At 72.4% G+C, this 56035-nt stretch carries 53 protein-coding genes and 1 pseudogene (2 of these 54 only partly in view); 28 read left to right on the top strand and 26 right to left on the bottom strand.

From position 1 onward, the window contains the following. The 7 genes from GL259_RS13215 to GL259_RS13185 all read left to right on the top strand — a co-directional run. On the top strand, window positions 1-1237 hold the 3' portion of the coding sequence (locus tag GL259_RS13215) for an MCE family protein (RefSeq protein WP_159532376.1). It extends 104 nt beyond the left edge of the window; the window shows 1237 of its 1341 coding nt (coding positions 105-1341); the start codon falls outside the window, past its left edge; the stop codon is at window positions 1235-1237. Next, on the top strand, window positions 1234-2502 hold the full coding sequence (locus GL259_RS13210) for an MlaD family protein (protein ID WP_159532374.1): 1269 nt from the start codon (window positions 1234-1236) through the stop codon (window positions 2500-2502). The genes GL259_RS13215 and GL259_RS13210 overlap by 4 nt, the downstream gene beginning before the upstream one ends. After that, entirely contained in the window at window positions 2499-3014 is a 516-nt protein-coding gene (locus GL259_RS13205; RefSeq protein WP_159532372.1) for a hypothetical protein, read from the top strand. Before GL259_RS13210 ends, GL259_RS13205 begins: the two co-directional genes overlap by 4 nt. After that, a complete protein-coding gene (locus GL259_RS13200; protein WP_159532370.1) occupies window positions 3011-3757 on the top strand; it encodes a hypothetical protein in 747 nt (248 codons plus the stop codon). The genes GL259_RS13205 and GL259_RS13200 overlap by 4 nt, the downstream gene beginning before the upstream one ends. A 45-nt stretch (window positions 3758-3802) precedes the next feature. Continuing rightward, on the top strand, window positions 3803-4351 hold the full coding sequence (locus tag GL259_RS13195) for a nuclear transport factor 2 family protein (protein WP_159532368.1): 549 nt from the start codon (window positions 3803-3805) through the stop codon (window positions 4349-4351). Window positions 4352-4398: 47 nt separating this feature from the next. Beyond that, on the top strand, window positions 4399-5238 hold the full coding sequence (locus GL259_RS13190; RefSeq protein ID WP_159532366.1) for a hypothetical protein: 840 nt from the start codon (window positions 4399-4401) through the stop codon (window positions 5236-5238). A 76-nt stretch (window positions 5239-5314) separates the two neighbouring features. Further along, window positions 5315-6565, top strand: coding sequence for a lytic murein transglycosylase (locus GL259_RS13185; protein WP_159532364.1), 1251 nt, complete (start codon window positions 5315-5317; stop codon window positions 6563-6565). A 28-nt stretch (window positions 6566-6593) separates the two neighbouring features. Here the strand turns inward: GL259_RS13185 and GL259_RS13180 are convergent, their stop codons facing one another. The 8 genes from GL259_RS13180 to GL259_RS13145 all read right to left on the bottom strand — a co-directional run bounded on the left by GL259_RS13180 (window position 6594) and on the right by GL259_RS13145 (window position 17056). Continuing rightward, the gene (locus tag GL259_RS13180) at window positions 6594-8252 is read right to left on the bottom strand and encodes a histidinol-phosphate transaminase (protein ID WP_159532362.1); all 1659 of its coding nucleotides are present in this window, start codon (window positions 8250-8252) and stop codon (window positions 6594-6596) included. A 194-nt stretch (window positions 8253-8446) separates the two neighbouring features. Continuing rightward, window positions 8447-9610 carry an aldose epimerase family protein gene (locus GL259_RS13175; protein ID WP_159532360.1) on the bottom strand — a complete coding sequence of 388 codons (1164 nt, stop codon included), beginning with the start codon at window positions 9608-9610 and terminating at the stop codon, window positions 8447-8449. A 52-nt stretch (window positions 9611-9662) separates the two neighbouring features. Further along, window positions 9663-10907 (bottom strand): multiple monosaccharide ABC transporter permease, encoded by a 1245-nt coding sequence (gene mmsB, locus GL259_RS13170; protein ID WP_159532358.1) that lies wholly within the window; start codon window positions 10905-10907, stop codon window positions 9663-9665. Further along, window positions 10904-12454, bottom strand: a complete 1551-nt coding sequence (gene mmsA, locus GL259_RS13165; protein ID WP_159532356.1) for a multiple monosaccharide ABC transporter ATP-binding protein — start codon at window positions 12452-12454, stop codon at window positions 10904-10906. Before mmsA ends, mmsB begins: the two co-directional genes overlap by 4 nt. Window positions 12455-12499: 45 nt before the next feature. Beyond that, window positions 12500-13612, bottom strand: coding sequence for a multiple monosaccharide ABC transporter substrate-binding protein (gene chvE / locus GL259_RS13160; RefSeq protein ID WP_208026468.1), 1113 nt, complete (start codon window positions 13610-13612; stop codon window positions 12500-12502). A gap of 143 nt (window positions 13613-13755) precedes the next feature. Next, window positions 13756-14724, bottom strand: a complete 969-nt coding sequence (locus tag GL259_RS13155; protein WP_159532351.1) for a hypothetical protein — start codon at window positions 14722-14724, stop codon at window positions 13756-13758. Between the two features lie 117 nt (window positions 14725-14841). Then, entirely contained in the window at window positions 14842-15846 is a 1005-nt protein-coding gene (locus tag GL259_RS13150; protein ID WP_159532349.1) for an alcohol dehydrogenase catalytic domain-containing protein, read from the bottom strand. 46 nt (window positions 15847-15892) lie between these two features. Beyond that, window positions 15893-17056 carry a mandelate racemase/muconate lactonizing enzyme family protein gene (locus GL259_RS13145; RefSeq protein ID WP_159532347.1) on the bottom strand — a complete coding sequence of 388 codons (1164 nt, stop codon included), beginning with the start codon at window positions 17054-17056 and terminating at the stop codon, window positions 15893-15895. 220 nt (window positions 17057-17276) lie between these two features. Between GL259_RS13145 and GL259_RS13135 the strand changes: the two genes are divergently transcribed. Further along, window positions 17277-18230 (top strand): hypothetical protein, encoded by a 954-nt coding sequence (locus GL259_RS13135; protein WP_243762295.1) that lies wholly within the window; start codon window positions 17277-17279, stop codon window positions 18228-18230. Between the two features lie 70 nt (window positions 18231-18300). On the opposite strand, the gene GL259_RS13130 is transcribed toward GL259_RS13135, so the two are convergent. Further along, the gene (locus tag GL259_RS13130; RefSeq protein WP_159532341.1) at window positions 18301-18741 is read right to left on the bottom strand and encodes a MarR family transcriptional regulator; all 441 of its coding nucleotides are present in this window, start codon (window positions 18739-18741) and stop codon (window positions 18301-18303) included. 103 nt (window positions 18742-18844) lie between these two features. On the opposite strand from GL259_RS13130, the gene GL259_RS13125 reads away from it, so the two are divergent. The 4 genes from GL259_RS13125 (at window position 18845) to GL259_RS13110 (ending at window position 21902) form a co-directional block, all read left to right on the top strand. Further along, window positions 18845-19867 (top strand): NADP-dependent oxidoreductase, encoded by a 1023-nt coding sequence (locus tag GL259_RS13125; RefSeq protein ID WP_159532339.1) that lies wholly within the window; start codon window positions 18845-18847, stop codon window positions 19865-19867. A 103-nt stretch (window positions 19868-19970) separates the two neighbouring features. Beyond that, window positions 19971-20390 carry an organic hydroperoxide resistance protein gene (locus GL259_RS13120; RefSeq protein WP_159532337.1) on the top strand — a complete coding sequence of 140 codons (420 nt, stop codon included), beginning with the start codon at window positions 19971-19973 and terminating at the stop codon, window positions 20388-20390. Between the two features lie 109 nt (window positions 20391-20499). Beyond that, window positions 20500-21291 carry an EI24 domain-containing protein gene (locus GL259_RS13115; RefSeq protein WP_159532334.1) on the top strand — a complete coding sequence of 264 codons (792 nt, stop codon included), beginning with the start codon at window positions 20500-20502 and terminating at the stop codon, window positions 21289-21291. Next, entirely contained in the window at window positions 21288-21902 is a 615-nt protein-coding gene (locus GL259_RS13110; RefSeq protein ID WP_159532332.1) for a LysE family transporter, read from the top strand. Before GL259_RS13115 ends, GL259_RS13110 begins: the two co-directional genes overlap by 4 nt. On the opposite strand, the gene GL259_RS13105 is transcribed toward GL259_RS13110, so the two are convergent. The 3 genes from GL259_RS13105 to GL259_RS13095 form a co-directional block, all read right to left on the bottom strand. After that, window positions 21874-23175 (bottom strand): pyroglutamyl peptidase, encoded by a 1302-nt coding sequence (locus tag GL259_RS13105; protein WP_166461483.1) that lies wholly within the window; start codon window positions 23173-23175, stop codon window positions 21874-21876. The genes GL259_RS13110 and GL259_RS13105 overlap by 29 nt on opposite strands. Before the next feature lie 348 nt (window positions 23176-23523). After that, window positions 23524-24495: an aldose epimerase family protein gene (locus tag GL259_RS13100; protein ID WP_159532330.1), complete on the bottom strand. Its 972-nt coding sequence runs from the start codon at window positions 24493-24495 to the stop codon at window positions 23524-23526. 53 nt (window positions 24496-24548) lie between these two features. Continuing rightward, entirely contained in the window at window positions 24549-25457 is a 909-nt protein-coding gene (locus tag GL259_RS13095) for an SGNH/GDSL hydrolase family protein (RefSeq protein WP_159532328.1), read from the bottom strand. A gap of 260 nt (window positions 25458-25717) precedes the next feature. On the opposite strand from GL259_RS13095, the gene GL259_RS13090 reads away from it, so the two are divergent. Then, window positions 25718-26212, top strand: coding sequence for a DUF3145 domain-containing protein (locus tag GL259_RS13090; RefSeq protein ID WP_159532326.1), 495 nt, complete (start codon window positions 25718-25720; stop codon window positions 26210-26212). Between the two features lie 79 nt (window positions 26213-26291). Here the strand turns inward: GL259_RS13090 and fabF are convergent, their stop codons facing one another. From fabF to fasR, 5 genes are all read right to left on the bottom strand, one after another. After that, the gene (gene fabF / locus GL259_RS13085) at window positions 26292-27563 is read right to left on the bottom strand and encodes a beta-ketoacyl-ACP synthase II (RefSeq protein WP_159532324.1); all 1272 of its coding nucleotides are present in this window, start codon (window positions 27561-27563) and stop codon (window positions 26292-26294) included. A 247-nt stretch (window positions 27564-27810) separates the two neighbouring features. Continuing rightward, window positions 27811-28059 carry an acyl carrier protein gene (locus tag GL259_RS13080; RefSeq protein WP_004931691.1) on the bottom strand — a complete coding sequence of 83 codons (249 nt, stop codon included), beginning with the start codon at window positions 28057-28059 and terminating at the stop codon, window positions 27811-27813. 102 nt (window positions 28060-28161) lie between these two features. Continuing rightward, a complete protein-coding gene (locus GL259_RS13075; protein ID WP_159532322.1) occupies window positions 28162-29163 on the bottom strand; it encodes a ketoacyl-ACP synthase III in 1002 nt (333 codons plus the stop codon). Between the two features lie 22 nt (window positions 29164-29185). Next, window positions 29186-30109 (bottom strand): ACP S-malonyltransferase, encoded by a 924-nt coding sequence (locus GL259_RS13070; protein WP_159532321.1) that lies wholly within the window; start codon window positions 30107-30109, stop codon window positions 29186-29188. Between the two features lie 89 nt (window positions 30110-30198). Next, window positions 30199-31407 carry a fatty acid biosynthesis transcriptional regulator FasR gene (gene fasR / locus GL259_RS13065; RefSeq protein WP_159532319.1) on the bottom strand — a complete coding sequence of 403 codons (1209 nt, stop codon included), beginning with the start codon at window positions 31405-31407 and terminating at the stop codon, window positions 30199-30201. A 63-nt stretch (window positions 31408-31470) separates the two neighbouring features. Between fasR and GL259_RS13060 the strand changes: the two genes are divergently transcribed. Continuing rightward, window positions 31471-32145 (top strand): pirin family protein, encoded by a 675-nt coding sequence (locus tag GL259_RS13060; RefSeq protein ID WP_166461482.1) that lies wholly within the window; start codon window positions 31471-31473, stop codon window positions 32143-32145. On the opposite strand, the gene GL259_RS13055 is transcribed toward GL259_RS13060, so the two are convergent. Then, entirely contained in the window at window positions 32142-32957 is an 816-nt protein-coding gene (locus GL259_RS13055; RefSeq protein ID WP_159532317.1) for a serine hydrolase domain-containing protein, read from the bottom strand. The genes GL259_RS13060 and GL259_RS13055 overlap by 4 nt on opposite strands. Window positions 32958-32975: 18 nt before the next feature. Further along, window positions 32976-33384 (bottom strand): annotated as a pseudogene (locus GL259_RS13050) (GNAT family N-acetyltransferase). Between the two features lie 151 nt (window positions 33385-33535). On the opposite strand from GL259_RS13050, the gene GL259_RS13045 reads away from it, so the two are divergent. Both GL259_RS13045 and GL259_RS13040 read left to right on the top strand, forming a co-directional pair. Continuing rightward, window positions 33536-34006 carry a MerR family transcriptional regulator gene (locus tag GL259_RS13045; protein ID WP_159532315.1) on the top strand — a complete coding sequence of 157 codons (471 nt, stop codon included), beginning with the start codon at window positions 33536-33538 and terminating at the stop codon, window positions 34004-34006. Next, window positions 34003-35019, top strand: a complete 1017-nt coding sequence (locus tag GL259_RS13040; RefSeq protein WP_159532313.1) for an aldo/keto reductase — start codon at window positions 34003-34005, stop codon at window positions 35017-35019. The genes GL259_RS13045 and GL259_RS13040 overlap by 4 nt, the downstream gene beginning before the upstream one ends. Before the next feature lie 16 nt (window positions 35020-35035). Here the strand turns inward: GL259_RS13040 and GL259_RS13035 are convergent, their stop codons facing one another. The 3 genes from GL259_RS13035 to GL259_RS13025 form a co-directional block, all read right to left on the bottom strand. Beyond that, the gene (locus tag GL259_RS13035; protein WP_159532311.1) at window positions 35036-35881 is read right to left on the bottom strand and encodes a DUF4429 domain-containing protein; all 846 of its coding nucleotides are present in this window, start codon (window positions 35879-35881) and stop codon (window positions 35036-35038) included. 66 nt (window positions 35882-35947) lie between these two features. After that, window positions 35948-37165, bottom strand: coding sequence for an alpha/beta hydrolase (locus GL259_RS13030; RefSeq protein ID WP_159532309.1), 1218 nt, complete (start codon window positions 37163-37165; stop codon window positions 35948-35950). A gap of 81 nt (window positions 37166-37246) precedes the next feature. Continuing rightward, window positions 37247-37909 carry a TetR family transcriptional regulator gene (locus GL259_RS13025; RefSeq protein WP_159532307.1) on the bottom strand — a complete coding sequence of 221 codons (663 nt, stop codon included), beginning with the start codon at window positions 37907-37909 and terminating at the stop codon, window positions 37247-37249. Between the two features lie 111 nt (window positions 37910-38020). Here GL259_RS13025 and GL259_RS13020 point away from each other — a divergent pair, with 111 nt between their 5' ends. After that, window positions 38021-39640 (top strand): MFS transporter, encoded by a 1620-nt coding sequence (locus GL259_RS13020; protein ID WP_159532305.1) that lies wholly within the window; start codon window positions 38021-38023, stop codon window positions 39638-39640. A gap of 262 nt (window positions 39641-39902) precedes the next feature. Further along, complete coding sequence (locus GL259_RS13015; protein ID WP_159532303.1) at window positions 39903-40208, top strand: small hydrophobic protein; 306 nt, start codon at window positions 39903-39905, stop codon at window positions 40206-40208. Between the two features lie 46 nt (window positions 40209-40254). On the opposite strand, the gene GL259_RS13010 is transcribed toward GL259_RS13015, so the two are convergent. Both GL259_RS13010 and aceE read right to left on the bottom strand, forming a co-directional pair. Further along, window positions 40255-41019 (bottom strand): potassium channel family protein, encoded by a 765-nt coding sequence (locus GL259_RS13010; protein ID WP_159532301.1) that lies wholly within the window; start codon window positions 41017-41019, stop codon window positions 40255-40257. A gap of 74 nt (window positions 41020-41093) precedes the next feature. Further along, window positions 41094-43841, bottom strand: a complete 2748-nt coding sequence (aceE, locus tag GL259_RS13005) for a pyruvate dehydrogenase (acetyl-transferring), homodimeric type (RefSeq protein WP_159532300.1) — start codon at window positions 43839-43841, stop codon at window positions 41094-41096. Between the two features lie 444 nt (window positions 43842-44285). On the opposite strand from aceE, the gene GL259_RS13000 reads away from it, so the two are divergent. The 6 genes from GL259_RS13000 to GL259_RS12975 all read left to right on the top strand — a co-directional run bounded on the left by GL259_RS13000 (window position 44286) and on the right by GL259_RS12975 (window position 48765). Then, the gene (locus GL259_RS13000; protein ID WP_166461481.1) at window positions 44286-44723 is read left to right on the top strand and encodes a DUF3052 domain-containing protein; all 438 of its coding nucleotides are present in this window, start codon (window positions 44286-44288) and stop codon (window positions 44721-44723) included. Between the two features lie 112 nt (window positions 44724-44835). Next, entirely contained in the window at window positions 44836-45294 is a 459-nt protein-coding gene (locus GL259_RS12995; RefSeq protein ID WP_159538603.1) for a peroxiredoxin, read from the top strand. Between the two features lie 113 nt (window positions 45295-45407). Then, window positions 45408-45983 (top strand): calcium homeostasis/redox stress adaptation protein, encoded by a 576-nt coding sequence (locus tag GL259_RS12990; protein ID WP_159532298.1) that lies wholly within the window; start codon window positions 45408-45410, stop codon window positions 45981-45983. Window positions 45984-46117: 134 nt separating this feature from the next. Further along, window positions 46118-46693: a TerD family protein gene (locus GL259_RS12985; protein WP_159532297.1), complete on the top strand. Its 576-nt coding sequence runs from the start codon at window positions 46118-46120 to the stop codon at window positions 46691-46693. A gap of 49 nt (window positions 46694-46742) precedes the next feature. Further along, window positions 46743-47882, top strand: a complete 1140-nt coding sequence (locus tag GL259_RS12980) for a DUF475 domain-containing protein (RefSeq protein WP_159532296.1) — start codon at window positions 46743-46745, stop codon at window positions 47880-47882. A gap of 145 nt (window positions 47883-48027) precedes the next feature. Further along, entirely contained in the window at window positions 48028-48765 is a 738-nt protein-coding gene (locus GL259_RS12975; RefSeq protein ID WP_159532294.1) for a Tellurium resistance, read from the top strand. A 72-nt stretch (window positions 48766-48837) separates the two neighbouring features. On the opposite strand, the gene GL259_RS12970 is transcribed toward GL259_RS12975, so the two are convergent. Next, a complete protein-coding gene (locus GL259_RS12970; protein WP_159532292.1) occupies window positions 48838-49788 on the bottom strand; it encodes a TerD family protein in 951 nt (316 codons plus the stop codon). A 173-nt stretch (window positions 49789-49961) separates the two neighbouring features. On the opposite strand from GL259_RS12970, the gene GL259_RS12965 reads away from it, so the two are divergent. From GL259_RS12965 to GL259_RS12955, 3 genes are read left to right on the top strand one after another with little or no spacing between them, the layout of a single operon-like run. Then, on the top strand, window positions 49962-51128 hold the full coding sequence (locus GL259_RS12965; protein WP_159532290.1) for an HpcH/HpaI aldolase/citrate lyase family protein: 1167 nt from the start codon (window positions 49962-49964) through the stop codon (window positions 51126-51128). Between the two features lie 37 nt (window positions 51129-51165). Then, window positions 51166-53703 (top strand): phosphoribosyltransferase, encoded by a 2538-nt coding sequence (locus GL259_RS12960; RefSeq protein ID WP_243762294.1) that lies wholly within the window; start codon window positions 51166-51168, stop codon window positions 53701-53703. Then, window positions 53703-54515 carry an HAD family hydrolase gene (locus GL259_RS12955; protein WP_159532288.1) on the top strand — a complete coding sequence of 271 codons (813 nt, stop codon included), beginning with the start codon at window positions 53703-53705 and terminating at the stop codon, window positions 54513-54515. The genes GL259_RS12960 and GL259_RS12955 overlap by 1 nt, the downstream gene beginning before the upstream one ends. Before the next feature lie 65 nt (window positions 54516-54580). On the opposite strand, the gene GL259_RS12950 is transcribed toward GL259_RS12955, so the two are convergent. After that, window positions 54581-55360, bottom strand: a complete 780-nt coding sequence (locus GL259_RS12950; protein ID WP_243762293.1) for a DedA family protein — start codon at window positions 55358-55360, stop codon at window positions 54581-54583. Window positions 55361-55491: 131 nt separating this feature from the next. On the opposite strand from GL259_RS12950, the gene GL259_RS12945 reads away from it, so the two are divergent. Further along, window positions 55492-56035, top strand: the beginning of a protein-coding gene (locus GL259_RS12945; RefSeq protein WP_208026467.1) for a sensor histidine kinase. The gene runs 599 nt beyond the window's last position; only the first 544 of its 1143 coding nucleotides appear in the window; the start codon lies at window positions 55492-55494; its stop codon lies beyond the right edge, outside the window.

The raw sequence follows: 56035 nt of genomic DNA, 5'->3' as shown, positions 1-56035 counted from the left end.
CCTCGGTTTCGCCCTGGCCCTCGGCGCGGTCGTCGTCGGACCACCGCGCTTCGACGGCCTGGAGGACCTGCCGCTGCCCGGCGGCGCCGACCTCGGCGACCGCCCCTACACCGTCACCGCGGAACTGCAGGACGTGCTCAGCCTCGTCCCGCACGCCGCGGTGAAGGTGAACGACGTCGCCGTCGGCCGGGTCACCGGCATCGACCTCGGCCGCGACGACTGGTCGGCCCGCGTCACCATGAGCATCAACGGCGACGTGCGGCTGCCCGCCGACGCCGGCGCGAGGATCGAACAGTCCAGCCTGCTGGGCGAGAAGTACGTCCAGCTCGTCGCGCCCGCCCGCACGGCCGGGACCGGGAGGCTGGCGGACGGGGACGTCATCCCGGTCTCGCGCACCGGCCGCGGCACCGAGGTCGAGGAGGTGTTCGGCGCGCTGTCCCTGCTGCTCAACGGCGGCGGCGTCAACCAGCTCAGGACCATCACCCGGGAACTCAACGCGGCGCTCGGCGGCCGCGAACCCGAGGTCCGTTCCGTCCTGCGGCGGGTCGACACCCTGGTGACCGAACTCGACGACCACCGGGGCGACATCACCGACGCCCTCGACGCCGTCAACCGGCTCTCCGCGACCCTCGCCACCCGCAAGGAGGACGTCGGCGCGGTCCTCACCGACCTCTCGCCCGGACTGAGGACGCTGGAGAAGCAGCGCGGCTCGCTGCTGACGATGCTGCGTTCCCTCGACACGCTCTCCGGCGTCGCCGTCTCCACCGTCGACGCGAGCAAGGACGACATGATCGCCGACCTCGAGGCCCTCGCGCCGACCCTGAAGGCGCTCGCGGACGCGGGAACGGACCTGCCCGACTCGCTCCAGGTGCTGCTGACGTACCCGTTCACCGACGAGGTGCTGCGCGGGGTGAAGGGCGACTACCTCAACGTGTACCTGGACCTGGTCGCCGTGCCCGGCACCCGGGTGATCCCGCCGCTGGTGCCGCGGGGCACGCCCTCCCCGTCCGCCCCGGCGGGCGGCGGGCCGGACGCGGCCGGGAAGGGATCCGCCGGGAAGGGATCCGCCGGGAAGGACGAGGACGCACCGGGAGCCGCGCCGCCGTCCGGGGCGTCGCCCGTCCCGTCGCCGGGGAGCGCGTCGCCGGGCACCTCGCCGCTGCCGCTGCCCTCCGTGCCCGCCACCGGGGCGGGCACGGCACCGGCGGCGTCCCCGGACGGGGGCGAGGACAGGTGATCACCCTCGCCGTACGGCTGAAGAACCTGGCCTTCCTCCTCGTCGCCGTCCTCGCCCTCTCCTTCCTCGGCATCCGCTACGCCGACCTCGGCCGGTACGTCGGCGTCGCCGACTACTACACCGTCGACGTCCGACTCCCGCGCACCGGAGGGCTGTTCACCCACTCCGACGTCACCTACCGGGGCGTCTCCGTGGGGCGCGTCGGCCCGATCGACCTCACCGCCGACGGCGTCGTCGCCGAACTGCGCATCAAGGAGTCCGCCCCGCGCATCCCCGCCGACACCCGCGCCGTGGTCGCCGGGCTCTCCGCCGTGGGCGAGCAGTACATCGACCTGCGGCCCGAGAGCGACGGCGGTCCCTACCTCGCCGACGGCGCCCGCATCGCACAGGCCGACACCCGGGTGCCGGCACCCGTCACCGACGTCCTCACCAGTGTGGACGACCTCGTCGGCTCCGTTCCGCTGGAGGACCTGCGCACGGTCGTCGACGAGTTCGGCAAGGCCTTCGAAGGGCACGGCGACGACCTCCGGGTGCTGCTCGACAGCGGCGGCGCCTTCGTGGAGGCCGCCGACCGCGCCCTGCCGTCCACCAGCCGGCTCATCACCGACGGCGAGACGGTCCTGCGCACCCAGGCCGAGGAGGAGCGGGCCATCCGGGACTTCGCCACCGGCGCGCGGGAACTGGCCCGCACCCTCAGGGGCTCCGACGCCGACCTGCGCCGCCTGCTCGCCGTCACCCCCGAGGCCGCCACCCAGGTCAGCGGCGTCCTGCGGGACCTCGACCCGAGCCTCGGCGTCGTCCTCGCCAACCTGCTCACCACCTCCGAGATCGCCGTCACCCGGCAGCGCGGCATGGAGGAGCTCCTCGTGAAGTACCCGGCGGCCGTCGCCGCCGGCGCCACCGCCGTCGACGGAGGGAAGCTGAACCTCGGCATGGCCGTCACCTTCTTCCAACCCCTTCCCTGCACCGCCGGATACGGCGCCACGCGCTACCGCAACGGACTCGACCTCGGCACCGCGCCCGCCCTCAACACCGGCGCGGCCTGCACCGCCCCGGCGTCCTCCGGATCCAACGTGCGCGGCTCGGCGAACGCCCCGAAGGGCGGCGCGGTGCCCGAACCCGCCAGGCCCGGTTCCCTGCCCCCGGGCAGCGGGAAGGGCGGGGCCGCGGCGCTCCCCGGCGCGCTCGCCCTGCCCGGCCAGGGCGGCGAGGCGCCGGCGGACCTGGCGGGACTCCTCGCCCCGGCCACCGGGAGCGCGCGATGAGGCGGGGCGGGATCCTCGCCGGAGCGGGGCTCGTGCTGGCCCTCGGCTTCTGCGGCACGGGCGCGTGGACCTACGCGCAGGCACGCACCGACGACGCGCTCGCGTACGGCCGGGAGCGGGACGAGGCGCTCGCCGACGGACGGGCGGCCGTCGCCGTGCTCACCACGTTCGACGCCTCCACCCGGCAGCGGGCGGAGCGGGGCGTGAGGGCCTGGCGCGCCGCGTCCACGGGGCCGCTGCGCGAGGAACTGGGCCGCACCGGGACCGAGGCGGGCGCCTCGGCGCGCGGCACGGTCACCGAGGCCGCCGTCACCGCGCTCGACACGCGGACCGGCACGGCGAAACTCATCGCCACCGTCCGCGTCGAGGTCACCCCCGCCGGGCCGGGCGGGCCGGCCGTCGACCGCAAGCGCCTGGAGGCGGTCCTGGCCCGCACGGGCGAGGGGGAGTGGAAGGTCAGGGCCCTGAGCGCGGTACCGCTCACGGCGGCCGAGGAGGGTGGGGACCGATGACACCGACACGGCTGTCGCGCGGGGGCAGGACGCCCGAGCCCGGCGCGCAGGCGGAAGGAGGGACGCAGGGCCCCTCCCGGGAGGCGGACGGCCGGCCGCGGACCCACGACCCGGCCGACGGCCCCGCGGCGGGGAACGGCGCGCGGGACACGACCGCACCGGACGGCACGGACCGCCCGGACGACGAGGGCGGGCCGGACGACGGGGACGGGGAGCCCGGCGCCGGCACCCGCCGCGCCCGGGACGGACGCCTGCGCCGGATCGTCCTCGCCGGAACCGCCGCGGTGCTCGTCCTCGGCGGCTGCGGCTTCCTCCACGGCGCCCACCGGCTGAACTCCGCCCCGTCCGCCGAGAACCGCGCGCTCACCGACACCGGGGCCACCGCCCGCGTCGCCGGCGAGGTCGGCAACGCCCTCGCCCGGATCTTCTCCTCCACACCGGACGGCACCGCGGCCGCCGAGCGCTCCGCCCGCACCGTCCTGGACGGCCGCGCCGCCCGCCAGTACGGCGTCCTCCTCGACCGGGTCCGCGACGACCTCACCGAGCAGCGCGTCACCCTGAGCACCCGGGCCGTCCGCACCGGAGTGATCGAACTCGACGGCGGGAGGGCGCGGTTGCTGGTCTTCCTCGACCAGACCTCCCGCCGCGGCACGGACGAGGCCACCACCGCGCCGGCCCAGCTCACCGTCACGGCCCGGCTCGAGGACGACCGGTGGCGGATCGTCGACATCACCGCCCGCTGAACCCGCTGAACCCCGCCGGACGTGCGCGGGAGACTGGAGCACCCCATGACACGCGCGGTCCGCGTCACCGCCGGAACCCGCCCCCGGCCGCTGCCGGCCCTCGCTCTCGTCCTCGTCCTCGTCGCGGGCGGGTTCGCCGCGTGGACCGGTCAGGACTGGTACCGCGCGGCCCACGACGACCGGGCCGCGTACGCCGCGCAGCGGGACGCGGCGCTCGCCGCCGGGGAGCAGGCCGTGCAGAACCTCAACACGCTCGACCACCGCGACCTGGACCGCGGGCTCGACCTGTGGGAGTCCTCGACGGCCGGCGAACTGCACGACCAACTCACCTCCGGGAGAGCCGAGTTCGCCGAACAGGTGAAGGCGGCGAAGACGGTCACCACCGCCCGGGTGCTGTCGGGCGCCGTCACCGAACTCGACGACCGCGCCGGCCGCGCCCGGGTGCTGATCGCCCTGCGCGTCACCGTCAGGGCGTCCGACGGCGCGCGGACCGACAAGGACAGCCGCATGCTCGGCGAACTCACCCGGACCGGGGGCGGGTGGAAGCTGAGCGCCCTGGGCCAGGCCCCCGTGGGCGGCACACCGGCCGGCTGACCCGGCCCCACGCCGCCCACGCCGCCCACCGAGGAGGACACCGCACGATGCCGACGACCCGCCACCACATCAACCGCCAGCGCCGCCGCCGGGACCGCGAGACCCGGTCCGCCGCCTTCGACGGGAACCCGGAGCGCACCGGAAGCCGGACCCGTGCGGGCGGCACGGCCGTCCTGCCCCCTCCCCGCTCCTCGTCCGCCGCGCGGCCGGCCGAACCGGCCGAACCGGCCGAACCGGCCGAACCGGCCGCGGACGGGGCGACGGGCCGCGAGGCGGACCGGAAGGCGGCCGGGCCCTCGGGACGGCGCGGGAGGACCGTCCGGACCCTCCCGCGCCACCCCGCGGGTCTCGCGGCGCTCTGCGCGCTGACCCTGCTCCTCGGCGGCTTCGCCGGCTGGGCCCGCGCGGAGGCCGAGGCGCTCCGGGACGAGCCCGCCCGGAGCAACACCGCCCTGACCGACGTCGCCCGCACCAGCGAGATCAAGGGGCGGGCGGCCGAGGCCGTCGGCCTGCTCTTCTCCTACGACCACACCGACCCCGGCGCCCTCGGGAAGGCCGCGAAGAGCCTCCTGACGGGAAGGGCGGTCGACCAGCACGCCGCCCTGCTGGCCGACGTCCGCAAGCGGGCCGACCGGCAGAAGGCGGTGATCACCACGACGGTCACCGAGAGCGCGGTCGAACGGATCGACGGCGACCGGGCGCGGGTCCTCGTCTACGCCGACCAGAGCAGCGTCGCCACCGCCGCGGGCGAGGGCGCGGAGGACAGGGGCGAGGGCGAGGAGGCCGCGCGGGACGAGGGCGTGTACGCGGGGGCCATGCTCGCCGTCGACGTCGTGCACCGCGACGGACGCTGGCTCGTCTCCGGCATCGACACCTTCGGCCGCTGAGGGCCGTACGCCCGGCCGCGCCCACCGGCGCCCTCCCGTTCCCGCACCGCCGACGGATCCGACAGGAGTGACAGCCATGTCCTTACGCCGCGCACGACGCCCGCACGCCGGCCGGGCCCGCAAGGGGCTGCGGACGACCGCCATCGCCGTGACGGCCATGGCGGCCCTCACCGCCTCCCGGGCGCCCGGCCTCACCGGGGACGCGAAGGACGCCCACGCGGCCCCGCCCGCCGGCGAGGTGCGCCCCCCGGCGGCCGGCGGCCCGTACGCCGAGCCCGCTCCCCCGGGGGACGGCTCCTACCACACCGAACTCCCGCCCCTGAGGACCCCGGGCGCCGCGCCGGCCTCCCCGGCGCTCGTGCGGGACGTCCGTTCCCAGTCCGGCATTCCGGCCACCGTGCTGCGCGCCTACCGTGCCGCCCAGACCTCCGTCGGCAGGACGGACCCCGGCTGCCGGCTGCCCTGGGAGCTGCTCGCGGCGATCGGCAAGGTGGAGTCCGGCCAGGCGCGCGGCGGCGCGGTCGACCGGAACGGCACCACGCTGGGCCGCATCACCGGGCCGCCGCTCGACGGCCGGGGCTTCGCCCTGATCCGGGACACGGACGGGGGCGCCCACGACGGCGACACGGTCTACGACCGCGCGGTGGGACCGATGCAGTTCCTGCCGTCCACCTGGGCCCGCTGGGGCACGGACGGCAACGGCGACGGCCGCGCCGACCCGAACAACGTCTTCGACGCGGCCCTGGCGGCCGGGCACTACCTGTGCGCGGGCGACCGGGACCTGGGCCGGGCCGCGGACCTGGACCGGGCGGTCCTCTCCTACAACCACTCGCGCTCCTACCTGAGGCTGGTCAGGTACTGGCTGGAGTTCTACGGCCGGGGCGTCCACACCGTCCCCGACGGAAAGGGCGTCGTCCCGAGGAGCCCCGGCGCGGGCGGTGACACCCCGGCGACCGGTCCCGTCGACGGCGGGAGCGGCGGCAAGGGGGACGGGAACGACGGGGGCGGAGTCGTCATCGGCCCGGACCCGGGCACTCCGGGCAGCCCCGGGCCGTCCCCCACCGCCCCCGCACCGTCGCCCACTCCGTCGCCCACCTCCCCGTCCCCGGAGCCCTCCTCCCCGACGGCTCCTCCGACGAGCCAGGACCCCTCGCAGCCGCCCGGCGGATCCCCCGGCGGGAGCCCGTCACCGTCCCCGGACCCCACCGGTCCGGCCCCCTCGCCCACCGCCCCGGACCCCTGCCCGCCGGAAACGGCGAGCCCGTCCCCGAGCCCTTCCCCGACCGCCTCGCCCTGCCCGACGCCCCCGGCCACGCCCTCCGCGTGAGGCGGGCCGCGCACCGCGCGGGCCGCGGTCAGCCCGCCTGGCCCATCCCCGCCGCGTCCGGCCAGCTCCGCGGTCCCGGCCAGCCCGACGCCGGGGCCGCGGAGAGGCCGTCGGTGCCCCTGACCTGGGCGGCCGTCAGACCGCCGCGGGCGGGGACGCCCGGCGGGGTGGGACCGGCGGGCGGCGGCATCCGGTCCGGTGCCGGGAAGGCCGCCGCGGGCATCGGCGCCGGCGCCGGCCCGGGCACCGGCACCGGCGCCCGGGCCGCGGGGGCCAGGGGCTGCGGAACCGGCTGGGGGAACGGCTCCGCGACCGGCTGGGCGACCGGCTGGGGGACCGGCACGGGTTCGGGCACGGGGCCCGGCGGTGCCGCCGCCGGCATCGGCATCCCGCCGCCCGCGCCCGCCCCCGGGGCCGGCGCGGCGGCGGGGAGCGGCATGCCGGTGCCGACGGCCCGATCGGCCAGACCCCGGGTGCCGGCCCCGTTGGTCTGGCTCATCAGGCGGTCCACCGCCGCCGTGCCCGAGCTGTAGCCGGCCCCCGTGGCCGGCCCGGGCACGGCGGCTCCCCTCCTGGACGTCCCGTAGAGCACCTGTTCCAGGCCGGAGACCAGGCGGCGCACGTCCACCTGGGGGCGCACCACGAGACGCAGGAAGCGGCTGGAGGAACCGATCTTGTTGCCGCACTCGCGGACCAGGATCCGGTGCTCGGTGAGCATCCGGTCCCGGACCACGGTGCCCTCGGCGCCCACGGGGAGGCGCACGAAGAGGAAGTTGCCCTGGGAGGGGTAGACCGTGAGCCCGGGCAGCGAGGAGAGCTGGCCGGACATGTCCATGCGGTCGCGGCGCACCTGGTGGAGGCTCTGGGCGTACTCGGCGCCGTGCTCCTTCAGCATGAACACCACGTGCTCGGCGAAGGAGTTGAGGTTCCACTTGGGGAGCATCGACCGCACCCGGCCCGCGAGCGCCGGGTTGGCGACCAGGTAGCCGAAGCGGATGCCGTGCAGGCCGAAGTTCTTGCCGAGGCTGCGCAGCACGATGACGTTGGGCCGCAGCATCGCCTCCTGCACCACGCTCGGCTCCGCCTCCGCGTCGGCGAACTCCAGGAAGGACTCGTCGACCACCACCAGGTCGAGGTCGGCCATCGCGTCCATGAACTGCACGACCGCGTGCTTGTGCAGGAAGCCGCCGTCGGGGTTGTTCGGGTTGCAGATCACCGCCACCCGGGTGCCCCGCGCGCGGATGAACTCCGCGTACTGCGCGAGGTCGAGGGCGAAGCCGCCGGACTCCTGCAGCGGGAACATGTCGACCCGCTTGCCGGTCTCCATGGGCTGGTCGGTCCAGCGGCCGAAGGTGGGGACGGGGACGGCCAGGGACTCGCGGACGAGGAGGTGGTCGATCCAGGTGATCAGCTCGGTCGAGCCGTTGCCCATCGCCACGCACTGCGGCGGCAGCCGGAGCAGGCTGCACAGCTCGGCCGTGATGGTGTCGGCGCTGCTCGGGTAGTACGTGATGATGTCGCGCAGCCTGACCGCCAGCTCCTCGAACATGGCGGGGGTGGGGAAGTACGGGTTGCAGGGGATGCAGAAGTCCACCGGGCCCGCCCCGTCGCTCTCCCGCGTCAGCGCCGCCATCGACGGGCTGTGCGCCGCGGTGCTGCGGAACAGCGAGGTGACGTTGTCGGCCAAGGCAACCTCCGTGTGCGGCGGGCCCGCCGGGGACGTACCGGGCCCGTCATGCGTGGGTGGCCCGCGCGGGGGAGCACGGGCCATCCCTACATACGGAGGGGGGTGTGGCGCTGTTCAACCGGTGTGAAAGAAGTGTGACGTCGGGAACCCGGGGCGCGTGTCGCGCGTCACGCGCCCCCGGAGGCCTCCGCGGATCAGGCGCCGAACGAGTGGATCGTCGTCGTCCGGTACGTCTGCCCCGGCCGCAGCACGGTCGACGGGAACGACGGCTGGTTCGGCGAGTCCGGGAAGTGCTGGGTCTCCAGGCACAGCCCGTCGCCCTGCCGGTAGACGCGGCCGCCGGTGCCGACGAGGGTGCCCTCGAGGAAGTTGCCGGAGTAGAACTGCAGGCCCGGCTCGTTGGTGGCGATCCTCAGGGTGCGGCCGGAGGACGGGTCGCGCAGGGTCGCGGCGTGCTCGGGACGGGCGGTGACCCCCTTGTCGAGCACCCAGTTGTGGTCGAAGCCCTGCCCGTACAGCACCTGCTGGTGGGCGGTGCGGATGTCCCGGCCGATCGGCTTGGCCCGGCGGAAGTCGAAGGGGGTGCCCGCGACCTTCGCCAGCTCGCCCGTGGGGATCAGCCCCGAGTCGACGGGCGTGTAGCGGGAGGCGGCGATGGACAGCTCGTGGTCGTGGACGGAGCCGCTGCCCTCGCCGGCGAGGTTCCAGTAGACGTGGCTGGTGAGGTTGACGACCGTCGCCTTGTCGGTGGTGGCCTCGTAGTCGATGCGCCAGTCGCCGTCCCGGGTGAGGGTGTAGGTGACCTTCACCCGCAGCGTGCCCGGGTAGCCCATCTCGCCGTCGACGCTGGTGTGGTGCAGGTACAGGCCGACGTCGGAGCCCCGGGTGAACGGCTCGACGTCCCAGACCCGCTTGTCGAAGCCCTGCGCGCCGCCGTGCAGGCTGTTCTCGCCGTCGTTGACGGAGAGCTGGTGGGTCCTGCCGTCCAGGGTGAAGCGGCCCTTGTCGATGCGGTTGCCGTAGCGGCCGATCAGGGCGCCGAAGTAGGGGCTGGAGGCGACGTACTCCTCGAGGGTGTCGAAGCCGAGGGAGACGTTGGCGTACCGGCCGCGGCGGTCGGGGACCTCCAGCGACTGGACGATGCCGCCGTAGGACAGGACCTTCATCCGGGTCCCGCCGTTCTCCAGGGACCAGCTGTGGACCTTCGTGCCGTCCGCGAGCCTGCCGAAGAGCGCCCTCACCGGCCTTCCCCCGCCCCCCGGGCTTCCCGCGGCCTGCGCCGTTCCGCCGACCGACGCGGCGGCGGCGACACCCGCCGCGGCGGCTCCTGCGATGACCGTGCGTCTGTTCAGTTCCATGTGCGGCTCCCGTGATGGAGGGGCCCCGCCGTCCGGCGGGGCCCGAGCTGACCTACGAACCGACCTTGCGCTTGTTCCACACGTCGAACCCGACCGCCGCCAGCAGTACCAGGCCCTTGATGACCTGCTGCCAGTCGGTGCCGACGCCGACGAGGTTCATGCCGTTGTTCAGCACGCCCAGGACCAGACCGCCGATGATCGCGCCGAGCACGGTGCCGACACCGCCGCTCATCGACGCGCCGCCGATGAACGAGGCCGCGATCGCCTCCAGCTCGAAGTTGAGGCCGGCCTTGGGAGAGGCCGCGTTGAAGCGGGCGGCGAACACCAGACCCGCCAGGGCCGCGAGCATGCCCATGTTCAGGAAGACCAGGAAGGTGACCTTCTTGTCCCGCACGCCCGACAGCTTGGCCGCGGGCAGGTTGCCGCCGATGGCGTAGATGTGGCGGCCGATGACGGCGTTGCGCATCACGTAGCCGAAGCCGACGAGCAGCGCGCCCAGGATCAGCAGCACGATGGGGGCGCCCTTGTAGCTGGCCAGCAGCAGCGTGACGACGAGGATCGCCGAGGCGAGCGCCACCAGCTTCAGCAGGAACAGCTTGGCGGGCAGCACGTCGAGGGCGAACTCCTGCTGGCGGCGGCGGTCGCGGACCTCCTGGAACACCACCAGCGCGATCAGCGCGAGGCCGAGGAGCAGGGTGAGGTTGTGGTAGTTGGTCTCCGGACCGACCTCGGGCATGAAGCCGTTGGCGACCTTCTGCAGTCCCTTGGGGAACGGGCCGAGGGTCTGGCCCTCGAGGAAGATCTCGGTCAGGCCGCGGAAGGTCAGCATGCCCGCGAGGGTCACGATGAACGACGGTATGCCGCCGTAGGCGATGAACCACCCCTGTATCGCACCCGCGAGGGCGCCCACGGCCAGGCAGAGCAGCACGGCCAGCGGCCACGGTATGTCGTTCCTGACCATGAAGACGGCGGCCATGGACCCGACGAACGCCGTCAGCGAGCCGACCGACAGGTCGATGTGGCCCGCGATGATGACCAGCATCATGCCGATCGCGAGGATCAGGATGTAGCTGTTCTGCAGCACCAGGTTGGAGACGTTGCGCGGCAGCAGCAGGTCGCCGTCCGTCCACACCGCGAACAGCACCACGATCAGGCCCAGGGCGATCAGCATGCCGTACTGGCGCATGTTGCGGCGCATGCCGTCCAGCACCAGCTGGAGCAGGCCGTCACCCGTGCCCGCCCCGTTCCTGCCCGGCGGCGCGGCGGCCGGGGTCTTGTCGGTGACTTCCGTGCTCATCGGGTTACCTCTTTGTCCTTCGTCATCTGACGCATCAGCGCTTCCTGGGAGGCCTCGGCCCGCGAGAACTCACCGGTCAGCCGCCCGGCGGCCATGGTGTAGATGCGGTCGCACATGCCGAGCAGTTCGGGCAGCTCGGAGGAGATGAAGACGACCGCCTTGCCCTGGGCGGCCAGTTGGTCGATGACCGTGTAGATCTCGTACTTGGCCCCGACGTCGATGCCACGCGTCGGCTCGTCGAGGATCAGCACGTCGGGACCCGCGAAGATCCACTTGCTGAGGACGACCTTCTGCTGGTTGCCGCCGGACAGCTTGCCCACCGGCTCGAAGACCGTCGGCGCCTTGATGTTCATGGACTTCCGGAAGTCCTCGGCGACCTGCCGCTCCTCGTGCTCGTCCACCACACCGCGCCTGGCGACCTTCTTCAGGGCGCTGAGCGAGATGTTGCGGTTGATGGTGTCGATGAGGTTCAGCCCGTAGTGCTTGCGGTCCTCGGTGACGTAGGCGATCCCGTGCGCGACCGCCTCGGGGACGGTCCTGGTGCGGATCTCCTCGCCGTCCTTGAGGACCGTGCCGGCCGCGTACCGGCCGTAGGTGCGGCCGAAGAGGCTCATGGCGAGCTCGGTGCGCCCGGCGCCCATCAGGCCCGCGATGCCGACGATCTCGCCGCGCCGCACCTGCAGCGACACGTCGTCGACGACCTTGCGCTGCTGGTCGATCGGGTGGTGCACGGTCCAGCCCCGGATCTCCAGCGCCGGGGCGGCGCCCTCCTCCGGCTGGTGCGGGGTCCGCTCCGGGAAGCGGTGCTCCAGGTCGCGGCCGACCATCCCGCTGATGATCCGGTCCTCGGTGGTCCGGGGGTCCTTCACGTCGAGCGTCTCGATGGTCCGCCCGTCCCGCAGGATCGTCACCGAGTCGGCGACCCGGCGGATCTCGTTCAGCTTGTGGGAGATGATGATCGAGGTGATGCCCTGATCCTTCAACTGAAGGATCAGGTCCAGGAGTTTGCCGCTGTCCTCGTCGTTGAGCGCCGCGGTCGGCTCGTCGAGGATGAGCAGCTTCACCTTCTTCGACAGCGCCTTGGCGATCTCCACCAGCTGCTGCTTGCCCACGCCGATGTCGGCGACCCGGGTCTCCGGGTGCTCGTCGAGCCCCACCCGGCGCAGCAGTTCGGCGGCGTGCCGAAGGGTCTCGTTCCAGTTGATGAGACCGCGGGTGGCGTGCTCGTTGCCGAGGAAGATGTTCTCCGCGATGGAGAGGTAGGGCACCAGGGCCAGCTCCTGGTGGATGATGACGATGCCGTGCTGCTCGCTGGCCCGGATGTCCTTGAACCGGCAGACCTCCTCCTCGAAGAGGATCTCCCCCTCGTAGGTGCCGTGCGGGTGGACGCCGGAGAGGACCTTCATCAGGGTCGACTTGCCGGCGCCGTTCTCGCCGCAGATGGCGTGGACCTCGCCCTGCCGGACGGTCAGCGTGACGTCCGACAGCGCCTTGACGCCGGGAAAGGTCTTGACGATCGAGCGCATTTCCAGGACGGGTCCCGCCATGGTCGTGCCTTCCAGTCGTGGTGAGTCGTCGGTCGGTGGCGGCGGTTACTTCAGGTCGCTCTCCTTGATGTAACCGGAGTCGACGACGGCCTCCTGGTAGTTCTCCTTGTCCACGGCGACCGGCTCGAGCAGGTACGCCGGCACGACCTTCGCCCCGTTGTCGTAGGTCTTGGTGTCGTTGACCTCGGGCTTCTTGTCGTTGAGCAGGGCGTCGACCATGTTGGAGGCCACCTTGGCGAGTTCGCGGGTGTCCTTGTAGACGGTCATCGACTGCTCGTCGGCGATGATCGACTTCACCGAGGCGACCTCGGCGTCCTGACCGGTGACGACCGGCAGCGGCTTGCTCTTGGTGCCGTAGCCGTCCGACTTCAGGGAGGACAGGATGCCGATGGAGATGCCGTCGTACGGCGAGAGCACGGCGTCCACCCGGTCGCTGCGGTAGGCCGAGGTCAGGATGTCGTCCATGCGCTTCTGCGCGGTGCCGCCGTCCCAGCGCAGGGTGGTGACCTGGTTCAGCTCGGTCTGCCGGGACTTGACGACGAGCTGCTTCTTGTCGATGTAGGGCTTGAGGACGTTCATCGCGCCCTGGAAGAAGTAGCGCGTGTTGTTGTCGTCGTTGGAGCCGGCGAACAGCTCGATGTTGAACGGGCCCTTCTCGCCGCCGTCCTTCAGGCCGAGCTTCTCGACGATGTAGGTGCCCTGGAGCTCGCCGACCTTCTCGTTGTCGAAGGAGGCGTAGTAGTCGACGTTCTCCGTGCCGAGGATGAGGCGGTCGTAGGAGATCACCGGGATGTCGGCGTCCTTGGCCTGCTGCAGGACGTTGTTCATCGACTTGTTGTCGATGGCCGCGACGATCAGGGCGTCCACACCCTGCGTGATCAGGTTCTCGATCTGCGAGACCTGCTGGTCCGGGTCGTCCTCGCCGTAGACCAGCTTGGTCTTGTAGCCCTTGGACTCCAGGTCCTTCTTGACGTTGTTCCCGTCGGCGATCCAGCGCTCGGAGGACTTGGTCGGCATCGCGATGCCGATGGTGGCTCCCTCGGAGCTCCCCTTGTCCTCCTCGCTGCCGCCCTCACTGCTCTGGCCGCAGGCGGTCAGGGTGAGGGCGAGGGAGGCGGCTCCGGCGAGGGCGGCGAGTGCGGCTCTGCGGTTACGCATGATCATCATCCTTGATGTGTGTGCAGGGTCGGTCTGGGGGGTGCGAAGTCGCTTCCAGGAGTGGGGGCCAGGAGAGACCGAGAACGGTTGTGTGGGATTGTGCGCGGCTGTGTCTACTTCTGTGAAGTCGAGTTTCCGGAACGTTATGACGAGATTTCGAACCGGTGCAGATCGCCCGGAAGCCGTGAACCGAGCGGCGCCATGTCGCCGTCCGCACCGTGCCGGGCCAGCAGGTCCAGGGCGAGCCGGCCGCGCCGCACCCGCTCCTTGGCGGTCGCGAGCGTGAGATCCCTCAGGTGGTGGCCGTAGGGGTAGATGCCGGGCGCCTTGGACAAGCCGAACTTCAGGTACAGCGGTGCGCCGCGCCGGATGAGCTCGGCCACCTCGTACATCCGCACGTAGCCGCCGAGATCGTCGGGGGCCTCGATGTACATGTCCATCGGAGTGGCCGAAACTCGTCGTATCTCGGTGAGGTGAGCGGGCGTCAGGTCGCTCGGCACGTTGATCGAGTCGGCGCCGAGCCGCTCGTACACCGCGTACGAGGCCGGGTTGACCGGCCCGATGAGCGCCGAGACCTTCAGCGTGGTGTCGGCCGGGAGGATGCCGGCCGCCCGCGCCCGGTGCAGCGTCCACAGCACGCCCTCGTCGGCGACGAGCAGGCACTTGACGCCCAGCTCCGTGGCCCGTACGGCGTCCTCGACGCACCCGGCGACCGCGTCGTGGCCCCGGGCGCGCAGTCCGGCGCCGCGGGAGTCGGTACGGGTCGAGCCGCCGATGTCCCAGGTGCCGCGCGGGCCGGTGAACAGGCAGAGCTCGATGTCCCGTTCGGCGGTGGCCTCGACCATCTCGGTGATCTCGGCGTCGGTCAGCATCCACACGCCGCTGCCCTGGCTGATCCGGTGGATCGGCACGTCGAGGCGCGAGGCCTCCTTGAGCACCACGGCCAGCGCCTCCGGCCCCTCGCAGGAGGGGATCTCGGTGCGCCAGCGGCCGCCGCCGGGGAAGGAGTGCGGCGAGGCGTCGGCGGGGTCGAGGGCGGGCGCGCCCAGGCCGAGGGCGGTGAGCGCCTGCTCGCCGGGTCTGCGGGCTGCCTTGGCGGAAGCGTCGGTCACAAGCTGTCCTTCGTGTTCGATATGTCGGACGAGGTTCGCGGCTCGGGGTACGAGTCGGGCGGGGCGGGGGCGTACGCGGTACGGGGGCCGTCGGGTCGCCCCCGTACCGGCGTACGGTCAGGGGCGCAGCAGAACCTTGCCCACCTTCGGGTCGCCGGAGCCCACCAGCTCGATGGCGTGCGGGAACTCCGCGAGCGGCAGCTCGTGCGTCACCAGCGGCAGCGGGTCGAGGAGCCCGGCGGCGAACACCCGCACCGCGTGCGCCCAGGCGTCCGGCGGCGCCCCGAAGACGGTGTGCACCTCCAGCTGCCGTACGACCAGGTCCGTCGGGTCGAGCCCGTCGGCCCCCGGGGCCGGGATGCCGGTCAGGACCAGCCGCCCGCCGCGCCGCAGCAGCGAGGCCGCGGTACGGGCCGCGTCGGCGGACCCGGCGGTCTCGACCACCACGTCGAAGTCGTCCGGGAGGGCGGTGCCCTTGACGCGGAAGCCGGTCGCGCCGTACCGCCGGGACAGCGCCTCCCGGTCGTCCCGGGTGCCGACGACCAGCAGTTCGCGCGGGGAGTTCGCCCTCAGGAACTGCACGGCGAACATCCCCAGGGTGCCGGTGCCGACCACGGCCACCCGCTCACCGGGCAGGGCGTTCGCCTTGAGCACGGCGGCGGCGATGCAGGCGGCGGGCTCCAGCAGCGCGGCGGCGCCGAGGTCGGCGTCGTCCGGGAGCACGTGCAGGAGGCGGGCCGGGAGGGTCAGCGTGGTGGCCATGGCGCCCGGCTGGGTGAACCCGGTCTCCTCGTAGCCCGCCGAGCACAGCGTCGTCTCGCCGGCGTGGCAGCGGTCGCAGACCTGGCAGTTGCGGAAGCCCTCGCCGACCACCTTGCGGCCGACGAGCGAGGCGGGCACGCCCGCGCCCACCTCCCGCACGGTCCCGGACCACTCGTGGCCCGGCGTGAGCGGGTACCGCACGTACCCCTCGGGCCGGTTGCCCTGGTACACCTCGCGGTCGCTGCCGCAGATGCCGGCGGCGTGGACCCGGATCAGGGCCTCGCCGGGGCCGGGTTCGCGCGGCTCGTGCGGGACGAGGCGGTGCTCACCGGGTCCCTCGACGACGACGGCGGTGCCCATCACGCCTCCCCGGGGCGGCGGGGACGGCGGGGACGGTGCGGGGCGGTCACTTCGTGCCCTTCGGCTTGCGCTGCTCCCAGCCCTCGGCCCACAGGTCGAACCGCGCCTGCTGCTGCGGGAACTCGGCCGCCGCGTCGACGTCCAGCTCCACGCCGAGACCCGGGGCGTCGGACAGGTGGAAGCAGCCGTCCTCCGGGTTCACCTGCGGCGCGCCCTTGACGACCTTCTTGATCTCCGCGTCCGCGAAGTCGTTGAAGTGCTCCAGGATCTTGAAGTTCGGGGAGGTGAAGCCCACCTGGAGGCTCGCGGCGGTCAGGACGGAGCCGCCGACGTTGTGCGGCGCGACCAGCATGTAGTGGGTCTCGGCGGTCGCGGCGAGCTTGCGGGTCTCCCAGATGCCGCCGATGTGGCCGACGTCCGGCTGGAGGATGTCGACCGCCTGGCTCTCGAACAGCTCGCGGAACTCGATGCGGTCGTGGATGCGTTCACCGGTGGCCACCGGCATGTCGACCTTCGCGGCGACCTTCTCCAGCGCCTTGAGGTTCTCCGGCGGCACCGGCTCCTCCAGCCAGGCCGGCTCGAAGGGCGCGAGCTCCCTGGCCAGGCGGACGGCGGTGGCGGGGGAGAAGCGGCCGTGCATCTCCAGCATCAGCTCGGCGTCGGGGCCGATGGCGTCGCGGACCGCCTCGATCAGGGAGACGGCGTACAGGGTCTGCTGGTGGTCGAGTTCGAAGTGGCCGGTGCCGAAGGGGTCGATCTTGAGCGCCCGGTAGCCGCGCTCCATCACCGCCTGCGCGGCCTTGTGGTACGCCTCCGGGGTGCGCTCGGTGGTGTACCAGCCGTTGGCGTACGCCTTGACCTTGTCGGTGACCTTGCCGCCGAGCAGCTGCCAGACGGGGACGCCGAGGGCCTTGCCCTTGATGTCCCAGCAGGCCATCTCGACGACGGCGATGCCGGACATGACGATCTCGCCGGCCCGGCCGTAGTCACCGTACTTCATGCGGCGTACCAGGTCCTCGACAGCGAACGGGTCGGAGCCGAGAATGTGGTTGACCTCGGCTTCCTTCAGATAACCCAGGAGTGCGTCGGTGTGGCCCAGCATCCGGGTCTCGCCGACTCCGGTGATCCCCTCGTCGGTGTGCACCTGGACGTAGGTCAGGTTGCGCCACGGCGTCCCGACCACGTGTGTGCTGATTCCGGTGATGCGCACGGCAGTTGCCCCTCGTGTTATCGGTCCAGTTCGACGTGTTCGATATTTCGTCACACGTTCGAAATGCTGGCGTGACAGTAAGGACGCGGTGGCGGGAGTGTCAATGGGTCGCGCGGACAACGGTTTCGGCAGTTTCGAAACCTATGGGCAAGGGTCCCTACCAAACCTTCACAACCAGCTCTAGGAACCCGACCCGGGCGGAACCTAGTCTTCCCGCGTCATGGACTACTGCCCTCCGTGCCGAAGGCACCTCAACGGCGCTCTCGCCTGCCCCGGGTGCGGCACCCCCGTCGAGACGCTCCGCGCCCACGCGGCCGCACCCGCCGCGCCCGCGGGACCCTCGGAGTACGCGGGGCGGCCGGCGGCGACGGACACCGCCGCCGACGGCGCGTACGGCGGTGACGGCGCGTACGGCGACGGTGATGCGTACGACGGCGGTGACGTGCGCGACGGCGGTGACGTGCGCGACCGCGACGACGCGTACGACGGTGATGACGCGCACCACGGTGACGACGTGCACGACGGTGACGACGCGTACGACGGTGACGACGTGCACGGCGGCGACGGCGGCCGCGGCGAGGAGGCGGAGCCCGGGGCCGAGGGGCCGGCGGCCCGGCGGCCCGGCCGTGAGCCGGACGGGAACCGGGCGGGCGGGCGCAGCCGGCGCGACCGCAAGGCCGCGGCGCACCGGCGGCGCCGGCGCCGGACGCTGCTGGTGGTGGCGGGCTTCATCCTGGCCGCCGGCGCGCTGAGCCTCGCGGAGCTCGGCCTGGACGCGCCGGGATCGACGCCGGAGCCCACCGCGGCGGGCGAGGAGTCGGCCGACGGCGGCGCGGCGGAGCTGGAATCGGCGGAGCCGCCGAGCGGTGACGCGGGACCGGGATCCCCCGCGAGGCCCGCGTCCCCGACGGACTCGGGCTCCCCCTCGGCCTCGGGCTCGCCGTCGGCCTCGCAGTCCCCCCGGGACGAGGAGTCGGAGGAGGCCGAGGACGAGGCGGACGCGTCGTCCTCGCCCGTCAACACGCCGCAGGCCCAGCCGACGGGCGCCCAGTCGCCGGCGCCCCCGGCCGAAGCGGAGACCCCGGGGCCGGAGCCGACCACGAACGAGCCCGAACCGGAACCGGAGCCGGAGCCCACCGAGACCTGCGACCGGTTCCTGTGGTGGTGCGCCTGATCCCCTGACGCGGGAGGCCGGCCCGGTCCGGCCCCGCGCACGTTCAGGGCCGGTCCCGCGCGCGGCCCGCTCAGTCCTCCCGCAGCATCCTCCGCAGGGCGTCCCGCAGGGCCACCCGCTCCTCCTCCGACAGCCCCGCCAGCGGTTCGCGCGCGAAGCGCAGGGACTCCTGCAGGCTCCGGGCCACCCGCCGCCCCTCGTCCGTCGCCGCGGCCAGCTTCACGCGACGGTCCGCCGGGTCCGGGCGGCGTTCCACCAGGCCCCGGGACTCCAGGCGGTCGACGATGCCGGTGACGTTCGACGGCTCGCACTTCAGCCGCTGGGCCAGCTTCCGCATGGGCAGCGGCTCCAGCGACAGCAGACTCAGCAGCCTCGCCTGCGCGCCCGTCAGCGCGTGACCGGCGGCGGCCTCCTCGTACTCCTCGTGATAGCGGGCCACGACCGCGCCGATGAGCTCGACGACCTCCAGGGTCAGGGCGTCGGGGCGGCGGGCGGTGCGGGGTGTGGCCATGCCCACCAGGGTACCCACTTGCTTGACATCCTGAAATATTCAGGCGCATGGTTGTTTCAGGTAGTGAAGTATTTTCAGGAAACCCGAGGAAAGGTGCCAGGTCATGCCCGACGCCCCCACGCTCCCCACCGCCGGCCGCGAGTGGCATCTGCTGAGCCGGCCCGTCGGCTGGCCGAAGCCCGAGGACTTCGCCCTCGTGGAGAGGGAGATCCCCGCGCCCGGTGAGGGCCAGGTGCTCGTGCGCAACGAGTACCTCTCCGTCGACCCGTACATGCGCGGCAGGATGTCGGCCGCCAAGTCCTACGTCGCCCCCTTCGAGCTCGGCAAGGTCATGCAGGGCGGCGCGGTCGGCGAGGTCGTCGCGTCGAACGCCGAGGGGATCGCCGTCGGCGACCACGTCCTGCACTTCTTCGGCTGGCGCGAGTACGCCGTCGTGGGCGCGGAGAACGCCGTCAAGGTGGACCCGGAGGCGGCGCCCCTCTCGACGTACCTGGGCGTGCTCGGCATGACCGGGCTCACCGCCTACGCCGGTCTGCTGCGCACCGCCGCCTTCAAGGAGGGCGACTCCGTCTTCGTGTCCGGCGCCGCCGGTGCCGTCGGCAGCCAGGTCGGGCAGATCGCGAAGCTCAAGGGGGCCTCGCGGGTGATCGGGTCCGCCGGGTCCGACGAGAAGGTCGCACTGCTCCTCGAGGAGTACGGCTTCGACGCCGCCTTCAACTACAAGGACGGCCCCGTGGGCGAGCAGCTGCGCGCCGCCGCCCCGGACGGGATCGACGTCTACTTCGACAACGTGGGCGGCGACCACCTGGAGGCGGCCATCGGGTCGCTCAACCGGGACGGCCGGATCGCCGTCTGCGGCATGATCTCCGTCTACAACAACACCGAGCCCGCCCCCGGCCCGAGGAACCTGGCCCGCCTGATCCAGACCCGCGGACGCATCGAGGGCTTCCTGGTCGGCGACCACTACGACCTCCAGCCGCAGTTCGTCCGGGAGGTCGGCTCCTGGGTGCGCTCCGGCGAGCTCAAGTACCGGGAGACCGTCGTCAAGGGCATCGAGAACAACCTCGAGGCGTTCCTCGGGGTCCTGCGCGGCGACAACACCGGGAAGATGGTCGTCGAGCTCTGACGGGCCGGACGGCTTCACTGGATTTCCGGCATGCGGTAGCTTCTTTCCGAAACCGTTGTGATCGTGGGCGCGAGTCACGGCGGGCCGAGGAGGAACGCACCGCATGCCCATCCAGCAGTCAGACGTCCTGTACACCGCCGTCGCCACCGCCGGGAACGGCCGCGACGGACGCGTGAGCACCGACGACGGCACGCTCGACCTGGTCGTCAGCCCGCCCCGGGAGATGGGCGGCAGCGGCACCGGCACCAACCCGGAGCAGCTGTTCGCCGCCGGTTACAGCGCCTGTTTCCAGGGCGCCCTCGGCGTGGTCGCCCGCCGGGAGGGCGTCGACGTCTCCGGCTCGACCGTCACCGCGAAGGTCGGCCTCGGCAGGAACGAGGACGGGTTCGGCCTCGTCGTCGAGATCGCGGCGGACATCCCGCACGTGGACGCCGGCACCGCGCGCTCGCTCGTGGAGAAGGCCCACCGGGTGTGCCCGTACTCGAAGGCGACCCGCGGCGACATCACCGTGACGCTGGCCTGACGCGGATCGTTGCGTACGGCGAGGGCCGCGCTCCTGGACGTGGGGTGCGGCCCTCACCCCCACCGGTGCGGGACGAGGCCGCCCGCCCCGCCCCGCTACAGTCTTCCCCATGCGCGATCTTGGGGTGGGTTTCCGGTATCTCCTGAGGGGCCAGCGGTGGGTGGCCCGGCACGGCAGGCAGTTCGGGTTCGGGCTGCTGCCGGGGCTGATCACCCTCGTGCTGTACGCGGCGGCGCTCGTCGCCCTGGCCGTGTGGGGGGAGGACTTCGTCGCCTGGGCGACGCCGTTCGCCGACGACTGGTCCGGTCCCTGGCCCGGACTGTTCCGCGGGTTCCTCACCGTCGTCCTGTTCGCGCTCGGACTGCTGCTGTCCGTCCTGACCTTCACCGCGGTGACGCTGCTCGTCGGGCAGCCCTTCTACGAGAGCCTCTCCGAGAAGGTCGACCGGGACGTGTCCCCCGACGGCACCGCGCCCGAGTCGGACCTGCCGCTGTGGCGGGAGCTGTGGATCTCCGGCCGGGACAGCCTGCGGATCGTCGTGCGGGCCCTCGTGTGGGCCGTGCTGCTCTTCGCGCTCGGTTTCGTCCCGGTCCTCGGGCAGACCGTCGTACCGGTGATCGGCTTCTTCGTCACCGGGTTCTTCCTCACCGAGGAGCTCGCCGCCGTCGCGCTCCAGCGCCGCGGGGTGGAACTGCGCGAGCGGCTCGGTCTGCTGCGGTCCCGCAAGACCCTCGTCTGGGGCTTCGGCACGCCCCTGGGACTGGCCTTCCTGGTGCCGTTCGTCGCGGTGTTCCTGATGCCGGGCGCGGTGGCCGGCGCCACCCTCATGGCGCGCGAGCTGCTCGGTGAGGAGACCGCCGGGGACGGCGCCGGGGAGCCGGAGGAGGGCGTCACACCATGACCGAGGTGTTCGCCGTCGCCGTGGTCACCGTGCTGGCCGTGATCGCCCCGGGCGCCGACTTCGCCATGGTGGTCCGCAACAGCTACCTGCACGGCCGCCGCACCGGACTGCTCGGCGCGGCCGGCGTCGCCGCCGGCGTGCTGGTGCACGTCACCTACACGATGCTCGGCGTCGGGCTGCTGATCGCCTCCTCCGCCTTCCTGTTCACCGTCGTCAAACTGGTCGGCGCGGCCTACCTCGTGTACGTCGGGATCCGCACCTTCCGCACCCGCGCCGAGGTCACCGTCGACCTGGAGAACGGGACGGAGCTCACCCCGTTCGCGGCCCTGCGCACCGGGTTCCTGACCAACGTCCTCAACCCGAAGACGACCCTCTTCGTCGTCTCCACCTTCGCCCAGGTCGTCGGCCCCGGCACCCCGGTCGTCCGGCAGGTGGGCTACGGGCTGTTCATGTCGCTGGCCCACCTGCTGTGGTTCGGCGTCGTCGCGGTGTTCTTCTCGCACGAGCGCATGCGCACCCTGATGCTGCGCGGCCAGAAGGTCCTCAACAAGGTCATCGGATCCGTCCTGGCCGGCCTCGGCGTCAGCCTCGCGTTCGCCCCGTCGCGCTGATCGCCACGGTCACGATCGCCCGCACCTGGTCGATGATGTCCAGCCGGTTCCGCACGAACGCCGGGTCCGTGACCGTCCCCGTCGCCGGGTCGGTGTTCCCGGCGCCGAACTGCAGGACCGGGGTGTGGACATGGCCGCCCGGCAGCCTGTCGCGCAGGCCGAGGCGGTCGCGCAGCAGGGTGGCCCGGTAGGCGATCTCGTTGGACAGGTAGTCGCCGCCGCCGCCCGCGCGGGCCGTCGAGCCGGGGGTGGGCCCGTCGGGCCGGACGACGGGTTCGGTGCCGCCCGCCGGGATCTCGGTCACGCTCGTGTTGTCGTACACGGGGAAGCGCCCGGTGGCGGCGGCCGTGATCGCCCCGTACGGCAGGGTGGTCGTCGTCCACTGGGGCTGTGAGGCCGGGTCGGCGACCGGGATCGTCTGGGTGCGGGAGACGTTCTCGTTGTCCGGGAAGCCGCCCCGCCGGGCCCCGTTGGTCCGCTCGACGTCGAAGCGGCCGACCCGGCCCTGGCTCACCGTGGCGAACAGGTCGACCCCGGGCAGGTGCGGCCGCAGCGCCCGCTCCACCGTGCCCTGCGTGAAGTCCCCCCAGCGCACCGGGAACACGGCCGTCTCGACGCGCGCCGGGCCGTCCGCCGTCTCGATCACCGTGCCGTCGAGGGCGAGCGCGGCGGCGCCGGACGGGTTGGAGATGCGCACGTCCCGGTCCAGGGTGAACGGGTCGAACCCGGTCAGCAGGATCCGCTTGACGTCCGCACCGCGCGGGACGGGGGTCCCCCCGTTCGAGCGGGGCCGGGAGTGCAGGAGGATCGTGCTCTGCCCCCGCGAGGTCCGCTCCAGCTCCTCCAGCAGCCGCGTCCGCTGCCCCTCGGTCAGTCCGAACCCCGGTTCCCAGGTGCGCAGTTCGCGGGTCATGCCGAGCCGTGCCCAGTACAGCGGCCGGTCGTCGTCCCGGCTGAGGTCACCGCGCGCGGGGCCGCGCCCCTGCGCCCGGTCGACGGCCCTGCGCCACAGCGCCGTTCCCTCGCGCGCGACGGTGCGGCGGGCCTGCGCGTAGGAACGCGCGCGGTCGAGGGAGCGGGCGAACTCCGGTGCCGCGGTGTCGAATCCGGAGCGGCGCAGTATCTCCTGCGGGGCCGCCCTGTCCAGGCGCCGTTCCTCGACGGTGGGGGAGGGGGCCGCGGGCTCGGCGGCGGTCGCGGTCACGGGGGCGGCGAGGCCGCCGGTCAGCAGGGCGAGGCCGAGGGCGGCGATGCGAACACGGGGAGCGTTCAAGGGAGTCGGGCCTTCCGATCGCAGTGGGGTACGCGGTGTGCCGGAGGCCGCAGTATCGCGTGACCGGGGGGACCGCGCCACGGGGCACGGAGCCCGGCGGGTCGGACGGGGTGCCCTCGGGGCCGGGGCCGCCGGGGATCCAGTCGGCGCCGGCGAACCGGGCGAGCGGTACCGGGTCCGCCGGCCGACCACTTGTGAAAGGTTCGTACGGGATCCCGGCCGAGTGCTCGATCACGGACCGCGGGACCGGCGCGGCGGTTAACGTCTGATCCGGGTGGTACCCACATGAGCAGCCCCGGTCCGGGCCCCTGACCCCGGACCGGGGCTCATGTGCGCACGGGGCCGGGCCTACCGCACGGAGAAGCCGTACACCGTCTCCGAGCGGAACGCCTCGCCCGGCCGCAGGACGGTGTCCGGGAACTCCGGCCGGTTCGGGGAGTCGGGGAAGTGCTGGGTCTCCAGCGCGACGCCGTCACCGGGGGCGAAGGGCTCGCCGATGTGGTCGGCGGTGTACAGCTGCATCCCGGGCTCGGTGGTCGCCACCGTCAGCACCCGGCCCGACCCCGGGTCGTACAGCTCGGCGACCTCCACGGGCGCCGGCGTCACGCCCTTGTCGAGCACGAGGTTGTGGTCGTACCCGGTGCCGGTCGCGCGCGCCTCCCGGAAGTCGAAGCGGGTGCCGGTCACGTCGGCGAGCTCGCCCGTCGGGATCAGGTCCGCGTCGACCGGCGTGAACCGGGAGGCCGCGATCCGCAGTTCGTGCCCGGCCGCGCTGCCGGAGCCGGCCAGGTTCCAGTACGAGTGGTTCGTCAGGTTCACCGGGGTCGGCGCGTCCGTCACCGCCTCGTAGACGATGCCCAGCGCGCCCCGCTCGTCCAGCGTGTACGTCACCGCGACCTCCAGACGGCCCGGGAAGCCCTCCTCGCCGTGCGGGCTGACCCGGGTGAGGCGCAGGCCGTGCTCGACCGCCGTCACGTCCCACACCCGCTTGTCGAAGCCTCCCCGCCCGCCGTGCAGGGAGTTCGGCCCGTTGTTCGGGGTGAGCGCGTGGACGGCCCCGTCCAGCACGAAGCGCGCGTGCGCGATCCGGTTGGCGTACCGGCCGATCAGGGCGCCCAGGAAGGGCTCCGGATGGGTGAGGTAGCCGTCCAGGCCGGGGAATCCCAGCACCACGTTCCCGGTCCGCCCCTCCCGGTCCGGCACCTCGACGCTCTGCACGATCCCGCCGTAGGACAGGACCCGCACCCGTACCCCCGCCCGTTCCAGGGTCCAGCGGTGCACCGGGGTGCCGTCGGGGAGTGTGCCGAAGAGTTCGTTCATGTGCGAAACGATAGGTCACGGCCTCCCCGGCGGATCACGGCCTCCTCAGCGGATCACGGCCGCTTCGCCGTGACCGTCCGGTAGGCGATCTCCGCCAGCCTGGCCTGTCCGTCGACGCTCGGGTGGAACCAGTCCCAGCGGCTCAACTGCCCGGTGCCGAAGCGGTACTCGTACACGGCGCCGTCGTCGTGGCGGCACCGGCGGTCCGCTGCGCAGACCTCCTCGAGCACCCTGTTGTAGTCCTCCACCCGCCGGTGCACCGTCTCGCGCCGCAGCGTCGCCGCCGCGTCCAGCGCGTCCGCGTCACCCAGCATCGACGGGCAGATGCCCAGCTTCCAGATCTGCTTGCCCAGGGCGTCGGTCCGCCCCTGCGACCACAGCCGCTTCAGGTTCGGCACGCTCGCCACGTACACCTGGGTCTTGGGCAGCGCCTCGCGCAGGGTGGTCATCGCCTCCCGGAAGTCGGCGCGGAAGTCGGCCACCGGCGTCATCGCCGCCGTCGTGTCCCGGCAGGCGTCGTTCGCCCCGACCATCACCGCCACCAGCTGCGGGGCGCGCCGCACCGCCCGCGCCATCTGGCCCGGCAGATCCGCCATCCGGGCCCCGGTCACCGCGTAGTTCCAGCTCCGCTCGGCCGCACCGGCCTTCCCCAGCAGCCGCACCGCGAGACTGTCGACCTCGTCGCTGCCGCCCGTCGCCCACGACACCTCGGGGCAGTCCGACAGCACCGCGCAGGCGTCGAAGCCGGTGGTGATGGAGTCGCCGACGGCGGCGACGGAGGAGGGGCTGGTGTCCCACACGGGCGTGGGCCTCGGGGACGGTCCGCCCGTGCGCGCGCCCGCGGACGGGGCGGACGCGTCACCGCCGACGGCGTCGCAGCCGGCCACTCCCAGGGCGGCGGCCGCCACCACGGCGAGAACGGCCCGTGAGCGGCGCCGCCGCCTCCGCGTCGCCTGGTCCAATTCGGTCGCCTCCCCGTGCGTCGTGGTGTCACCGTCCCTCCCCACCCATAACAACGCACGGGGGTTCCCGCCCGGAGGGGGGAACGTCCCCCACCCGTACAGGCGTCCTGCCGGGTGAATGGTGGACCTTTCCCGGCACCGGGACCGACGGTACGTCACACTCCTTGCCCCGGCGCACGGTAGCCTCGCCATCAACGCGGCCCGCCGGGTCGCGGCCGTTCCACCCGTTCCAAGATGTCCCGCTCTGCCCGGAGGTTCCGGTGACGACTCGTGGAGTTCTGTACGTGCACTCCGCGCCGCGCGCGCTGTGCCCGCACGTCGAGTGGGCCGTCGCCGGGGTGCTCGGCACGCGCGTCAGCCTGGACTGGATCCGGCAGCCCGCCGCCCCGGGCACCTGGCGCTCGGAGTTCTCCTGGCAGGGCCAGGCCGGCACCGCCTCCAAACTCGCCTCCGCGCTGCGCGGCTGGCAGATGCTGCGCTTCGAGGTCACCGCGGAGCCCTGCCCCACCGCCGAGGGCGAGCGCTACAGCTGCACCCCCGACCTCGGCATCTTCCACGCCGTCACCGGCATGCACGGCGACATCCTGATCCCCGAGGACCGGCTGCGCGCCGCCCTGGTCCGCTCCCAGGGCGGCGAGACCGACCTGGAGGCGGAGATCGCCAGGCTCCTGGGCAAGCCCTGGGACGACGAACTGGAGCCGTTCCGCTACGCCGGCGAGGGCGCCCCGGTGCGCTGGCTGCACCAGGTGGTCTGACCCGGGCCCCGCCCGTCGCCCGGCACGCGGGAAGGCCCCCACCCTCGAGGGTGGGGGCCTTCCCGCGTGCCGGTACGGCTCACACCGTCCGGAACGCCAGCACCACGTTGTGGCCACCGAACCCGAACGAGTCGTTCAGCGCGGCGATCCTGCCCTCGACGGGCAGCTTGCGCGCCTCGCCGCGGACCACGTCCGCGTTCGCCTCGGCCTCGGGGTCGAGGTTCTCGACGTTGATGGTCGGCGGGGCCACCCGGTGGTACAGCGCGAGCACCGTCGCCACCGACTCCACGCCGCCGGCGCCGCCGAGCAGGTGACCGGTCATCGACTTGGTGGCGGAGACCGCCATGTGGTCGGCGTCGTCGCCGAAGACCTTGCGCAGCGCCTTCAGCTCGGCGATGTCACCGGCCGGCGTCGAGGTGGCGTGCGCGTTGACGTGCACGATCTCGGCCGGGTCCAGGTCGGTGCGGTCCAGCAGGTTCTGCAGGGCGTGCGAGATGCCGCGGCCCTCCGGCTCCGGCTGCACGATGTCGTGGGAGTCGGCCGAGATGCCCTGGCCGACCGCCTCCGCGTAGACGCGGGCACCGCGCGCCGCGGCGTGCTCGGCGGACTCCAGGACGATCACGCCCGCGCCCTCGCCCATGACGAAGCCGTCACGCGCCACGTCGTAGGGGCGCGAGGCGCCCTGGGGGTCGTCGTTGTTCTTGGACATCGCCATCATGTTGCCGAACGCGGCGATCGGCAGCGGGTGGATCGCCGCCTCCGTGCCGCCCGCGACGACGACGTCGGCGCGGCCGGTGCGGATCATCTCGATGGCGTAGCCGATGGCCTCCGCGCCGGAGGCGCAGGCCGAGACCGGGGTGTGCACGCCCGCGCGGGCGCCCACGGCCAGGCCCACGTTCGCCGAGGGGCCGTTCGGCATCAGCATGGGGACGGTGTGCGGGGAGACGCGGCGGACGCCCTTCTCCTTCAGCACGTCGTACTGGTCCAGCAGGGTCGTCACGCCGCCGATGCCGGAGGCGATGACCGCGCCGAGCCGGTCCGGGTCGACGCTCGGGTCCTCGCCGGCCTTGGCCTCGAAACCGGCGTCGGCCCACGCCTCCTTGGCCGCGATCAGCGCGAACTGCGCCGAGCGGTCCAGCCGGCGGGCCTGCGGCCGGGGGATGACCTCGGTGGGCTCCACGGCCACCGGGGCCGCGATGCGGACCGCCTGCTCGGCGGCCCATTCCTGCTCCAGGAGCCTGACGCCGGAACGTCCGGCGATCAGTCCCTCCCAGGTAGAGGCTGCGTCGCCACCCAACGGTGTGGTTGCGCCGATACCGGTGACGACCACGGTGCGATTGGTCGGGCTCACGGGAATTCTTTCTCCAACGGATACGAGGATTCGTACGGCGCCACCGTCGGGTGGCGGGGCCGGGGGCTCCCGGCCATCGGGCCTTCCGTCCGGCTCATGCCGCCGGGCTCGCGGGCCCCGGCACCGTGCCTCGCCGCGTCGTCGGTCCCCGGGGCTTCGCCCCGGCTCCCTCCTGCGCCTCGCGGTGCACGGCACCGGACCCCGCTCCCTGACCCGGCCCGAGCCGGACGGAAGGCCCGGTCAGGACTCAGGCCTGGTGCTTGAGGATGTAGTCGGTCGCGTCGCCGACGGTCTTGAGGTTCTTGACGTCGTCGTCCGGGATCTTGACGTCGAAGCGCTCTTCGGCGGCGACGACGACCTCGACCATGGACAGCGAGTCGACGTCCAGGTCGTCGGTGAAGGACTTGTCCAGCTGGACGTCCTCAACCGGGATGCCGGCGATCTCGTTCACGATCTCCGCGAGACCGGCGACGATCTCTTCCTGAGTGGCGGCCATGGTGGCGCTCCTTCGTTGTGATTCCAGAGGGTGTGGCGCCCGCCGCGTCAGCGGCAGGTGTTGCGGTTCCCGCGTCGGATCCCATGATCCGGCACGGAGTGCCTAGGGGAGGGTAACGACCGTAGCGGCGTAGACCAGACCCGCCCCGAAGCCGATGACGAGCGCGGTGTCGCCGCTCTTCGCCTCGCCGGTCGCCAGGAGCCGCTCCATCGCGAGCGGGATCGAGGCGGCCGAGGTGTTGCCGGTGGTGCGGATGTCACGGGCGACCGTGACGTGCTCCGGCAGTTTGAGGGTCTTCACCATCGAGTCGATGATCCGCACGTTGGCCTGGTGCGGGATGAAGACGTCCAGGTCGTCCGGGCTGATCCCGGCCGCGTCCAGCGCCTGCTGGGCGACCTTCGCCATCTCGAACACGGCCCAGCGGAACACCGCCTGGCCCTCCTGGGTGATCGCGGGGAACTTCTCGACGGTCCCGTCGCGGTAGTCCGTCCACGGCACGGTCTGCTTGATGGTCTCGGACTTGTCGCCCTCGGAGCCCCACACGGTCGGGCCGATCGCGGGCTCCTGGGACGGGCCGACGACCACCGCGCCGGCGCCGTCGCCGAACAGGAAGGCCGTCGCCCGGTCCTCCAGGTCGGTCAGGTCGCTCAGCCGCTCCACGCCGATGACGAGGACGTACTCCGCCGACCCCTCGACGACCATGCCCTTGGCGAGGGTCAGGCCGTAGCCGAAGCCCGCGCAGCCGGCCGAGATGTCGAAGGCGGCGGCCCGGTCCGTGCCCAGCTTGTCGGCGATCTCGGTGGCCACGGCCGGGGTCTGCTTGAAGTGCGACACCGTGGAGACGATCACGCCCCCGATCTGCGCGGCGGAGATCCCCGCGTCGGCGAGGGCCTTCCCGGACGCCTCCAGCGACATCGCGGTGACGGTCTCCTCGTCGGAGGCCCAGTGCCGGGTCTCGATGCCGGAGCGCGAGCGGATCCACTCGTCGGACGAGTCGATCGTCTCGAGGATCACCTCGTTCGGCACGACCCGGGTGGGACGGTAGCCGCCCACGCCGAGGATGCGCGCGTACGGGGCGCCCTTGCTGGGCTTGATCTTCGCCATGCGGGTGGGCTCCTTAGGGCGCTCAGGCGGCGTGCTCGGCGATGAGCTCGCGGGCCGTGTCGAGGTCGGCGGGGGTCTTCAGGGCCAGCGTCTTCACGCCGGGCAGCGCGCGCTTGGCGAGCCCGGTCAGGGTGCCGCCGGGGCAGACCTCCAGCAGGGCGGTCACGCCGAGCTCCTTGAAGGTCTCCATGCACAGGTCCCAGCGGACCGGGTTCGCGACCTGGCCGACCAGGCGCTGGAGCACCTCGGCACCGGTCGCGACGGCCGCGCCGTCCTTGTTCGACACGTAGGTGATCTTCGGGTCGCCCGGTGCCAGGTCCGCGGCGGCCTTCGCCAGCGTGTCGACCGCGGGAGCCATGTGGTGGGTGTGGAAGGCGCCGGCCACCTTGAGCGCGACGACCTTGCGCACGCCCTCGGGCTTGTCCGCCTCGAGCGCGGCGAGCTGCTCCTTGGTGCCGGCCGCCACGATCTGGCCCGCGCCGTTGATGTTCGCCGGGGTCAGGCCCAGCTTCCCCAGGTGCTCCACGGTCACCTCGGGGTCGCCGCCGAGCAGCGCCGCCATGCCGGTCTCGGTGACCGCGGCGGCGTCGGCCATGGCCAGGCCCCGCTTGCGGACCAGGGTCAGCGCGGCGGTGTCGTCGAGGACGCCCGCCAGGGCGGCGGCGGTGATCTCGCCGACGCTGTGGCCGGCGATCGCGCCGGGCGCGACGTCCGCCATGTCACCGAGTGCCGAGGCGGACAGCAGCCCGGCCGCGACCAGCAGCGGCTGGGCGACGGCCGTGTCGCGGATCGCGTCCGCGTCGGCCCGCGTGCCGTAGTGGACGAGGTCGAGTCCGATGGCGTCGGACCATGCGGCGACACGGTCCGCGGCACCGGGGAGTTCGAGCCATGCAGTCAGGAAGCCGGGCGTCTGGGCGCCCTGGCCGGGAGCGACGAGTACGAGCACTCTCACACTCTCTCTTGGGGACGGGCGCGGCCGCCCGTGAGGACAGGGACGAAGAACACGGGGGCCTTTTGTGAGGCCCCGACAAAAGACTAGAGCTGAAGATCGCCGTCGACCAGGCGCCCCAGGATCAGCGCGATCCGCAGCGTGAACGCCGAGCGTACATCGGAGGGTGACCAACCGGTGACGTCAGTCACACGTCGGAGCCGGTAACGAACGGTGTTGGGATGCACGAACAGCATCCGCGCCGCGCCCTCCAGACTGCTCGCCTGTTCGAGATAGACGCTGAGCGTCTCCAGCAGCGCGGCCCCGGCCTCCTCGAGCGGTCTGTAGATCTCCTCCACCAACTGCTCGCGGGCGGACGGGTCTCCGGCGATCGCGCGCTCCGGCAGCAGGTCGTCGGCCAGCACCGGGCGCGGCGCGTCCTGCCAGGCGGAACACGCCTTGAGCCCGGCCGCGGCGGCCTGCGCGGACCGGGTCGCGGCCAGCAGGTCCGGCACCACCGGGCCCGCCACCACCGGTCCCGGCGCGTACGGCCCGATCAGCGACCTGGCGACGGCCAGCGGGTTGTCGCTGCCGCCCGCGATCACCACCAGCCGGTCCCCGAGCACCCCGGTCAGCACCTGGAGCTTGGCGTGCCGGGCGGCGCGCCGGATCGCCTCCACGGTCAGCTCGGAGTCACCGTCGGGCGCGGTGCCCAGCACCACGCACACGTGCTCGGGCGAGTTCCACCCGAGGGCGGCGGCCCGGGACACGGCCCCCTCGTCGGCCTCGCCGCTGAGCACGGCGTTCACGACCAGCGACTCCAGGCGCGCGTCCCAGGCACCCCGTGCCTCGGCGGCCTGCGCGTACACCTGGGCGGTGGCGAAGGCGATCTCCCGGGCGTAGACGAGGAGGGCCTCGCGCAGCACGGACTCGTCGCCCGGCGCCGCCACCTCGTCGATGGCCGTCTCCATGACCTCGATGGTGGTGCGCACCATCTCCACGGTCTGCCGCAGCGTGATGGCCCGGGTCAGCTCGCGCGGCGCGGTGCCGAAGACGTCGGTGGAGATGGCCTGCGGGGCCTCGGGGTGCCGGAACCACTCGGTGAAGGCGGCGATGCCCGCCTGGGCGACCAGACCGATCCAGGAACGGTTCTCCGGGGGCATGGCCCGGTACCAGGGCAGCGTCTCGTCCATCCGCGCGATGGCCTGTGCGGCCAGGCTGCCGGACGACTTCTCCAGCCGCTTCAGCGTGGCGGCGTGCGGGTGGGCGGGGCGGCGCGCCGGGGCGTAGGTGTTGCTGGTCTCGGGTTCGGGCACGGGGACAAGAGTGCCTTATCCGGACGGGAGGGTGGTCCGCCGGGTCCACGGTACGGGTCTACGGTGGGCGTCGTGATGGACGTACGGCGCGCGCACGAGCGCTACCAGGGCGGTGATCCGGCGGCCGGGATCGGCACGCGGCACGCCTTCTCCTTCGGCCCCCACTACGACCCGGACAACCTCCGCTTCGGCGCGGTGATCGCCTGCAACGAGGAGCGCCTGGCGCCCGGCGCCGGCTTCGACGAGCACCCGCACAGCCACACCGAGATCGTGACCTGGGTGGTGGAGGGCGAGCTGACCCACCGGGACTCCACGGGGCGGGAGACGGTGGTCCGCCCCGGCGACGTGCAGCGCCTGAGCGCGGCGTCCGGGGTGCGGCACGTGGAACGCAACGACGGCGACCGGCCCCTGACCTTCCTCCAGATGTGGCTGGCCCCGCACGAGCCGGGGGGCGAGCCGTTCTACGAGGTCGTCCGCGGCACAGCGGACTCCACCCCGTACGCCCTCCCGGAGGCGGGCGCCGTGCTCCACGTGCGCCGGCTCGCGGCGGGCGAGCGGACCGCGGTCCCGGACGCCGCGTACGTGTACGCCCACGTGGTGCGCGGCGAGGTCCTGCTGGACGGGGAACGGCTGGGCCCGGGGGACGCGGCGCGGATCACGGACGCGCGGGACGTCGAGGCGGCCGCCGCGAGCACGACGGCCGAGCTGCTGCTGTGGGAGATGCGGCCGCCGGTCTAGAGCTCGGCGAGCACCGCGTCGGTGAACGGCGGCCACGCCTCGACCGCCCAGGGCCCGAAGGCGCGGTCGGTGAGCGCCACGCACGCGGCCCGCGCGTCCGGGTCGATCCACAGGAAGGTGCCCGACTGGCCGAAGTGGCCGAAGGTGCGGGGTGAGGACGACGCGCCCGTCCAGTGCGGGGACTTGGCGTTGCGGATCTCGAAGCCGAGGCCCCAGTCATTGGGGTTCTGGTGGCCGTAGCCCGGCAGGACGCCCTTGGTGCCGGGGTACTGGACCGTCATCGCCGCGGCGACCGTGCGGGGGTCGAGGAGGCGCGGGGCCTGCACCTCGGCGGCGAACCGCAGCAGGTCGTCCACCGTGGAGACGGCGTCCTTGGCGGGGGAGCCCTCCAGCGACGTCGACGTCATGCCGAGCGGCTCCAGCACCGCCTGCCGCAGGTACTCCGCGAACGGGATCTCCGTCGCCTTCGCGACGTGGTCCCCCAGCTGCTCGAACCCGGCGTTCGAGTACAGCCGCCGCTCACCCGGTGCCGAGGTCACCCGGTGCTCGTCGAAGGCGAGCCCCGAGGTGTGCGCGAGCAGGTGCCGGACCGTCGAGCCCTCCGGGCCCGCCGGTTCGTCCAGCTCGACCGCGCCCTCCTCGTACGCCACGAGCACCGCGTAGGCGGCGAGCGGCTTGGTGACCGAGGCCAGCGGGAAGCGGTGGCCGGCCGGGCCGTGGGTGCCCAGGACGGTGCCGTCCGCCCGTACGACACCCGCCGCGGCGGTGGGAACCGGCCAGTTCTCGATCAACGCGAGGCTCTTCAGCGACATGCCGTCGAGCCTAAGCGCTCAGAGTGTCAGCTCCAGCAAGGGGTCCGGCTCGGGCCTGGAGCCCGGCGTGACGTACGGCGGCTCGGCCTGCGCGGACGTGGTGAGGCGGACCCGCCGGGCGCCGCGCTCGCGGAACCACTCCAGCAGCGCCTCCGCGCAGGCGCGCTCAGCCGCGGCGGCGGGCGTCCCGATCGGTGGTGACACTGAAGACGTGGCCGTCGGTGCCGTGCGGATCGCGCGCGCCGCCGATGCGGTACTCCGGCGAGCCGGCCACCAGCGCCGCCGGCGCGCCCAGCCGGTCCGGGTGGTCCACGACGAACGCCACGAAGGTGCCGTCCGGCTCGGACAACCCGCCGCGCGGTACGGGCAGCGACTCAGCGTGCCAGGCCGTGGACGGGGCGGACAGGGCCATCGAGTCGATCACCATCTGGCGCAGCACTTCCTCCGCGTCCTTCGGCGCCGCACGGCGTACATGAGGTCATGGCCGTACGGCAATCAGCCGCCCGCCGTCACGTCCCGCGCATTTCCCACCGGCGCCGCTTGCTTGGAGCGCACTCCAAGGCCCTAGCGTGGGACCCATGACGGTGACGGAGACGGAGAGCACTGGCACCAGCGCCGACACCTGCGCCGGACCGCCGCAGGGGAACCGGCGGCCGGACGGCGAGGACAGGTACACGATCAGCGAGGTCGCCGCCCTCACCGGGCTGACGGCGCACACCCTGCGCTGGTACGAGCGCATCGGGCTGATGCCGCACGTCGACCGGTCCCACACCGGGCAGCGGCGCTACAGCAACCGCGACCTCGACTGGCTCGCCCTCGTCGGCAAGCTCCGCCTGACCGGGATGCCGGTCGCGCACATGGTGCGGTACGCGGAACTGGTCCGGGCCGGCGACCACACGTACACCGAGCGCTTCGAACTGCTCAAGGAGACCCGCGAGGACGTGCTGGCCCGGATCGCCGAGCTCCAGGGCACCCTCGCCGTACTCGACCGGAAGATCAGTTTCTACGCGGACGCCGGGCGCGCCCTGGCGTCGGAGAGGGCACGATGACCAACGAAGGGATCGCGACGGCGGCACTGGGCGAGGGCGGCCCCCGGGTGGGTGTGCAGGGCCTGGGCTGCATGGGGATGAGCTTCGCCTACGGCCCGGTGGACGTGGACGCCTCCCGGGCGACCCTGGAGCGGGCCCTGGAACTCGGCGTCACGCTCTACGACACGGCGGACGTCTACGGCGCGGGGGAGAACGAGCGGTTCCTCTCCCCGTTCTTCAAGGCGCACCGGGACGAGGTGGTCATCGCGACCAAGTTCGCCCTGGCGATCCCGCCGGACGACCCCACCCGGCGGATCATCCGCAACGACGAGCCGTACATCCGCGAGGCCGTCGAGGCGAGCCTGAAGCGCCTGGACGTCGACGTGATCGACCTCTACTACATGCACCGGCGCGACGTGGAGGTGCCGATCGAGGAGACCGTCGGCGTCATGGCCGACCTGGTCCGCGAGGGGAAGGTCAAGCAGCTCGGCCTGAGCGAGGTCACGGCCGGTGAACTGCGCGCCGCGCACGCCGTCCACCCGATCGCCGCCGTGCAGTCGGAGTGGTCGCTGTTCAGCCGGGACATCGAGGCGAAGGTGGTGCCGGCCGCGCGTGAGCTGGGCGTGACCCTGGTGCCGTACTCGCCGCTCGGCCGCGGGTTCCTCACGGGTTCCTTCGTCGACGCCGAGCGGGACCTGACGGCCGGTGACTTCCGCCGCCGGCAGCCCCGCTTCACCGGCGAGAACGCGGCGGCCAACGCGGCCCTGCTCGAGCCGGTCCGCGCGGTCGCCCGGGCCCACGACGCCTCCCCCGGCCAGATCGCCCTGGCCTGGGTCCAGCAGCGGGCGGCGGTCCACGGCCTCCCGGTCGTCCCGATCCCGGGCACCCGCAAGCCGGCCCGGGTGGAGGAGAACACGGCGGCGACGCGCATCACCCTGACCGAGGAGGAGCTGGCCCTGCTGGAGCCCATCGCGGCCGGGGTGGCGGGCACCCGCTACCCGGACATGTCCTTCACCTCCGCGGGCAGGGAGTGAACCCGGCGGGCGGGGCCTAGAGCTCCGCCAGCAACTCCGCCTTCTTCACGGAGAACTCCTCGTCCGTCACCAGCCCCGCCTGATGGAGTTCCCCCAGGTGACGGATGCGCTCGGCGATGTCCGCGGGGTCGCGGCGCGGTGCCGCGGCCACCGCGGGCACCGGCTCGCAGGTGCGCACCGCCGCCAGCACCGCGGCGGCGAACGGCAGCGACTCGTGCACCGGCCCGTAGCCGAGCCCGAACACCACGGCCGCCGGGTCCTGGTCGGCCTGCGTGGGAGGCGCCCCCGCGTCCCGGCGCAGCAGCCGCAGGTGTCCTTCGAACACCTCGGGCGACCGCCACTCCACGCCGCTCAACTCGCCGACGGGGAAGCGCTGGTCGCCGGCCTTCCACTTGGCCGACGAGGCTCCCGTCCAGAACCAGCGGAAGGACACCGACGTCCCGTCGAAGGAGGCCTTCCCGTCGTACGCCTTGAACTGGCGCGGCGTCCCGGGGGCTTCCACCAGGTGACGCTCGGCCGGCCCCGACTCGGTGAGCAGGCCGCGCAGTTCGTCGGCGTAGTACTCGGCCAGCGTCTCGCGTTCGGCGGGCAGCACCAGCCGGTACGGGTCGCTGCTCTCCTTCAACTGCCCGGCGGCGGCCTCCATGAGCGGATCGGCACCGGGCCGCGGCTCGACGCGCAGGACCACGGTGCCGCGCCTGCCGGGGGTCAGGGTCACCCCCTCGATCGCCTCGAGGGGTATGCGTCGTTCCCCGAGCGCCTGGAACAGCTTGGGTGTCCGGATCCCCCGTTCGTAACGGATGAGCACGGAGTCGGACTCGAACTCCCAGGCGGCATGAAATCCGGCCAGTACGTCACCCATGCGGCTCATCGTATGCGGCACGAGCTTCTTCGTCCTCTCCCCGCGCATACCGCAGTTTCTCCGCCTCTACGCGCGTCCGATGGTCGCCGTGCCGGACAAACCCGCCCGGCAGACGTCGTCCTCGTGGGCACAGGAGACCGCGCGGTATGCGCCAACGCCGATCTCGGCGAAGTTCCGCAGGCTGTCCGTGCCCGGTTCGAAATACCCGCCGTGCCCCTTCGCCTCCCGCGCCGACAGCACCCGCGCCCCGAACCCCGCGGCCACCGGGTCGGCCCCGTGCCCCAGCCCGCCGAGCTCCAGGTACGGCACGTCCTGGATCCAGTCGTCGGCGTCCCGCATCGCCCACACCCGCGCGGAGGTGTCCAGCTGGGAGGCCCTCTCGACCCGCATCCCGGGACTGCCGGCCACCGCTATGTCGGCCACCCGGCCCGGCAGCGAGGGCGCGGCGAGCCCGCACACCACGGAGCCGTAGCTGTGGCAGAACAGCGAGACCGGCGCCTTCCCGGGCAGTCCGCGCAGCATCGCGTTCAGCCGCGCCGCACCGTCCTCGGCGCGCATCGCCGTGGCCGCGTCCATGCCGAGACCGCTGGGGGCGGTGTAGTCGGCCCAGGCGATCACGGCGGTGCGGGTGGTGGGGTCGGCCTCGCGCTCGGCCGCGTACAGGGACCTGGCCATGCCGACGGGCGCGGCGTACCCGCGGTGCGTGCGCTGGAAGGTGAGCAGGTCCGTGTCGACCCCGGGGACGACGACCGAGACCCGGTCGGCCGTGCGCAGGTCGCCGAAGACCTCGGCGACCCGGCCCGAGCCCGACGGGTTGAAGGCGAGGATGCGCCGGCCGGGGCGCATCAGCGCCTCGAGGCGGTCCATCCGGCGGGCCGCCTGCCGCTGCCCCGCGGGCGTGAGGCGGCTGTCGTGCAGGCGTTTCAGCTCGACCTCGCGGGCCTGCCCCAGCGCGATGCGGTTGGCGCGGTAGCGCAGAGCGGCCGGCGCGCCGTTCATGTTGCCGACCGCGAGCGGATAGCGGTGGGCGAGGGCCGCCCGCTGCCCCTCGGTGAGGGAGGCGAAGAACCGGGCCAGCCGCGCGGGCGCCGACTGCGGGTCCGGCAGCCGGTGACCGGCTATGCGGCCCTTCCCCCAGGCGTCGAGCGACGCCTGGAGAGGGGGTGTCTCCCGCTGGTTGCGCAGCGCCGTCCAGCCGGTGGTCGTCAGCATCACGAAGACGACGGCGAGCGCGAGCAGCGCGCGCCAGACGTTCAGTTGCGGGGAGGTGTCGAAGGAAGTCACTGAAAGGACACACTAGGAGAACGAGAGGGTCTCGCGTGAACCAAGTGACCGGGATCACGTTTCAGTGTGTCGATCCAGGGATCAGCTCGTACGCCAGTTCTCCGCGAGCGCCGGGCCCAGCCGGTCCAGGTGGGTCGCCATCAGATCGCGCATGGCGTCGACGCTCAGGTCGTCCCCGGCCGACCACAGCCGTTCCGCCACCCGGACCACCCCGCCGAAGGCGGCCACCAGGATCCGCGGCCGGGGGTCGGTGTCCACGTCCAGCCCCTCGCGCCCGGCGACGATGCGCGCCAGCTCCTCCTCCAGCTCCGTCGCGCGCCGCAGGTGGGCGGCGAGCAGCGCCGGTGTCGACTCGATCACCCGGTAGACCCGCAGGTGCAGGTCGAGGGGCACGACCTGCTCGATGGTCGCGTTGATGCCGTCCCAGCTGTCCAGGACGGCCCGGCGCAGCGTCTCCAGCGGCGCCTCGCCCGGCGGGCGCCCCCGCACGGCCTCGACGACGTGCGACTCGGCCAGCCGCGGGACGAAGAACGCCACCTCCTCCTTGCTGGCGAAGTAGCGGAAGAAGGTGCGCTGCGAGACGTCGACGGCCGCGGCGATGTCGTCGACGGTCGTCCCCTCGTACCCGCGGGTGGCGAACAGCTCCAGTGCGGCCCGGACCAGCGCGTCCCGGGTGCGCTGCTTCTTGCGCTCCCGCAGACCCGGCCGCGGCGCCGCACCCGTGACGGTCCAGGCCGTCTCCATCGGTCCTCCCAGAACTGTTTCTCCTGATCAGGCTATAGGCGAGTGTCGTGTCAGTTACTGACTGGTGAATTGGTTTGTCAAGTGTCAGTGACTGTCACTAGCCTCGAAGGTATGACTAGTCAGACCACCATCGACGCGACGGGGCCGGGGGAAGAGGCACCGGCCGCCCCGTCGGGCGCGACACCGGGCAAGGGGCTGCGCGGGCACCCCTGGTTCACCCTGATCACCGTCGCCGTGGGGGTCATGATGGTGGCCCTCGACGGCACCATCGTGGCCATCGCCAACCCGGCCATCGGCGACGACCTGGACGCCAGCCTGTCGGAACTCCAGTGGATCACCAACGCCTACTTTCTCGCCCTCGCGGTCTCCCTGATCACCGCGGGCAAGCTCGGTGACCGCTTCGGCCACCGGCAGACCTTCCTCATAGGCGTGGCGGGCTTCGCCGCCTCGTCGGCCGCCATCGGGTTGTCCGACACGATCTCGATGGTCGTCGTCTTCCGCGTCTTCCAGGGCCTGTTCGGCGCCCTGCTGATGCCGGCCGCGCTCGGCCTGCTGCGGGCCACCTTCCCGGCCGAGAAGCTCAACATGGCCATCGGCATCTGGGGCATGGTGATCGGCGCCTCCACCGCGGGCGGCCCGATCCTCGGCGGTGTCCTCGTCGAGCACGTCAACTGGCAGTCGGTGTTCTTCATCAACGTGCCGGTCGGCGTCCTCGCCGTCGCCCTCGGCGCGTGGATCCTGCTGGACCACCGCGCGGAGAACGCCCCGCGCTCGTTCGACGTCCTCGGCATCGCCCTGCTGTCCGCCGCGATGTTCTGCCTCGTCTGGGCCCTGATCAAGGCTCCGGAGTGGGGCTGGGGCGACGCCAAGACCTGGGCGTTCATCGTCGCCTCGCTCGCCGGCTTCGGGCTCTTCTCCTTCTGGGAGACGAAGGTGAAGGAGCCGCTGATCCCGCTGGGCCTGTTCCGCTCCGTCCCGCTGTCCGCGGGTGTCGTGCTGATGGTCCTGATGGCCATCGCCTTCATGGGCGGCCTGTTCTTCGTCACCTTCTACCTGCAGAACGTGCACGGGATGAGCCCGATCGACGCCGGTCTGCACCTGCTGCCGCTCACCGGCATGATGATCGTCGGCTCCCCGCTCGCCGGCGCGATGATCACCAAGGTCGGCCCGCGCATCCCGCTGGCCGGCGGCATGGCCCTCACCGCGCTCGCCATGTACGGCATGTCGACGCTCGAGCAGGACACCGGCAGCGCCACGATGTCGCTCTGGTTCGCCCTGCTGGGCCTCGGCCTCGCGCCCGTCATGGTCGGCGCCACCGAAGTCATCGTCGGCAACGCGCCGTTGGAGCTGTCCGGCGTGGCCGGCGGTCTCCAGCAGGCCGCCATGCAGATCGGCGGCAGCCTCGGCACGGCGGTGCTGGGCGCGGTGATGGCCTCGAAGGTCGACAGCGACCTCGAGGGCAACTGGAAGGAGGCCGGGCTTCCGCCGCTCACCCCGGAACAGGCCGACCGGGCCGCCGAGGCCGTCCAGGTCGGTGCGGCGCCGGTGGCCGAGGGCACGCCCGGGGCGATCGCCGCGAAGATCACCGACGTCGCGCACGACACCTTCCTCTCCGGCATGAGCCTGGCGTCCCTGGTCGCCGCCGGAGTCGCCGTCGTCGCGGTGCTGGTCGCCCTCCTCACCAAGCGCGGCGAGAACGCGGAGGCCGGCGCGGGCGTCGGCCACATCTGACGCCTCGTCCGGCGCGCCCGGGGCCGAGTTCGCTCATCAGGGTGAACCCACGCGGTGATCCCTCCCGCCGGGAGGGCACCGCAGGTCACAGTGGGTCATGCCCTCCGCAGGGCACGGAGGACGGCGGCCGCGGCGCGCTGCCGGAGGGGGACAGCGCGTCCACCGCCGTCCACAAGGCGTGAATCCACGGCCGAAGCGGGGGTACCCGCCTTCACGACGAACCCCGGACATCCCCCAACCGACCAAGGGGTTCAGGGAGTTGATGATGGCGAGCTTCGGACACGGAACGCGCAGGCACCCCCGCTCACGTGGCCGGACGTGGTCACGGACCGGGCCGGATCGCGCGACGCTCGGAATCATCGGAGTCATCTGCGCGGTCGCCGGATTCTTCGTGCTGGGGATCATCCTCGGCCCCGCGGCGATCGTCTGCGGATGGCTCGCCATGGGCCGCGGCTGGGCGGGTCCCCGCCCGGCGACGGCCGTGGTCGCCCTCGTGCTGGGCGCCATCGACACGCTCCTGGCCCTCATCTGGCTGGCCGGAGCGACCCCCGGGTACGGCGTGTTCTGACCCGGGCACGGGCGAGGGCCTCCGGTGGGGCGCCGGGGGCCCTCGCTCATGCCGGTCCGCGCGGTGCCCCGGCGACCCGGTCCGCCGCCGACTCCCGCAGCGCCGCGACCTCCCCCCGCAGGGCCCGGACCTCCTCCGTCAGCGCCTCGATGGCCGCCGTCTGCCGGCGCTCCTCCTCGTCGTCCATCTCGAACCGCGCGATGAACCAGGCCGCGATGTTCGCGGTGACGACACCGAGCAGCGCGATCCCGGAGAGCATCAGCCCGATCGCCAGCATCCGCCCCAGCCCGGTGGTCGGCGCCATGTCGCCGTACCCCACGGTGGTCATCGTCGTGAACGCCCACCACACCGCGTCCCCCAGCGTGTGGATGGACGCCCCCGGCCGGCCCCGCTCCACCTCCAGCACGGCCAGCGCGCCGAAGACCAGCAGCCCCAGACAGCAGCCCGCGACGTACGTCGTGACCCGGATCTGCGACGCCAGCCGCGCCCGCTGCCCGGCGAGCAGCAGCAGCGACACCAGCCGGAGCAGCCGCAGCGGCTGGATCAGCGGCAGGACGACCGCGAGCAGCGCCAGCGGGTTGCCGCGCACGAAACGCATCCGGTCCTCGCTCAGCCACAGCCGGACGGCGTAGTCGAGGCTGAACGCGCCCCACACCCCCCAGTTCACGGCGTGGCAGGCGGTCAGCAGGGACCGCGGGGCGTCCGGGTCCACGATCGGGAGGGCGTAGGCGAGCGCGAAGAGGACGGCCAGCGCCATCAGGGGACTCTGGGTGCGCCGCTCCCAGCGGTCCAGTGCAGTCGGTTCGGCCATGGGGGCATCGTAGGAAACGCCGGACGGCGGCCCCGCGGGGCCGCCGTCCGGCGCCGGTCCGTGACCCGGGACGCCTACGCGTCGCCGCCCGCCACGCCCGGGTCGGCCGCGGAGACGTCGAGCAGCTGGTAGCGGTCGATGGCCTGCTTCAGCACGGACCGGTCGACCTTGCCCTCCCGGGCCAGCTCCGTCAGCACCGCCACCACGATCGACTGCGCGTCGATGTGGAAGAACCGCCGGGCCGCCCCGCGCGTGTCCGCGAAGCCGAAGCCGTCGGCGCCGAGCGACTGGTACGTCCCCGGCACCCAGCGCGCGATCTGGTCCGGCACCGACCGCATCCAGTCCGACACCGCCACCACCGGCCCCTGCGCCCCGGCGAGCTTGCGCGTCACGTACGGCACGCGCTGCTCCTCCTCCGGGTGCAGCAGGTTGTGCTCCTCGCAGGCCACCGCCTCGCGCCGCAGCTCGTTCCAGGAGGTCGCCGACCACACGTCGGCCCTGACGTCCCACTCCGCGGCGAGGATCCGCTGCGCCTCGATCGCCCAGGGCAGCGCGACGCCGGAGGCCAGGATCTGCGCCGGGAGGGAGCCCCCCGTGCCCTCGCCGAAGCGGTAGAGGCCCTTGACGATGCCCTCGACGTCCACGTTCGCGGGCTCGGCCGGGTGCTGGATGGGCTCGTTGTAGACGGTGAGGTAGTAGAAGACGTCCTCGCCGTGCGGGTGCTCGGCGTCGCCGCCGTACATCCGGCGCAGACCGTCCTGCACGATGTGCGCGATCTCGTACCCGAAGGCCGGGTCGTACGCGACGCAGGCCGGGTTGGTGGACGCCAGCAGCTGCGAGTGGCCGTCCGCGTGCTGGAGGCCCTCACCGGTCAGCGTGGTCCGTCCGGCGGTCGCGCCCAGCACGAACCCGCGCGCCAGCTGGTCGGCCATCTGCCAGAACTGGTCGCCGGTGCGCTGGAAGCCGAACATCGAGTAGAAGACGTACACCGGGATGAGGGGCTCGCCGTGCGTGGCGTACGCCGAGCCCGCGGCGATCAGCGAGGCCGTGCAGCCGGCCTCGGAGATGCCGTCGTGCAGCATCTGCCCGTTCGGCGCCTCCTTGTAGGCGAGCAGCAGCTCCCGGTCCACGGCCTCGTACTGCTGGCCCAGCGGGTTGTAGATCTTCGCGCTCGGGAAGAAGGAGTCCATGCCGAACGTGCGGTACTCGTCCGGCGCGATCAGCACGAACCGCTTGCCGATCTCCTTGTCCCGCATGAGGTCCTTGAGGAGCCGGACGAACGCCATGGTCGTCGCGATGGACTGCTGGCCCGAGCCCTTCTTCACGGTCGCGTACGCCTTGTCGTCCGGCAGGGCGAGCGGCTCGGAGCGCACCACGCGCGTGGGCACGTAACCGCCGAGCGACCTGCGGCGGTCGTGCATGTACTGCATCTCCTCCGAGTCCCGGCCCGGGTGGTAGTACGGCGGCGGGCCGGACTCGAGGTCCTTGTCGGAGATCGGCAGGTGCAGCCGGTCGCGGAAGCGCTTGAGGTCCTCGACCGTCAGCTTCTTCATCTGGTGCGTGGCGTTGCGGCCCTCGAAGTTCGGGCCCAGCGTCCAGCCCTTGACCGTCTTGGCGAGGATGACCGTCGGCTGGCCCTTGTGCTCCACCGCCGCCTTGTACGCCGCGTAGATCTTGCGGTGGTCGTGGCCGCCGCGGCCCAGCATGAGGATCTGGTGGTCGGTCATGTTCTCGACCATCGCGCGCAGCCGGTGGTCGTCGCCGAAGAAGTGGTTGCGGATGTAGGCGCCGGACTCGGTGGCGTACGTCTGGAACTGGCCGTCCGGCGTGGTGTTCATCTTGTTCACCAGCACGCCGTCCCGGTCCTGGGCGAGCAGCGGGTCCCAGGTGCGGTCCCAGACCAGCTTGATGACGTTCCAGCCGGCGCCCCGGAAGATCGACTCCAGCTCCTGGATGATCTTGCCGTTGCCGCGCACCGGGCCGTCCAGGCGCTGCAGGTTGCAGTTGACGACGAAGGTGAGGTTGTCCAGGCCCTCGCGGGCGGCCAGGGACAGCTGGCCCAGCGACTCCGGCTCGTCCATCTCGCCGTCGCCGAGGAACGCCCACACGTGCGACCTGGAGGTGTCCGCGATGCCGCGCGCGTGCATGTAGCGGTTCATCCGCGCCTGGTAGATCGCGCCGATCGGGCCGAGACCCATCGACACGGTCGGGAACTCCCAGAAGTCCGGCATCGACCGCGGGTGCGGGTACGACGACAGGGCGTAGGGGGCCTTCGACTTCTCCTGCCGGAAGCCGTCCAGGTGCCGCTCGCCCAGCCGGTCCAGCAGGAACGCGCGGGCGTAGATGCCCGGGGAGGCGTGCCCCTGGAAGAAGACCTGGTCGCCGCCGTCCCCCTCGTCCTTGCCGCGGAAGAAGTGGTTGAAGCCCACGTCGTACAGCGACGCGGAGGACGCGAAGGTGGCGATGTGGCCGCCGACCCCGATGCCGGGCCGCTGCGCGCGCGAGACCATCACCGCGGCGTTCCAGCGGGTCGCGTTGAGGATCCTGCGCTCGATCTCCTCGTTGCCCGGGAAGAACGGCTCCGCGCGCGTGGGGATCGTGTTGACGTAGTCCGTGCTGCGCATCTCGGGCACGGCCACGCGCTTGGCGCGGGCCCGCTCGATCAGCCGCAGCATCAGGTAGCGGGCCCGCTCCCGGCCGCGCTCGTCGACGGCGGCGTCGAGGGAGTCGAGCCACTCCTGGGTTTCCTCGGGGTCGAAGTCAGGAACCTGACTCGGAAGGCCGCCAATGATGATCGGGTTGCGATCGGATGCGGAAGCCACGCTGTTCCTTACCTGTCAGAGGGCCGTGAGAGGGCCGCTGCTTCACTGATACGGCCGGGTTTGCGCCGCTCCCATGGTCCACCCCGGGACCGCAAACGTCATCTTTACCGTGGGGTAACCCGGATATGGTCCGGGTGCGGTGCGGTGGCGCAGGGGTGACGCGGAGGCGGATGCCTGGGAGTCCCCTACCCGTGGACGTACATTCGACTCTCGTTCCCGCAGACGGTTCCCAAACGTCCAAAGCGGGCACAAAGGTGTGGTGTGCGTCACTGTGGACCATGATGGTGTGCCTGGAGTTGCGGTGACCCGGTCGGGATCGTCACCGTTTCGGCGGTCTGGACGGCCGGGTACTTGCGCGATCCGTCCCGCCCGTGTGGACTACGGCCAATGCTTCGCGCACGCGCGTGGCTGAGTTATTCCCAAGACATGATCAGGAGGCAACCCGTGAGCGCGACCGCGGACCACGCGGAGGAGCGGACGAACCCTGCCGCCAGGCTGGGGTTCCAGCCCGGGCAGGTGGTCCAGGAGATCGGCTACGACGACGACGTCGACCAGGAGCTCCGCGAGGCCATCGAAGGCGTCATCGAGAGCGACCTGGTCGACGAGGAGTACGACGACGTGGCCGACGCCGTTGTGCTGTGGTTCCGTGACGACGACGGCGACCTGACGGATGCGCTGGTGGATGCCACCACGTACATCGAAGAGGGCGGCGCGATCCTGCTGCTCACGCCGAAGACCGGCCGTTCGGGGTATGTGGAGCCGAGTGACATCTCGGAAGCCGCCACCACGGCAGGTCTGACGGCGTCCAAGAGTGTCAGCGTGGGCAAGGACTGGAGCGGCAGCCGTCTGGCGACGCCGAAGGCCGCGAAGTCCAAGCGGTAGATCACACTCCCGGACGGGCCGGCCCCTCGTGCGTCGGCCCGTCCGTCGGCCTGCCGTGCCCCCTGCGTAGGGTGTTCCGAGCGAACCACCCTCCGAAGGGATGAACACGACGATGGCGATCCAGGTCGGCGACACGGCCCCCGACTTCGAGCTCAGGGACAACCACGGCGCCACCGTGAAGTTGTCCGACTTCCGGGGACGGAAGAACGTGGTGGTGCTCTTCTACCCGTTCGCCTTCACCGGCGTGTGCACCGGTGAGCTGTGCGAGGTCCGCGACAACCTGCCGCAGTTCTCCGACCGCGACACCCAGGTGCTCGCCGTCTCCAACGACTCCATCCACACCCTGCGCGTCTTCGCCGAGCAGGAGGGCCTGGAGTACCCGTTGCTCAGCGACTTCTGGCCGCACGGCGACGTCTCGCGCGCGTACGGCGTCTTCGACGAGGGCAAGGGCTGCGCCGTGCGCGGGACCTTCATCATCGACAAGGAGGGCGTCGTGCGCTGGACCGTCGTCAACGGCCTGCCGGACGCCCGTGACCTGAGCGAGTACGTCAAGGCGCTCGACACCCTGTGATTGTTCCCTTCCAGGGCCTGCGGACGCCGGGAACCCCTCACTAGGATCGACTCGTTGATCCGACATCCAACGCACTACGGGGCACCCCGCCCCTGGACACCAATGGAGGACTCGTGGGAGTCAGCCTCAGCAAGGGCGGCAACGTATCGCTGACCAAGGAGGCGCCGGGCCTGACCGCGGTCATCGTCGGACTGGGGTGGGACGTCCGCACCACGACCGGCACCGACTTCGACCTGGACGCCAGCGCGCTGCTGCTGAACAACTCGGGCAAGGTCGCCAGCGACCAGCACTTCATCTTCTTCAACAACCTCAAGAGCCCGGACGGCTCCGTCGAGCACACCGGTGACAACCTCACCGGTGAGGGCGAGGGCGACGACGAGCAGATCAAGGTCAACCTCGCGACCGTCCCGGCCGACGTCGAGAAGATCGTCTTCCCGGTCTCGATCTACGACGCCGAGAACCGCCAGCAGTCCTTCGGCCAGGTGCGCAACGCGTTCATCCGCGTCGTCAACCAGGCCGGCGGCGCCGAGATCGCGCGCTACGACCTGTCGGAGGACGCGTCCACCGAGACCGCCATGGTCTTCGGTGAGCTGTACCGGCACGGCGCGGAGTGGAAGTTCCGCGCCATCGGCCAGGGCTACGCCTCGGGCCTGCGCGGCATCGCGCAGGACTTCGGCGTGAACGTCTGAGACGGCCGCGTCCCGGGCGGACACCGCCCGAACCCGGCCTCGCACGGCCGTACTGTCCGGCGCCGCACGGTTTACGTGCGGCGCCGGACGCGCAGGACCACCTGAGAAACACCACCTGGGGAGGGACCAGCATCATGGGTGTCACGCTCGCCAAGGGGGGCAACGTCTCCCTGTCCAAGGCCGCACCGAACCTCACGCAGGTGATGGTCGGGCTCGGCTGGGACGCGCGCTCCACCACCGGAGCCCCCTTCGACCTCGACGCCAGCGCGCTGATGTGCAGCGGCGGCCGGGTCATGGGGGACGAGTGGTTCGTCTTCTACAACCAGCTCAAGAGCCCGGACGGTTCGGTGGAGCACACCGGTGACAACCTCACCGGCGAGGGCGACGGCGACGACGAGTCCCTGCTGGTCGACCTGGTCAAGGTGCCGGCCCAGTGCGACAAGATCGTCTTCCCGGTCTCCATCCACATGGCCGACGAGCGCGGCCAGACCTTCGGTCAGGTCAGCAACGCCTTCATCCGCGTGGTCAACCAGGCCGACGGCCAGGAGCTCGCCCGCTACGACCTCAGCGAGGACGCCTCCACCGAAACCGCGATGATCTTCGGCGAGCTCTACCGCTACCAGGGCGAGTGGAAGTTCCGTGCGGTGGGTCAGGGGTACGCGTCGGGACTGCGGGGCATCGCTCTAGACTTCGGAGTCAACGTTTCGTAAAGCCGACTACGGCAGCGGGGGAGACCCGTTAACACACCTGGGGTAGCCAGTGGTTCTGAAAACCTTCGGCTGGTCGTTCGCGGTCACCGCGCTCGGCCTGGTCGCAGCGGTTCTCTTCGGGGGGTGGACCGCCTTCGGCATCGTGGCGATCCTTTCCATCCTCGAGATCTCGCTGTCCTTCGACAACGCGGTGGTCAACGCCGGCATCCTGAAGAAGATGAATGCCTTCTGGCAGAAGATCTTCCTCACCATCGGCATTCTGATCGCCGTCTTCGGCATGCGGCTGGTCTTCCCCGTCGTGATCGTCGCCGTCAGTGCCCAGCTCGGCCCGATCGAGGCGGTCGACCTCGCGCTCAGTGACAAGGACCGCTACCAGGAACTCGTCACCGACGCCCACCCGGCGATCGCCGCGTTCGGTGGCATGTTCCTGCTGATGATCTTCCTCGACTTCATCTTCGAGGACCGGGACATCAAGTGGCTCGGCCGGCTGGAGCGCCCGCTGGCCAAGCTCGGCAAGGTCGACATGCTGTCGGTCTGCATCGCGCTGATCTTCCTGATGATCTCCGCCATGGCCTTCGCCACCCACGCCCACCAGCACGGCGGCGCGCACGTCGACAAGTCCTCCACCGTCCTGCTCGCCGGCGTCGCGGGCCTGATCACCTACATGATCGTGGGCGGCCTCTCCGGCTACTTCGAGGACAAGCTCGAGGAGGAGGAGGAACGCGAGCACGAGCAGGAGGAGCAGGCCGAGCGCTCCGGCAAGCCCCGCTCGGCGGTGGCCCTGGCCGGCAAGGCCGCGTTCTTCATGTTCCTCTACCTGGAGGTCCTGGACGCCTCCTTCTCCTTCGACGGCGTGATCGGCGCCTTCGCCATCACCAACGACATCGTGCTGATGGCGCTCGGCCTGGGCATCGGCGCCATGTACGTGCGGTCGCTGACGGTGTACCTGGTCCGCCAGGGCACCCTGGACGACTACGTCTACCTGGAGCACGGCGCGCACTACGCCATCGGCGCCCTGGCGATGATCCTGCTGGTCACCATCCGGTACGAGATCAACGAGATCATCACCGGCCTCATCGGCGTGGTCCTGATCGGCGCCTCCTTCTGGTCCTCCGTCCGCCGCAACAGGGCACTGGCGGCGGCCGAGGGCAGGACGGGCGGGAAGACCGAGGTCTCCTCCGGGGTGTGACACCCTTCCGGGTGAGGAACGCTCTCGACGGGGCGGCCACCGAGGACCACTCCTCGGGGCCGCCCCGTCGGCCGTCCGGGACCCGCGGGTCCCGGACGGCCGGAACGGGGTGTGCGGGGTCCGACGACTGGATGATGGGGCGGGAATGGGTTTCCTGGACGGACTGTGGCGCGGACGCGAGAGCGCCTTCGACTCGGGCAACGCGGCCACCAACGCCATCGAGCTGACCAAACGGCACGCACAGGTGTCCCTGACCAAGCAGGGCGCGGCCACCGGCCACCTGCGGATCAACCTGAGCTGGCGGATGCGCACCTCCGACCTGGGCGGATCCCAGCGGGAGAGCCTGCTGCGCCACCCCCTCAAGGCGCTCAAGCCGCCGGAGGTCGTCGGCCACAGCCAGAGCATGGTCAACGTCGACCTCGACCTCGGCTGCCTGTACGAGCTCCAGGACGGCACCAAGGGCGTCGTCCAGCCCCTCGGCGGCTTCCTCGGCGACGTCAACGCCCCGCCGTACGTCAAGCTCAGCGGCGACGACCGGTTCGGCTCGGGCTCCGGGGAGACGATCTACGTCAACCTGGACCACCGCGAGAACATCAAACGCCTGCTGGTCTTCGCCTACATCTACGACCAGACGCCCGCCTTCGACCGTACCCAGGCCATGGTCACGCTCTACCCCAGCAACGGCCCGCGGATCGAGATCGGGCTCGACGAGCGCCACCCGCAGGCCCGCTCCTGCGCGGTGGTGATGATCGAGAACGTCAAGAACGAGATCCTGGTCCGCCGCGAGGTGAAGTTCGTGTACGGGTTCCAGGCGGAACTGGACCGGCTGTACGGGTGGGGACTGCAGTGGGGCAGGGGCTACAAGACCAAGGCCGAGCGGTGAGGGGCCCCGGCCGCCCGCCCCGGCCGGATTCCGGACGGGACGGGTCCGCCGCCGTCCGGGGGGACGGGTCCGCTACCGCCCGATGAACTGCGGCCCCTGCGGCGGGAGCCGGAAGTCGGGGTCCGGGGCGGAGGCGGCCGGCGGCGGGAAGCCGTACCCGGACGGCGCGCCCGGCGCGGCGGCCGTGGCCGGCGCCTGCGGATAGCCGTAGGCGGGCCGGCCGGCCGGATGCGGGTAGCCGTAGGCCGGCCGGGCCGCCGCGGGCTGCTGCGGCGGGTAGCCGTACGCGGGCTGCGCGGGCACCCCCGCCGGCTGCTCGGGCGGCAGCGGCCGGGACACCTCGGGGGCCGGTGGCACGACCGGGGCGTGCGGCTGGGTCGGTGCCTCCGGAGGCGTGCGGTCCGGAGCCTGGACCTGCGTCTGCGCCGTCGCGGGCGGCTGCTGGGTGACGTCGGCGGCCTCGGGCTCCTGCGCGGCCTCCGACTCGTCCACCGAGATGCCGAAGTCGGTCGCCAGGCCCCTCAGCCCGTTCGAATAGCCCTCGCCGAGCGCCCGGAACTTCCAGCCGTCCCCGCGGCGGTACAGCTCACCGCAGATCAGCGCGGTCTCCTGGCCCGTCTCCGGCTTGACGTCGAAGTGCGCCAGCGCCTCCCCGTCGGCCGCCTGCGCGTCGTACAGCAGGATGCGCAGCGCCCGTACGCGGTCGAAGGGGACGCCGTCCGCCGAGGCGACCAGGAGAATCCGTCCGACGCCGGGCTCGACACCGGCGAGATCTGTCTGGATCGTGTCGGTCAGGCCCTCGGTGACGCGCTTCTTGCCGAGGCGCCACACCTTCCCGGAGGGGTGCCGGGGCTGGTTGTAGAAGACGAAGTCCTCGTCGGAGCGTACGCGATCGTCGGGGCCGAGGAGCAGCGCGGAGGCGTCGACGTCCGGCACCCCCTGCCCGGGCGACCAGCGCAGTACGGCACGTACCGTGGTGGCTTCCAGAGGGATGTTCGACCCCTTCAGCATCGCGTGCGTCATACGGTCATCCTGCCTTCTCCGTCCTGGTCACGACAATGCGGGGCATGGGAGGCGACACAGCAGGGTTACCTGATGTTCACGGCCGGTGGGAACCTCCGACATTGATATCTACGTACTATTACCGGCCACCTTCTTGCATTCCACGGATCGCCCAGAAGCCACGGGGGAGTTCAATGCGTCATTTCGGGCACATCGCCCCTGCGGTGCGGAAACGTCTCTTCTACCGGGAGCCGAGCGTGTTCACGCCGGACTCCCCGGCCAGGCTGCTCTCCGCGGCCCTCGGCGCCACCCTCTACAGCCCCGCGACCCGGCCCCGGCTCGCCGACGACATCGTCAAGCAGGGCGGACGCGGCGTGGTCTCGATGGTGCTGTGCCTGGAGGACTCCATCGACGACGCGGACGTGAGCGCCGGCGAGGAGAACCTCGTCCGCCAGTTCACGGACCTGGCCGGACGGCCCGGAGCCGACCTGCCGCTGCTGTTCGTCCGGGTCCGCTTCCCCGGCCAGATCCCCGACCTCGTCCGGCGCCTCGGCCCCGCCGTCCGGCTGCTGTCCGGGTTCGTCCTGCCGAAGTTCACCGCGGAACGCGGCCTGCCGTTCCTGGAGGCGCTGACCACCGCCGAGGCCGCCGCCGGCCGCCGCCTCTTCGCCATGCCGGTGCTGGAGTCGCCCGAGCTGCTGTACCGCGAGTCGCGCGTGGCGACCCTGGAGGGCATCTACCGCGTGGTCGACAAGTACCGCGACCGGATCCTCGCGCTGCGCCTCGGCGTGACCGACTTCTGCTCCTCCTACGGGCTGCGCAGGGGCCCCGACATGACGGCGTACGACATCCAGGTCGTCGCCTCCGTGATCGCCGACGTGGTGAACATGCTGGGCCGGGCCGACGGCACCGGGTTCACCGTGACCGGGCCGGTCTGGGAGTACTTCCGGGTCCAGGAGCGCATGTTCAAGCCGCAGCTGCGGCAGAGCCCCTTCCTGGAGGTGCAGGCCGTGGAGCTGCGCGAGACGCTGATCGAGCACGCCATGGACGGCCTGCTGCGCGAGATCTCCCTCGACCAGGCCAACGGCCTGCTGGGCAAGACCTGCATCCACCCCTCGCACGTGCTGCCGGTGCACGCGCTGTCCGTCGTCAGCCACGAGGAGTTCAGCGACGCCCAGGACATCCTGCGGCCGGAACGCGGCGGTGGGGGTGTACTGAGGTCGGCCTACACGAACAAGATGAACGAGGTGAAGCCGCACCGGGCCTGGGCCGAGCGGACGCTGCTGCGCGCCGAGGTCTTCGGCGTGGCGAACGAGGACACCGGCTTCGTGGAGCTGCTCGCGGCGGGTCTGGCGGAGTGAGCGCGACCGTACGAACCGGAACGACCGCAGGGAATCCATGGAGAAGGCAGTGAACGAGGGGGAGCGGCGAACGGTGCGCGACGCGGCGGCACGGACCGGCGGCGACGTCTGGTCGGGGAGCTGGGTCGCGGAGCGGCTCGGGGTCGAGCTGGTCGGGGACGACCGGCTCACCGAGCTGCTCGGGCTGGCGCTGCGCCGCAACCCCAAGCGGGCGCACCTGCTGGTGTCCCACGTCCTCGGCAAGCACGTGCCCCAGTCGCCGTCCGTCGTGTACGGCCACGGCTTCGCGCTCGGCCGCCGGGTGCGCGAGCTGCTGGGCGACGAGGCGGCCCGGGCGGTCGTCCTCGGGTACGCGGAGACCGCGACCGGCCTCGGCCACTCGGTCGCCGACGGGCTGGGCCTCGCGCCCTACCTGCACTCCACCCGCCGCCCGGTCCCCGGGGTCGCCGCCGCCGGGGGCTTCGAGGAGTCCCACTCCCACGCGACCTCCCACCTGCTGCTCCCCGAGGACCCCAAGCTGCTGGCCGGGGACGGCCCGCTGGTCCTGGTCGACGACGAGTTCTCCACCGGCAACACGGTGCTGAACACCATCCGCGACCTGCACGCCCGCCATCCGCGGCGCCGCTACGTCGTGGTCGCCCTGGTCGACATGCGCTCGCCCGCCGACGCCGGCCGGCTGCAGGACTTCGCCCGCGGGATCGGCGCCCGCGTCGACCTGGTGGCGACCGTCTCGGGCACGGTCCGGCTGCCGGAGGACGTCCTGGAGAAGGGGCGGGAACTGGTGGCCCGGCACGAGGCGGAGTCCGGCGCCGGGGCGACCGGGGACGCCGACGCCACCGCCGCCGGGCGGATCACGCGGGTCGAGCCGGGGTGGCCCCGCGGGCTGCCCGACGGCGGACGGCACGGCTTCACGCCCGCCCACCGCGCCCGCCTGGAGAGCGCCCTGCCCGCCATGGCCGCCCGGCTCGCCGAGGCGCTGCCCGACGGCGCCCGCCGGGTGCTCGTCCTCGGCTTCGAGGAGCTGATGTACGCGCCGCTCCGGCTCGCCCGCGAGCTGGAACTGGTGACCGACGCCGAGGTGCGCTTCTCCACCACCACCCGCTCGCCCGTCCTGGCCGTGGACGACCCCGGCTACGCGATACGCACCCGGCTGGTCTTCCCCGCCCACGACGACCCCGCCGACGGCCCCGGCGAGCGCTACGCCTACAACGTCGCCGGTGCCGGCTTCGACACCGTCGTCGCCGTCGTCGACTCGGCCGCCGACACCCCCGCGCTGCACGCCCCCGGCGGCCTGCTCGCCCGGCTCGCCGCGCACACCCCTCAGGTCCTCCTCGCGGTCGTACCGTCGTACGTACCCGCACCCCCGGAGGCACCGGACGCACCAGACGCATCGGACGCCCCCGAAAGGCCCGCCACCATGCTGCCCGAGCCCCTCCGCGGCCCCGCCTTCTCCTCGTACCCGCCCGAGGAGGTCGGCTGGCTGCTGCAGGACCTCTCGGACGTGACCCTGGAGGCGCCGACCGAGGAGCGCGAGGAGGCCATCCAGAGCGGCGGCGCCCACTACGCGGAGTCGCTGCCGGTGGAGTACCAGCCGAGCGAGCAGTACCAGGAGCTGTTCCACGCGGCCCTGGACGCCTCGGCGGCCCGCCTCGCCCACGCGGTGGGCGTGGTCACCGAGACGGTGCTGGCCGAGCGGTCCCCCCGCCCGGTGCTCGTCTCCCTGGCCCGCGCGGGCACCCCCGTCGGCGTCCTGATGCGCCGCTGGGCGCAGCACCGGCACGGCCTCGACCTCCCCCACTACGCCGTCTCCATCGTCCGCGGCCGGGGCATCGACGCCAACGCGCTGCGCTGGCTGGCCGCCCACCACGACCCCCGGGACGTCGTCTTCGTCGACGGCTGGACCGGCAAGGGCGCCATCACCCGCGAACTCGCGCAGGCTGTCGCGGAGTTCGAGAAGGCCGAGGGCGTCACCGGCTTCGACCCGGAGATCGCGGTCCTGGCCGACCCCGGCTCCTGCGTACGGACCTACGGCACCCGCGAGGACTACCTGATCCCCTCCGCCTGCCTCAACTCGACGGTCTCCGGACTGATCTCGCGCACCGTGCTCCGCGCCGACCTGGTCGGCCCGCACGACTTCCACGGCGCCAAGTTCTACCGCGAACTCGCCGGCGCGGACGTCTCGGTGGCCTTCCTGGACGCCGTCTCCGCCCGCTTCCCGGAGGTCGCGGACGCGGCCTGCGCCCAGGCCAAGGAACTGCTCGCCACCGACCGCACCCCCACCTGGGAGGGCTGGGCCGCGGTCGAACGCATCAGCGAGGAGTACGGCATCCACGACGTGAACCTCGTCAAGCCCGGCGTCGGCGAGACCACCCGGGTGCTGCTGCGCCGCGTGCCCTGGAAGGTGCTGGCGCGGGCCGGAGCCGGCAGCGACCTCGACCACGTCCGCCTGCTCGCCGAGCAGCGGGGCGTCCCCGTCGAGGAGGTCGCCGACCTCCCCTACACCTGCGTCGGACTGATCCACCCCCGGTTCACCCGGGGCGCGACCGGCGCCGACGGCAAGGCGGTGACGCTCTGATGCCCGTCCTCGTCGCCAGCGACCTCGACCGCACGCTCATCTACTCCGCCGCCGCCCTCGCCCTGACCATGCCGGACGCCCGGGCGCCCCGGCTGCTGTGCGTGGAGGTCCACGAGAGCAAGCCCCTGTCCTACATGACGGAGACGGCGGCCCAGCTCCTCACCGACCTCGGCGACACCGCCGTCTTCGTGCCGACGACGACCCGCACCCGCAAGCAGTACCAGCGCATCAACCTCCCCGGTCCGGCGCCGGCCTACGCGATCTGCGCCAACGGCGGCCACCTCCTGGTCGACGGCGAGTCCGACCGGGACTGGCACGCACGGGTGCTCGCCCGCCTGGCCGACGAGTGCGCCCCGCTGTCCGAGGTGCAGGAACACCTGCTGCGGACCGCCGACCCGGTCTGGGTGCGCAAGCACCGCGTCGCCGAGGACCTCTTCGCCTACCTCGTCGTCGAGCGGGAACTGCTGCGCGAGGAGTGGGTGAAGGAACTCGCGGTGTGGGCGGAGAACCGCGGCTGGACGGTGTCCCTGCAGGGCCGCAAGATCTACGCCGTGCCGGGGCCCCTCACCAAGAGCGCGGCCGTGCGCGAGGTCGCCCGCCGCACCGGCGCCGACCTCACCCTCGCCGCCGGCGACTCCCTCCTGGACGCCGACCTGCTCCTCGCCGCGGACCAGGGCTGGCGCCCCGGCCACGGCGAACTGGCCGACGCCGACTGGACGGCCCCCGCGATCAGGGCCCTGCCCGAACGCGGTGTCCTGGCCGGCGAGCGGATCCTGCGCGAGTTCCTCCGGGCGGCGCGCTCGGCCGGCTGACCGCGGGACACCCGGTGCGCCCCGCCCGGGCGGCGTCACCGGGGCGGGGGCGGGGCGGCCCGCCCTCAGCGCCTTCGTCCCCGGTCGGTGAGCCCGTACGGGTCCGTGACGCGGAGCCGGCGGGTGGGGTGGTCCTCCTCGGGGAGGCCCGACGGACGGGTCTCCCGCGCGTTGCCCCGCGCGTCGCGCCGCCGGCGTCCGGCCCCCGGTCGCCGCAGCCGCATGACCACGAACACCAGCACCGCCAGCGCGGCCGCACCGAGGACCACCTTCGAGTACGCCGAGACGACGGACGTGACCTGCTCCCAGTTGTCGCCCAGGACGTAGCCCGCCAGCACGAACGCGGTGTTCCAGATCGCGCTGCCCAGCGTGGTCAGACCGAGGAACACCGGAAGCCGCATGCGCTCCACGCCGGCCGGCACCGATATGAGACTGCGGAAGATCGGAATCATCCGGCCGAAGAACACCGCCTTGGTCCCGTGCCGCAGGAACCAGGCCTCCGTCTTCTCGATGTCCGAGACCTTCACCAGCGGCAGCCGCCCCGCGATCGCCACCGTCCGCTCCCGGCCGAGCAGCGCACCCACCCCGTACAGGGCGAGCGCGCCGATCACCGACCCCGCCGTCGTCCACAGCAGCACGGCGAGCAGACCCATCCGCCCACTGCTCGCGGCGAAACCGGCCAGCGGCAGGATCACCTCGCTGGGCAGGGGAGGGAAGAGGTTCTCCAGCGCGATGGCGAGACCGGCCCCGGGGGCGCCCATGGCGTCCATGAGGTCGTTGACCCACTGCGGTCCGGCGCTCCCGTCCGCGGCCGCCGTGATCGTGTGCGCTGCGATGGCTGTCATGCCCGCCACGCTAGAGAACCGGAGCTGAAGGAACGCTGAGGAAAGCCGCACGATGCGCTGCGGTCCTCCACAGCCGCAATTGCGGTTTTCCGCAGTGTGCCCGCATGCCGCGTCCGACTAGCCTCGCGATCATGCGAGACATGGTGCGGCGCGTGGTGCGGTGCGCGGTGGGGCTGATGTGGGGCGCCGCCGCGGCCGTCGTCGAGCTGCTCTACACGGTTGTGGCCGGCCTGCTCCTGCTGCCCGTCGTGGCCTGGCCGCGCGGCCGCCGCACCGTGCTCCGCCCGGTCCTCGCGGGCGCGCGGAGACTGACGGAGCCGGAGCGCGCCCGGCTGCGGATCTGGCTGGGGGTGCGCACCTCGCCCGCGTACGAGGACACACAGGCCCTGGGGTACCTGGCCTGCCGCTGGGCGCTGGGCGCACTGGGCGCGGTGGTGATGCTCTCGGTGGCGATCGGCCTCGGGTACGGCACGTCCTGGGCGTACCTCTGGCTGCTGGTCGACGACGTACGGAACACCGCGTCGATCGTCTACACGTCCCTCGGCGGCCTCTTCCTGCTCTTCCTCGCCGTGCAGGGGATGCTGGCCGTGGCCGAACTGGAGGGAAAGCTGGCCCACCGCCTGCTCGGGCCCCGTCACCAGGAGGAGCTGGAGCGGCGCATCGCCGAGCTGTCCG

The sequence above is a fragment of the Streptomyces sp. Tu 3180 genome, assembly GCF_009852415.1.
In the GTDB taxonomy this organism is placed as follows: Bacteria; Actinomycetota; Actinomycetes; order Streptomycetales; family Streptomycetaceae; genus Streptomyces.
The sequence above is the reverse complement of the archived record's forward strand: the minus strand, read 5'-3'. Positions and strand labels throughout refer to the sequence as shown.

Excerpts from the sequence above, each read along its gene's own strand:
- GL259_RS13205 (WP_159532372.1), top strand. The coding sequence starts at position 2,499 with ATGAGGCGGGGCGGGATCCTCGCCGGAGCGGGGCTCGTGCTGGCCCTC.
- GL259_RS13200 (WP_159532370.1), top strand. The coding sequence starts at position 3,011 with ATGACACCGACACGGCTGTCGCGCGGGGGCAGGACGCCCGAGCCCGGC.
- GL259_RS13195 (WP_159532368.1), top strand. The coding sequence starts at position 3,803 with ATGACACGCGCGGTCCGCGTCACCGCCGGAACCCGCCCCCGGCCGCTG.
- GL259_RS13190 (WP_159532366.1), top strand. The coding sequence starts at position 4,399 with ATGCCGACGACCCGCCACCACATCAACCGCCAGCGCCGCCGCCGGGAC.
- GL259_RS13185 (WP_159532364.1), top strand. The coding sequence starts at position 5,315 with ATGTCCTTACGCCGCGCACGACGCCCGCACGCCGGCCGGGCCCGCAAG.
- GL259_RS13175 (WP_159532360.1), bottom strand. The coding sequence starts at position 9,610 with ATGGAACTGAACAGACGCACGGTCATCGCAGGAGCCGCCGCGGCGGGT.
- mmsB (WP_159532358.1), bottom strand. The coding sequence starts at position 10,907 with ATGAGCACGGAAGTCACCGACAAGACCCCGGCCGCCGCGCCGCCGGGC.
- mmsA (WP_159532356.1), bottom strand. The coding sequence starts at position 12,454 with ATGGCGGGACCCGTCCTGGAAATGCGCTCGATCGTCAAGACCTTTCCC.
- chvE (WP_208026468.1), bottom strand. The coding sequence starts at position 13,612 with ATGCGTAACCGCAGAGCCGCACTCGCCGCCCTCGCCGGAGCCGCCTCC.
- GL259_RS13150 (WP_159532349.1), bottom strand. The coding sequence starts at position 15,846 with ATGGGCACCGCCGTCGTCGTCGAGGGACCCGGTGAGCACCGCCTCGTC.
- GL259_RS13135 (WP_243762295.1), top strand. The coding sequence starts at position 17,277 with ATGGACTACTGCCCTCCGTGCCGAAGGCACCTCAACGGCGCTCTCGCC.
- GL259_RS13130 (WP_159532341.1), bottom strand. The coding sequence starts at position 18,741 with ATGGCCACACCCCGCACCGCCCGCCGCCCCGACGCCCTGACCCTGGAG.
- GL259_RS13125 (WP_159532339.1), top strand. The coding sequence starts at position 18,845 with ATGCCCGACGCCCCCACGCTCCCCACCGCCGGCCGCGAGTGGCATCTG.
- GL259_RS13120 (WP_159532337.1), top strand. The coding sequence starts at position 19,971 with ATGCCCATCCAGCAGTCAGACGTCCTGTACACCGCCGTCGCCACCGCC.
- GL259_RS13115 (WP_159532334.1), top strand. The coding sequence starts at position 20,500 with ATGCGCGATCTTGGGGTGGGTTTCCGGTATCTCCTGAGGGGCCAGCGG.
- GL259_RS13110 (WP_159532332.1), top strand. The coding sequence starts at position 21,288 with ATGACCGAGGTGTTCGCCGTCGCCGTGGTCACCGTGCTGGCCGTGATC.
- GL259_RS13100 (WP_159532330.1), bottom strand. The coding sequence starts at position 24,495 with ATGAACGAACTCTTCGGCACACTCCCCGACGGCACCCCGGTGCACCGC.
- GL259_RS13080 (WP_004931691.1), bottom strand. The coding sequence starts at position 28,059 with ATGGCCGCCACTCAGGAAGAGATCGTCGCCGGTCTCGCGGAGATCGTG.
- GL259_RS13075 (WP_159532322.1), bottom strand. The coding sequence starts at position 29,163 with ATGGCGAAGATCAAGCCCAGCAAGGGCGCCCCGTACGCGCGCATCCTC.
- GL259_RS13055 (WP_159532317.1), bottom strand. The coding sequence starts at position 32,957 with ATGTCGCTGAAGAGCCTCGCGTTGATCGAGAACTGGCCGGTTCCCACC.
- GL259_RS13045 (WP_159532315.1), top strand. The coding sequence starts at position 33,536 with ATGACGGTGACGGAGACGGAGAGCACTGGCACCAGCGCCGACACCTGC.
- GL259_RS13040 (WP_159532313.1), top strand. The coding sequence starts at position 34,003 with ATGACCAACGAAGGGATCGCGACGGCGGCACTGGGCGAGGGCGGCCCC.
- GL259_RS13035 (WP_159532311.1), bottom strand. The coding sequence starts at position 35,881 with ATGGGTGACGTACTGGCCGGATTTCATGCCGCCTGGGAGTTCGAGTCC.
- GL259_RS13025 (WP_159532307.1), bottom strand. The coding sequence starts at position 37,909 with ATGGAGACGGCCTGGACCGTCACGGGTGCGGCGCCGCGGCCGGGTCTG.
- GL259_RS13020 (WP_159532305.1), top strand. The coding sequence starts at position 38,021 with ATGACTAGTCAGACCACCATCGACGCGACGGGGCCGGGGGAAGAGGCA.
- GL259_RS13015 (WP_159532303.1), top strand. The coding sequence starts at position 39,903 with ATGATGGCGAGCTTCGGACACGGAACGCGCAGGCACCCCCGCTCACGT.
- GL259_RS13010 (WP_159532301.1), bottom strand. The coding sequence starts at position 41,019 with ATGGCCGAACCGACTGCACTGGACCGCTGGGAGCGGCGCACCCAGAGT.
- GL259_RS12995 (WP_159538603.1), top strand. The coding sequence starts at position 44,836 with ATGGCGATCCAGGTCGGCGACACGGCCCCCGACTTCGAGCTCAGGGAC.
- GL259_RS12985 (WP_159532297.1), top strand. The coding sequence starts at position 46,118 with ATGGGTGTCACGCTCGCCAAGGGGGGCAACGTCTCCCTGTCCAAGGCC.
- GL259_RS12975 (WP_159532294.1), top strand. The coding sequence starts at position 48,028 with ATGGGTTTCCTGGACGGACTGTGGCGCGGACGCGAGAGCGCCTTCGAC.
- GL259_RS12970 (WP_159532292.1), bottom strand. The coding sequence starts at position 49,788 with ATGACGCACGCGATGCTGAAGGGGTCGAACATCCCTCTGGAAGCCACC.
- GL259_RS12965 (WP_159532290.1), top strand. The coding sequence starts at position 49,962 with ATGCGTCATTTCGGGCACATCGCCCCTGCGGTGCGGAAACGTCTCTTC.
- GL259_RS12960 (WP_243762294.1), top strand. The coding sequence starts at position 51,166 with ATGGAGAAGGCAGTGAACGAGGGGGAGCGGCGAACGGTGCGCGACGCG.
- GL259_RS12955 (WP_159532288.1), top strand. The coding sequence starts at position 53,703 with ATGCCCGTCCTCGTCGCCAGCGACCTCGACCGCACGCTCATCTACTCC.
- GL259_RS12950 (WP_243762293.1), bottom strand. The coding sequence starts at position 55,360 with ATGACAGCCATCGCAGCGCACACGATCACGGCGGCCGCGGACGGGAGC.